This is a genomic window from Hanstruepera sp. CR43 (genome assembly GCF_055227665.1).
The window spans coordinates 2,610,001-2,667,671 of record NZ_CP200078.1; the positions used below are offsets into that span (position 1 = coordinate 2,610,001).

Sequence of the window (57,671 nt, forward strand, 5' to 3'; positions counted from 1 at the left end):
GACGCGAAACCGTGTGATCTACCCATGGGCAGGGTGAAGCTGTGGTAACACATAGTGGAGGCCCGAACCGGTTGACGTTGAAAAGTCTTCGGATGACCTGTGGGTAGGGGTGAAAGGCCAATCAAACTCGGAAATAGCTCGTACTCCCCGAAATGCATTTAGGTGCAGCGTTGATTTATAGTTTTATAGAGGTAGAGCTACTGATTGGATGCGGGGGCTTCACCGCCTACCAATTCCTGACAAACTCCGAATGCTATAAAATGTTGATCAGCAGTGAGGGCATGGGTGCTAAGGTCCATGTCCGAGAGGGAAAGAACCCAGACCATCAGCTAAGGTCCCCAAATGTATGTTAAGTTGAATAAACGAGGTTGAACTGCTTAGACAGCTAGGATGTTGGCTTGGAAGCAGCCATTCATTTAAAGAGTGCGTAACAGCTCACTAGTCGAGCGGTTCGGCATGGATAATAATCGGGCATAAACATACTACCGAAGCTATGGACTTGAAAAAGTGGTAGGGGAGCATTGTAGTGTCGTCGAAGGTGAGTCGTGAGGCTTGCTGGAGAAGCTACAAAAGAAAATGTAGGCATAAGTAACGATAATGCGGGCGAGAAACCCGCACTCCGAAAGACTAAGGTTTCCTCAGCTATGCTAATCAGCTGAGGGTTAGTCGGGACCTAACGCGAACCCGAAAGGGGTAGTGGATGGACAACAGGTTAATATTCCTGTACCTGCTCACACTAAAAGTGACGGAGGCGAGAAGTTGGTGCGTACTGACGGAATAGTACGTTGAAGGAAGTGGTAACACTCCGATAGTACACTAAGGCTACGGCCGCGGTGATAATCCAGCATATCGACTTCCAAGAAAAGCGAGTGAAGCAGCCCGTACCCTAAACCGACACAGGTAGTTGGGATGAGAATTCTAAGGAGCTCGAGAGATTCATGGCTAAGGAACTAGGCAAAATAGACCTGTAACTTCGGGAGAAAGGTCGCCCCGCTTCGGCGGGGCCGCAGTGAAAAGGTCCAGGCGACTGTTTATCAAAAACACAGGGCTATGCTAAATCGAAAGATGACGTATATGGCCTGACACCTGCCCGGTGCTGGAAGGTTAAGTGGAGGGTTTAGCTTCGGCGAAGATCTGAAATGAAGCCCCAGTAAACGGCGGCCGTAACTATAACGGTCCTAAGGTAGCGAAATTCCTTGTCGGGTAAGTTCCGACCTGCACGAATGGTGCAACGATCTGGACACTGTCTCAGCCATGAGCTCGGTGAAATTGTAGTATCGGTGAAGATGCCGATTACCCGCAGTGGGACGAAAAGACCCCGTGAACCTTTACTATAGCTTAGTATTGGCTTTGGACAAGTAATGTGTAGGATAGGTGGGAGACTTTGAAGCGGCGTCGCCAGGCGTTGTGGAGTCATTGTTGAAATACCACCCTTTGCTTGTCTGGAGTCTAACCCCGCACAACGGGGGACAGTGCTTGGTGGGTAGTTTGACTGGGGTGGTCGCCTCCAAAAGAGTAACGGAGGCTTCTAAAGGTTCCCTCAGCACGCTTGGTAACCGTGCGTAGAGTGCAATGGCATAAGGGAGCTTGACTGAGAGACATACAGGTTGATCAGGTACGAAAGTAGAGCATAGTGATCCGGTGGTTCCGTGTGGAAGGGCCATCGCTCAAAGGATAAAAGGTACTCCGGGGATAACAGGCTGATCTCCCCCAAGAGCTCACATCGACGGGGGGGTTTGGCACCTCGATGTCGGCTCGTCACATCCTGGGGCTGGAGAAGGTCCCAAGGGTTGGGCTGTTCGCCCATTAAAGTGGCACGCGAGCTGGGTTCAGAACGTCGTGAGACAGTTCGGTCTCTATCTACTGTGGGCGTTAGAAATTTGAGTGGATCTGACTCTAGTACGAGAGGACCGAGTTGGACGAACCTCTGGTGTACCAGTTGTCCTGCCAAGGGCACTGCTGGGTAGCTACGTTCGGAAGGGATAAGCGCTGAAAGCATATAAGCGCGAAACCCACCACAAGATGAGATTTCTTTAAAGGGTCGTGGGAGATGACCACGTTGATAGGCTACAGGTGTAAAGGCAGTAATGTCATAGCCGAGTAGTACTAATAACCCGTAGGCTTATTGTACGCCGTTCTTTTTATAGGTACAACAAATGTTCATGTAGACTTTTCAATATGTCAACAATATACGGACCAAGTGTCCGAAAGACTTAAGGTGGTTATAGCGACGGGGCTCACCTCTTACCATTCCGAACAGAGTAGTTAAGCCCGTTAGCGCCGATGGTACTGCACTCGTGGGAGAGTAGGTCGCCGCCTTTTTTAAACACCCTTCCATTATACAATGGAAGGGTGTTTTGTTTTGTAAGATTTTTTAAATTGAGTTAGGATAAAATAAAAAAGCTTGGTATATACCAAGCTTTTACTACTTAAAAAAGTATTATATCTTTATTCGATTATCTAGTAATACCTCTCGAAATTACGATTTTCTGAATCTCTGAAGTACCTTCATATATTTGAGTGATTTTTGCATCGCGCATTAATCGTTCTACATGATATTCCTTAACAAAACCATTGCCACCATGAATTTGAACGGCTTCAACTGTTTGTTCCATAGCAACTTTACTGGCATATAGTTTAGCCATTGCACTAGACATATCGTAATTATTGCCTTGGTCTTTATCCCAAGCAGCCTTCATGACTAACATGCGTGCAGCTTCTATTTCTGTATGCATATCAGCTAACTTGAATGCAATTGCCTGGTGATTACAAATCTCGGTTCCAAAAGCCTTACGCTCTTTCGAATATTTTAATGCCAATTCATATGCGCCTGAAGCTATTCCTAAAGCTTGAGCAGCAATTCCGATGCGTCCGCCTGAAAGCGTTTTCATTGCAAACTTAAACCCAAAACCATCTTCACCAATTCTATTTTCCTTCGGAACTTTTACATCGTTAAATTGGAGTGTATGTGTATCGCTCCCACGAATTCCTAGCTTATCTTCTTTAGGACCAATATCAAAACCTTCCATCCCTTTTTCAACAATAAAGGCGTTGATACCACGATGTCCTTTATCTCGATCGGTTTGGGCTATTACTAAATATACGTCGGAACGACCACCATTGGTTATCCAGTTTTTTGTTCCATTAATAACATAATGATCACCCATATCTATAGCTGTAGTAGCTTGCGATGTTGCATCACTACCAGCTTCGGGCTCACTTAAACAAAAAGCTCCTAGATATTCCCCAGTAGCTAATTTTGTAAGATATTTTTGTTTTTGCTCTTCACTGCCATAGGATTCTAGCCCATAACAAACTAAAGAATTATTCACGGAAACCATAACCGAGGCTGATGCATCAATTTTAGATAGTTCTTCCATAATCAAAACATATGAAATAGCATCCATGCCACTTCCTCCATACTTTGGGTCGACCATAATACCTAGGAAACCAAGTTCACCCATTTTACGAACCAATTCGTTGGGAAATGTTTGTGTGTTGTCACGTTCAATAACACCCGGAAGTAATTCGGTTTGTGCAAAATCACGAGCGGCATCGCGAATCATTATATGCTCTTCTGTTAAGCTGAAATCCATAATCTAGTTTGATTGTTTATTTGAAAAATTGATTGCAAAGATAAGGCATTATTAGAAGTATTTCAATCGTTATAGTTATTTTTACGAATATGATAAAAGACAGGTATAATGTAATTGGTGTCATGTCTGGAACTTCACTAGATGGTATAGACATTGTTTATGCAACTTATAATCTTGACGAAAGATGGAAATTTGAGATTCATAAAGCTGTGACTTTTCCCTATTCAAAACGTTGGAAAAAAATATTAAGCGATTTGCCAAATGAATCGATGCCTTTACTACATGAGATTGATAAAGATTTTACGGCTTTGTTAGCAGAAAAAATTGAGGTTTTTATTGATGTTAGCGGAATTGAAGATATTGATTTTGTTGCTTCCCATGGGCATACAGCGTTACATCAACCTGAAAATAAACTAACGTACCAAATTGGCAATATTTCAGATTTGGCAGATATTTTAAACAGAAAAGTTGTTTGTGATTTTAGAGTTCAAGATGTTGAATTTGGTGGTCAAGGAGCACCATTAGTGCCCATAGGTGATCAGTTATTGTTTTCAGACTTTGACTACTGTTTGAATTTAGGTGGTTTTGCAAATATTTCAACTGATATAAATAATGAACGTATAGCTTATGATATTTGCCCAGTGAATATTGTGCTGAACTACTATATGAGTCAAATAGGAAAAGATTTTGATGATAAAGGTCAATTAGCTTCAACTGGAGAAATTTATGAGCCTCTTCTAGAAAAATTGAATATATTAGATTTCTATCATTCCGATTATCCAAAATCATTGGGTTATGAGTGGGTAAAGGAGCATATTTTTCCTTTGATAGCTTCATATAAGTTAGAGCTAAATGACATTTTGAGAACATTTATAGCTCATTGCGCTTATCAAATTTCAAAAGGGATAAACAAAAAAAATCATTCGAAGGTACTTATTACTGGTGGAGGAGCCTACAATGACTTTTTGATTTCCGAAATAAAAACAATGACGAAAAACACGCTTGTGCTACCCGAAAAGTTATTGATTGAATACAAAGAAGCGTTGATATTTGGCTTATTGGGTGTTTTAAAGATACGCAATGAAATAAACTGTTTAGCAAGTGTAACGGGAGCATCAAAAGACCACAGCTCCGGAAAAATATTCGAGCCCTAAAATTATTATAAAATTAATATATACCGATTTTTTGTTTTTTATATTTGTTGACAATAACTAACTACATGAAAAATTTACTTCAAAAGTACGAAGACAAAGCTCCCGAAATTATTTTTAATTGGAAAGATCCCGAAACAGAAGCCGAAGGCTGGACCGTTATTAACTCTTTGAGAGGTGGTGCTGCAGGAGGCGGTACAAGAATGCGTAAAGGACTGGATATGAACGAAGTATTGTCGCTTGCAAAGACTATGGAAGTGAAATTTACAGTATCTGGACCCGCTATTGGAGGTGCAAAATCTGGAATCAATTTTGATCCGAAAGATCCAAGAAAAAAAGGGGTTTTAGAGCGTTGGTATAAAGCGGTTTCGCCATTGTTGAAAAGCTATTATGGTACTGGAGGAGACCTAAATGTTGATGAGATTCATGAGGTTATTCCCATTACAGAAGAAAGTGGTGTTTGGCATCCACAAGAAGGGGTTTTTGAAGGACACTTTAAACCCTCTCAAGCTGATAAAATTAACAGAATTGGACAATTACGTCAAGGTGTTATTAAGGTAATTGAAAATCCAAACTATTCTCCTAGTGTATCCCGAAAATATACAGTAGCCGATATGATTACTGGTTTTGGAGTAGCCGAAGCCGTAAAACATTATTACGATATTTATGGAGGGAGTATTAAAGGGAAACGAGTGGTTGTTCAAGGGTTTGGTAATGTGGGGTCCGCAGCAGCATTTTATATATCGAAAATGGGAGCTAAAGTTGTTGGCATTATTGATATAGCTGGCGGCTTAATTAACGAAAATGGATTTTCATTTGAGGAAATTACCGATTTGTTTTTAAATAAAAACGGCAATACACTTGCTGCTGATAATCTGATTCCATTTGAAGAAATGAATCGGAGGATTTGGTCTTTGGAAACAGAAGTTTTTATGCCATGCGCAGCATCAAGATTGATAACCAAAAATCAAATAGATGAAATGATCAAGAGTGGATTAGAGGTCATTTCATGTGGTGCTAATGTGCCTTTTGCAGATAAGGAAATTTTCTTTGGACCTATAATGGAGTATACTGATGGTAAGGTGAGTTTAATTCCTGATTTTATATCAAACTGTGGAATGGCCAGAGTATTTGCCTATTTTATGGAACGACGTGTTCAAATGACGGATGAAGCTATTTTTAACGATACATCCAATACCATAAAAAAAGCGTTGCAAAATGTTTATGACCAAAGCCAATCAAAAACGGAATTAAGTAAAACAGCATTTGAAATTGCATTAGGGCAATTAATTTAAAAAGATAAAGAAAATTTATGGAGTCATTAATTATTATAGTTTTTGTAGTAGGTTATTTAGCTATTACACTTGAACACAATTTAAAAATAGATAAGCTCATTCCGGCTTTAGTCATGATGTCCCTGTGCTGGGCACTCATAGCATTAGGGCTAGAACATTTTCCACAATGGTTTGATTCAGCAAAGCATAATTTGCTAGAAAACTTTGGGTTGCTAGATCATGAGGAGAAAATGCATCTTATGGAAGAAACACTACTGCATCATCTTGGTAAGACGGCAGAGATTTTAGTGTTTTTACTAGGCGCTATGACCATTGTTGAAATTATTGACTATTTTGATGGATTTTCTACTATTAAAACGTTCATAAAAACCAAAAGTAAGAAACGTATCTTGTGGATATTTGGGTTTTTGGCGTTTTTCTTATCGGCTATAATAGATAATTTAACCGCAACCATAGTTTTGATATCCATCCTTCAAAAAATAGTTCCTGATAGAAATATTAGAATTTGGTATGCAGGTTTAATTATCATTGCTGCAAATGCTGGTGGAGCATGGTCGCCAATTGGAGATGTCACCACAACCATGCTTTGGATTGGCAAGAAGGTTTCTACTGGTCATTTATTTGTGTATTTGTTTGTGCCCTCGTTACTGTGTATGTTAGTTCCCTTTTTTATTGCCAGTTTTTTATCTCCTTTCAAAGGTAATTTGGAGTACACAGACGAAGATGATAAACCTAAAAGTCGTTTTAGTTCAACGATGTTGTATTTGGGGTTAGGTGGTATCGTATCGGTGCCAATCTTTAAAACCATTACACATCTGCCTCCTTATGTTGGTATGATGTTGGCCTTGGGTGTTGTGGCAGTTTTTGCTGAAATTTATAGCTCATCAAAATTTAGTTTATCTGGTCTAGATTCAGAACATGACGATGCCCATGGAGCCCATAGTCCTGTGCACCATTCGCTTTCAAAAATTGAAATGCCAAGTATTTTGTTCTTTCTAGGAATATTAATGGCGGTTGCTGCACTAGAGTCTTTGGGAATTTTGTTTGGTTTTGCAACATCCTTACAAGAAAATATGCCTATGCTTGGTACCGAACTACACCATGAAGGTGTTTCGGATTTAGTGGTGCTATTATTAGGTGTTGGTTCTGCGGTAATTGATAATGTACCATTAGTAGCTGCAAGTTTAGGAATGTTTTCAGTACCTATGGATAATGAATTATGGCATTTTATAGCCTATTCAGCAGGAACAGGTGGGAGTATGCTTATAATAGGATCTGCTGCTGGTGTTGTCGCTATGGGTATGGAAAAAATTGATTTTTTCTGGTATTTGAAAAAGATTTCATGGCTGGCGTTAATTGGATTTTTAGTTGGGGCGGTGGCATTTATGTTTACAAGAACCATTTTTTGATATAATTTAGTAACAAATCGCACGTTATAAGTTTAAAATAGACTAATTAAAATATGATAAATTCTATTATTCAAGAAGTTCAGGAAGGTTCAGAAGTTTTAACTGATGGAGAATCAGTAGAAAAAACCTTATCCATAATTGAGTTGATAACCAGTGGCGGAACTGCTGGTGGACTAATAATAATATTATTATTTGTTTTGTTGGTAGTAGCTTCATATATCTACTTTGAAAGGCTTTTTGCCATAAAGGCTGCTTCTAAAATAGACAACAACTTTATGAATCAGATAAAGGATCATGTAAGCAATGGAAAAATAGATTCGGCTCAAATGCTTTGTGCGCAGGTTAATACACCAGTATCGCGATTGATTAGTAAAGGGATTACTAGAATAGGGAAACCTCTGGAAGATATCAATACGGCCATTGAAAATGCTGGACGTTTGGAAATTTATGGTTTGGAGAAAAATGTGAGTATGTTGGCGACTATTTCAGGAGCAGCACCAATGATTGGATTTCTTGGCACAGTAATTGGAATGATTTTAGCAATATTTGAGTTGGCCAATGCTGGAGGAACCATTCAGATGGATGTGCTTGCAAGTGGATTATACACAGCTATGACCACTACGGTTGCAGGGTTGATTGTTGGGATTGTAGCCTATATAGCTTACAACCATTTGGTTGTCAAAACCAATAAGGTGGTTTATCAAATGGAGGCAAATTCTCTGGAGTTTCTAGATCACTTAAACGAGCCTATTTAATATGGATATCAGAGGTAGAAATAAGGTAACGCCGGAATTCAATATGTCATCCATGACAGATATTGTATTTCTGTTACTGATATTTTTTATGATCGCATCTACGTTAGTAACAACTAGTGCAATTGATATTATATTGCCAAATGCCAGTGGCAAAACTGAAAATAAAAAATCGGTTGCTGTTAGTATCACAAAGGATTTACGGTATTATGTAGACGAAAAATTGGTTGGTGAAAGTGTTTTAGAAACAGAAGTTTTAAACGCGCTGTCCAACCAGGAGCAACCAACATTGGTACTACGAGCAGAAAAAACAGTTCCTGTAGATAATGTTGTCAAGGTTATGGATATTGCCAACAGAAATAAAATTAAAGTGATATTGGCTGTAAAACCAAATTAACGTGAAGTATTTAGAGACCAAACATGAACGAAATTCAGCAAAAATAACAACATTGATTGTGGTTATTTTATTGTTGTTACTGTTTGTTGTTGGTCCGCCATATATGGACCCACCAATCGAATATGGTGTTGCTGTCAATTTTGGTAATAGTCCTGTTGGGCAGGGTAATGTTCAGCCTAAAAAGCCTGTTAAGTCCGAACCTCAAGAGGTGCAAAAACCGGTGGAGGAATTATCTGAATCCAAACAAGAAACTTCAGCACCAGCTTCATCTGAAAAAGTTAAAACCGAAGATGTTTTAAATCAAGAGAATCAAGAAGCTATTGCTATAAAAAAACAAAGGGAGGCTGAACGTAATGCTAAAATAGAAGCAGAGAGAAAAGCCAAAGCAGAGGCTGAAGCAGAACGTATTGCTAAAGAAAAGGCTGAACAGGAAGCTAAAAAGAAAAAATTGGATGCCTTGATAGGCGGTGTTAGTAAATCAGAGGGCACAGAAACAGGTGGTGAAGGCAATGATAATTCACCTGGAGATAAAGGACAATTAGATGGTGACCCTTATGCGCCCAGTTATTTTGGGGATCCAGGTAGTGGTTCTGGGGGTAAAGGTTATGGTTTAGGAGGTAGAGGAACAGCAACTTTTATTAAAGTTGTCCCCGATTGTCAAGAGGAAGGTCGTGTGGTTGTTGAAATTCATGTGAATAGGGATGGAAAAGTTATTAAAGCTATTCCTGGAAAGAGAGGAACTACAGGAGACTCTTGTTTGTTTGAAGCGGCTAAAAAGACTGCGCTATCCCACAAGTGGCCACCAGATTCCAAAGCGCCTCAAACCCAAATAGGCTGGGTTGAAGTTAACTTTAGTTTAGGTCAGTAATTTATGACATATCAAGATACTTTAAATTGGATGTTTTCGAAGCTTCCAATGTATCAGAGGCAAGGAAAGTCAGCTTATAAAGCAGATTTAAAAAATTCCATTAATCTTGCTGCCCATCTCAATAACCCTCACAGCAAATTAAAATGTATTCATGTAGCTGGAACAAACGGTAAAGGCTCAACGAGCCATATGTTAGCTTCCATACTACAGGAATCAGGTTTAAAAGTAGGCTTGTTTACTTCGCCTCATTTAAAGGATTTTAGAGAGCGTATCAAGATCAATGGGCAGATGGTCAGTAAGCAGTTTGTAATCGGTTTTATCAAACGTAATAAAACGTTTTTAAATGAGAATCACTTGTCTTTTTTTGAGATGACTTCGGGTATGGCATTTGATTATTTTGAAAAACAACAAGTTGATATTGCTGTTATAGAAGTAGGATTGGGAGGCAGATTGGATTCTACAAATATCATTACACCTCAAGTTTCTGTAATAACCAATATTGGTTTTGACCATACCCAGTTTTTGGGTGATACTTTGGAAAAAATTGCTTTCGAAAAGGCTGGCATCATAAAAGAAAATATACCAATTGTAGTTGGTGAGAGTCATAATAAAACGGAAGATGTTTTTAGGCACATCGCTAAAGAAAAAAATGCGCCTATTTCTTTTGCTGATAAAGAGAAACTTGACAACTATCAAACAGACTTAAAAGGACACTACCAGCAACATAATATAAAGACCGTACTTAAAACTATAAAGGCTTTAAAAAGGATAGGGTATAAAATAAACGACGAGGCCATTAAAAAAGGATTGTCGCTTGTTGTGAAAAACACTGGATTGCAAGGGAGATGGCAGATTTTGGGAACCAATCCAAAAATCATTTGTGATACAGCCCATAACAAGGAAGGTTTAACGTTGGTTATGGAGCAATTAAAAGCTGAAAATTATCATAATTTGTTCATGGTTTTTGGAGTGGTCAATGATAAGGACATCGATGCTATTATTCATTTGTTGCCAAAAGAAGCCTACTATTTTTATTGTAAACCGAATGTGCCAAGAGGTATGGAAGTTGATACATTAAAAAATAAATTTGATGATTTCAATTTTCAAGGAGAAGCCTGTTCTAGTGTTTCAGATGCCTTGGAGAAAGCAAAATTAAAAGCCGCACCTGAAGATTTAATTTACGTAGGCGGGAGTACCTTTGTAGTTGCTGAAATTATTTGATTTTTTTAGTAAAAAAGTTTTTGCGGTAAGAAAAACTAATTTATATTTGCAATCCAATTACAGAGGGCGATTAGCTCAGTTGGTTCAGAGCACCTCGTTTACACCGAGGGGGTCGGGGGTTCGAATCCCTCATCGCCCACAAAAAGTCCGTCATAAAGCGGACTTTTTTATTTTCGGGTCATTAACTCAGTTGGTTCAGAGTGTTACCTTGACAGGGTAGAAGTCACTGGTTCGAATCCAGTATGACCCACAAAAAAATCCTAATGTTTTGAGCATTAGGATTTTTTGTTTTAGGTAAATACCAACTAGTCCCAAAAATCCAGTACACGCTCAAGTGCCATGCCTCGGGACCCTTTTATTAATATTAAGGAATTTTTAAAATCATATGTTTCTGCGGCCTCTTTGTAATCGGAAAAGGATTTATAATAATCAATTGAGTTGGTGTTGTTATTTGTTTTATAAAAATTTTCTCCAATTAGAATCTTTTTATGAAAAGGCATGGATTCTACAAGATTTTTTATGGCTTCATGTTCAGCAGGAGCTTCATGTCCCAATTCAAACATATCACCAAGAATAACTACTTTATTTTGATGATTTTGATTATTAAAATTATGCAATGCTGCTGACATACTGGATGGATTGGCATTGTAAGCATCAAGTATAATTTTTACATTTCCTTTGGTAATTATTTGTGAGCGATTATTTGCTGGAATGTATTCTTCAATAGCAGATTTAATATCATTAACGGGTACACTGAAGTAATTACCTATAGCAATAGCAGCTGAAATATTTCCAAAATTATAGTTGCCTATCAAATTACTATGTATGATAGTATTTTTAAATTCAATAGAAACGAAAGGGTCGGCATCTAGGAAATCTATGGTTGTTTCGGAGGAATTTTTTTGAGTACCAAAAGATATTGTTTTTGCGTTAATGCTCTTCTCCAGCTGTATGGGATCATCGGCGTTAATAAAAATATAATTGTCATGACCAATTAAATAGCGATACATTTCAGTTTTTCCTTTTATAACACCTTCAACACCGCCAAATCCCTCTAAATGCGCCTTACCAAAATTTGTAATATAACCAAAATCGGGTTTCGCTATACTACAAAGAAATTCAATTTCCTTTTGATGATTGGCACCCATTTCAACAATCCCTATTTCAGTATTTTTGGTCATTGATAACAACGTAAGTGGCACACCAATATGGTTATTTAAATTCCCTATTGTTGCTGTCGTGTTATATTTTTTTGAAAGAACGGCATTAATGAGTTCTTTAGATGTAGTCTTTCCATTACTACCAGTTAATGCTATAATTTTTAAACCTAAATAATCGCGATGAAATGTAGCCAGGCTTTGTAATGTTTCCAACACGTTTTGAACTAAAATTGTGTTTGATCGGTCATGGAATTCAGGTTCGTCTATAACGGCATATTTAGCCCCTTTTTCTAATGCCTCTTGAGCAAATTTGTTTCCATTAAAATTATCACCTTTTAAGGCGAAAAACATGGTGTTTTGTGAAATTTTCCTTGAGTCAGTCGTTACGGAATCACATTCTAAAAAGCAGTTGTGAATTTGGTCTATGTTCATAAAATAAATGTATAAAAAAAGTCCTGACAAGTGTCAGGACTTTTAATTTATTTGAAAAACTAATTAGTTTTTAGTTTTATTCTTACTTTCTGATTTAGAACCTACGCGAGACATAGCACATCTAAATCCAATATAGTCAGTTGCCATATCTTGTGGGAAGTAACGTCTTTGGGCAGGATCTAACCAATATTCACGATCTCTCCAAGAACCTCCTTTATAGACACGTACTTCATCATTAATCAAAGAGGTACGTTTATCTGACTTGTCATATTCTTTAATCATTTGACCAGAAGAATCGGTTTCAATGTGATGTTTAGGTGAGTTGTACATTTTTCTTGTAGAAGTCATATCGCCACCTTCAGCACCTTCTTCATCACCGAAGCTTTCACGATAATATCTCGATGAACTTTGATCACCATCTCTAAAGTTTCTGTTGTCACTTCTGTCGAATTGGGTTCTTAAATAAGTTTCATCTTCATCAACGGGTACTGTAGCAATTTCACCAGGTAAGTCTCTAGCAACTATTTTACCATTAGAAAGTGTGTCGAAGACAATCTCGCCTGGCATAACTACTTTTACGGTGCCATCTTCATTCAATTCGTTTTTAGTGTAAACGTTACCACGATAATAGTTGAAGTCATTGAATTCGTCATCAACGATAGGTCTGTACACATCGGCAACCCATTCTGCTACGTTACCAGCCATATCATACAAACCATAATCATTAGGCTCGTAAGATTTTACGGCATTGGTAATGTCGGCACCATCGTCTGACCATCCAGCAATTCCGCCATAATCACCTTTACCTTGCTTGAAGTTAGCCAATTGGTCACCACGCACTTTACGTTTTCCAGAACGTGTATATTGACCATCCCAAGGATATTTTTTTCGACCTCTATAGATGTTGTAATTTCTAATAGATGTTAAACCTAAAGCGGCGTATTCCCATTCAGCTTCCGTTGGAAGTCTGTATTTTGGAGAAATGATACCTGTTTCTCTGGTAGCATGAACATTAATGGTGTCGCCAGAAGCTGTTGTTTGAACACGTCTTCTTGTGTTGGCCGGATTCGTGATACTGTCATTACCGCCATACACCATAGAAGGCGCATTGATGTAAGTGTCTGTGCTGAATGTTGCATCAGCTGAAACAGAATTTAATTTAGCATCTCTGGCAATATACCCAGCATCTTCTAAAGCAGCTTCGTTAACACGGTCAGAACGCCAATTGGCAAATTCAACCGCCTGAATCCAACTAACACCTACTACTGGGTATTCCGCATAACCTGGATGACGTAAATAGTTTTCAGTCATAACTTCGTTATAACCTAAACGGTTTCTCCAAACCAATGTGTCAGGTAATGCACCATTGTATATTTTTCTGAAATTGTCTTCAGTAGGCGGATAAACGCGCTTTATCCAATCTAAGTATTCCATATACATTAAATTGGTAACTTCTGTCTCATCCATGTAGAATGATTGAACGTGTTGCTGGTTAGGTGTATTGTTCCAATCATGCATAACATCATCTTGAACTTTACCCATGGTAAATGTACCGCCTTCAACCATTACAAGTCCCGGTCCAGCTTCCTGTCCTTTGTAACTTGTATTGTATTGAAAACCGCCATCTTTGGAATTTATGTCCCAACCTGTAGCTCTGGAGCTGTTAGAGCTGGATGATCTTTTACAACCAACCATTGTGACCGATACTGCTAAAACTAGAAGTATCTTGACTGTTATTACTTTTTTCATATCCATACTTTTAAGTAAGCCATTAATATTTTTGGTGTCGCAATATAAGAATTAAACCTAAGAATACAAGCAATTTTTTGATTTTTAAGCAAAAAAAAGTGCATTTCGTCCTATTTATAATGCATTACAACGATGATTTTTGTGCATTTCAACGGTGTTTTAGTGTCATATAACGTCTGATTTTCTATTTTATTATTGTAAATTTGGTTCGTTTTTCAAAAAATATAATTTTTTCATAATAAGACTGCTTTAATCACGTTATTTGTGTAATGAAAAAGAAACTAGTTCTGCTAACCATATTCGCCAGTATTGCGGTTTTTTCGCAGCAAAAAACGTTTAATATAGCATGGGGAAATACTAAAACTTTTGGAACAGAATCTTACAAGGTGTCACTACCAAGTTTTAACTCTGAAAATTTTTCTTATGAACCTTCGCAGGGATTACGGTTTGCAGCACAATGGGATATTCAGCAACTGGTTGATGAGAGTTCTGTTCAACTAAATAATGTGGTCTATGCACCAATTTCCAGAACTGAATTGGCAAGTTTAAACTTGCGAACCATACCTAACGCTCTCCATTTTGAACTAAAGAGTTCGATAGCGCGTGACAAAAAATCGGCCTTTTTAACAGTATCTCCCATTGTTAAAGAGAATGGCGTTTATAAAAAAGTAACCTCATTCGCGGTTTCATACCGCAATTCTAATTTTAATTACAGAAACACTAACCGACAGACCATTACAAATTCTGTTTTAAGTTCAGGATCTTGGTACCGGTTTCAAGTCGATAAAACAGGTGTCTACAAATTATCTCGAAGTTTTTTGGAGCAGTTGGGTTTAAATATAGACAATGTAGACCCTAGAAGTATCAAGTTATATGGTAATGGCGGTAGAATGATACCCTATGAAAATTCCGTACCCTACCCATTTGATGTTGAGGAAAATGCCATTCGTATTATTGGGGAATCGGATGGGTATTTTCATGACCAGGACTATATTTTGTTTTATGCCGAAGGCCCTAAAGGTTATGATGAAGAAAGAAACACCAATATTAACTGTTACGCAGACAATACCTATTATTACATTAACATTAGCCCAGGAAATGGAAAGCGCATTCAGCCTTTTATTCAGCCTACAGGAAATATAGATATGGTGATTGATACATTTCAAAACTATCAGTTCCATGAACTTGATGAGTATAATTTAGTGAGTGTCGGGAGAAGATGGTTTGGTGATAGGTTTGGGATAGAAACAAACAAGTCATTTGAATTCAACTTTCCTAATTTAATAGCAACAGATCCTGTTAAATTGAAGGTCTATGTTGCTTCAACCTCTGAAATTCCCACAACGATGCAGGTAGATGTCAATGGTAATGCCATTACTAGTTTGACTATTCCGGCAACAAATGATTCTGCTCTTGCCAGTGAGGCCTACTATGATCAGAATATTAATCTAAATGGTGAAAATATAACGGTTAGTTTGACATATAACAATAATGGTAATCCTTCAGCTCAAGCATACATAGACTATATTTCGTTGGAGGCTACCAGGGCATTGACCTTTTCCGGATCACAGTTTACCTTTTACAACTATGATGTATCAACAGAATCAGGAATAGGTGAATATCAAGTTACCAACGCATCTCAAGTAAAAGAAATATGGGATGTTACGGATATTTACAATGTTGGTAATTATGTAAACAATGACTCGGAAGCTACTATAAGTTTTACATCACCTTTGGGAACATTGAAAAAATATGCCATTGTTGGCGGGAACTATTATCAGCCCATCATGGTTTCTAATCCTTATGTGGCAAATCAAAATTTAAAAGGAACAATTTTTAATAATGCCCAAGGCGTTTTTGAAGATATTGACTATCTAATCGTAACACCCAACAGCTTATATAGCCAAGCTGAACGTTTGGCTCAAATTAATAGAACACAAAACGGCTTAAATGTAAAAGTTGTTACACTGAATGAAATATATAAAGAGTTCAGCACGGGAAATCAAGATATTGGTGCTATTAGAAATCTGGTTAAATATGTGTATGATAATGCTAGCAGTCCAGAAAACCGACTAAAATATTTGTGTCTTTTTGGTGATGGCTCCTACGATTACAAGAACAGATTGTCCTACAATACGAATATAGTCCCACTTTGGCACGCTTATGATAGTTTTAATTTAACAGGCTCCTTTGTGTCTGATGATTTTTACGGTATGATGGATGAAAATGAAGGAGGCATGCAAACATTTAATAAACTGGATATTGCTGTCGGTCGAATATTGGCCGAATCGCCACAACGGGCTAAACAAATGGTCGATAAAATTGAATCCTATTATATTGGTGCTTCTTATGGCAATTGGCGTAATAATTTTGTGGTTGTATCTGATGATGTCGATGAAGCTTGGGAACAGGATTTACAGGCAACAACTGATCGGATTGCCAATGTTGTTAACCAAGAGAAACCGTTTATTAATCCCATTAAAATTCATTCGGACGCTTATTTACAAGAATCTTCAGCAGGTGGCGATAGATACCCAAGCGTAAATACTGCAATGGTTAACGCTATTGAAAATGGTGCATTGGTTGTAAACTACTTTGGGCATGGAGGAGAGGATGGACTGGCTAAGGAGAGGATATTTGAAAAGATAGACGCTCAAGAGCTTAATAATGTTTGTAAATTAAATTTGTTCGTAACAGTTACCTGCGAGTACACGCGATTTGATAATCCATTACGACCAACAGCTGGAGAATATACCTATTGGAATAAGGATGGAGGAGCCATTGGGTTGATAACGACCACCAGACAAATTTTTGTCAACATTGGTAGAAATTTTAATGAGACATTGAGCGAGTATTTATTTTCGTTTAGTGACAATGATGACTATGAAGATTTTGAATACCCGTCCATGGCTGAAGCATTGAGATTAACCAAAATAGATGCTTTGGTTTCTAGTGCAGGTCAAAAACGATTAGTGTTTTTTATAGGTGATCCTGCCATGAAATTAGCATTTGGTAGCCCTAATATTAGGTTAACTAAAATTAATGATGTACCCATAAATCAATCAAACGAGGTTTTACAGGCTTTAAGTCGTGCTAAATTAACGGGTGAGGTTACCGATTTACAGGGTAATATAATTAGCGATTATAACGGGATATTATCAACCGTGGTGTTTGATAAAAATATAGAACGTCAAACTTTGGCAAATGATGGTACTCGAGACGGAAATAGACTGATTATTATGGACTTTGAAACTTTAGGAGCTGCTATTTTTAGAGGACAGGCTACTATCACCAATGGTGAGTTTGAATTTGAATTTATTGTGCCACGAGATATTGAAATACCAGAAGGGAATGGTAAGGTGAGTTTTTATGCTAAAAGAAACGATGCTTTAGAAGACCAAGCAGGAGCTAATGTCACAGATGTTATTATAGGTGGATTAAACACCAACGCGCCTGAAGACAATACAGGTCCAGTCATTAATTTGTATATGAATGATGAAAGTTTTGTGTCTGGCGGTATTACCAATGAATCACCTAGTTTGTTGGTGAAACTTGAAGATGAAAACGGTATTAACACGGCAAATGGCATAGGACATGACATAGTAGCTATTATTGATGGGGATGAAACCAATCAATATGTGTTAAATGATTACTATCAAGCAGAGACAGATAATTATCAACGTGGCTCGGCCAATTATCCTTTACGTGATTTAGAGCCTGGTTTGCACACATTAACATTGAAAGCTTGGGATGTTTATAATAATTCCTCCACCTCCGAAATACAATTTGTTGTACACGATGAAAATCAAAGTTTGGTTATAAATAATGTTTTGAATTATCCAAATCCATTTGTTAATTATACCGAATTTTGGTTCAATCACAATAGTTCAGAACCTTTGGACGTTTCTGTACAGATATTTACGGTTTCGGGTAAACTGGTCAGAACGCTTAATGGGCAGACAAATACCACGGAATGCTGTGGAAATGGTACTTCGGCTTTGTCCCGAGATATTGTTTGGGATGGTCGTGATGATTTTGGAGATAAAATAGGTAAAGGTGTTTATGTCTATAAGTTAAAAGTCAGATCCCCTTTATTGAATAAAACCGTCGAAAAAATTGAGAAACTTGTAATACTCTAATAAAAAATTATATTTGTTAAATAAATTGAATACATGAAAAACCGAATTTTAATACTAATTGTCTTATTCACTGCAACGTATGCTAAAGCCCAGACAGTTGTAATTCCAGATAATTTTGATTCACGAGTAATAACAACAGGATTGCCTTTTGTTTTGATTGCTGCAGATGCTCGGGCTGCTTCAATGGGTGACATTGGGGTTGCTACTTCTGTTGATGTGTTTTCACAGCAATGGAACCCTTCAAAATATGCATTTTCTAGAACCAAGCAAGGTGTTGGTGTGAGTTATACACCTTATCTAAGCAGTCTTGTTAAAGATATATTTTTAGGTAACATTACCTATTTTAACAGAATTAATGAGCGAAGTGCTTTTGCAGCCAGTTTCAGGTATTTCTCTTTAGGTGAAATTGAGTTGGTTCAGGATGAATTTTCAGAAGCGCTTATTACAAAGCCTAACGAATTGACATTTGATGCCTCTTATGCGCTTAAGTTGAGTGAGCAGTTTTCTATGGCCGTTACGATGCGTTATTTACGTTCTGATTTGAAAATTGATGCAGTTGACCCTGAAGCCATACCGGCCAGTACATTTGGTGTGGATATCTCTGGATACTATCAAAGTGAGGAGCAGGCATATAATAGTTTTAATGGTAGAACGCGTTTGGCTTTTGCTATTCAAAATATTGGACCTAAATTTAAATATGATGAAGGTGGTCAGGAAAACTTCCAGCCAACTACCTTACGTTTAGGTGGTGGGTTTGATTTTATTTTAGACGACTTTAATAAAATAGCCGTCACTGCCGAGGTGACTAAATTATTGGTGCCTACACCTCCAGTTTATGGAACGGAGTATGAATATACTGATACCAATGGTAATGGTCAATATGATCCAGATGAGGATGAGTTGGGGCCTGTAGTGAACCCAACCGTCATTATTGATGGTAAGGATCCTGACGTTGGTTTTTTTCAAGGTATGTTTCAATCATTTGGTGATGCACCAGGTGGTTTCAGTGAAGAAATGAAGGAATGGACTTGGGCGCTAGGAGCTGAATATACTTACCAAGATTCATTTGCAATTAGAGCAGGATATTTTAATGAAGCTGAAGAAAAAGGTGCGAGAAAGTTCTTTGCATTGGGAGCTGGGTTTAATTACAATATTATTGGTATAGATTTATCATACCTGTTCTCTGCTTCAAAGGTTAGAAGTCCGCTGGAAAATACCTTGCGTTTCTCACTGTCATTTAATATTGATAGAGGCGCTTATCAGGAGTATTAGAAATGAAACAAACACAAAACTTAAAAACTATTGCACTCGCAATAGTTTTTTTGTCTAAAATAGTTTCTTAAATTAGTCATTATACTTTTCTATGAAAGAAGTCAAAATAGAGTCGCTTTTACAGGTCTATGAGAGTTTTGATGAACTTCCAGAGCCTGTTAAATCCTTGATGCAACAAGCCATGAAGGCCAGGGAAAGAGCTTATGCGCCTTATTCTAATTTTAGTGTGGGTGCGGCAGTGCTACTGGAAAATGATGAGGTTGTCACTGGTAACAATCAAGAAAACGCCTCTTACCCATCAGGTCTCTGTGCCGAACGTACAGCTATATATTATGCGGGATCTCAATTTCCAGAAGTCAAAATCATTCGTATGGCTTTAACTGCTGGCTCTAGAAAAAAGCAGACTGTTGCACCAATTCCACCATGTGGAGCCTGTAGACAGGCTATTGCAGAATACGAGGTTAAACAAGAAACGCCTATTGAAATTTACTTTATGGGGGAAACAGGAAAAGTCGTAAAGTCTGATTCTTTAGCCAATTTATTACCTTTAGTTTTTGATAAATCTTTTCTATAACGTTTTCGAAACAAATTTTACAAATTTCAGTTTTTTCATTACTAACTAAAGTGTTACTTTTGTTAATCGTTTACTTAATTAACGTAATCAATGCAAAAAATAACGAAAGAAGTTTACCTGAAATGGTATGAGGACATGCTATTCTGGAGAAAGTTTGAAGATAAACTAGCTGCAGTATACATTCAACAAAAAGTGAGAGGTTTTCTTCACTTGTATAACGGTCAGGAAGCTGTTTTGGCTGGTGCGCTACACGCTATGGACCTGTCCAAGGACAAAATGATCACAGCTTATAGAAATCACGTACAACCCATTGGTATGGGAGTTGATCCAAAACGTGTTATGGCAGAACTTTATGGTAAAGCTACTGGTACGTCGCAAGGATTAGGTGGTTCTATGCACATATTCTCAAAGGAGCATGGTTTCTATGGAGGTCACGGTATTGTTGGTGGACAAATTCCTTTGGGTGCAGGTATGGCATTTGGAGATAAATACAACGAAACAGGAGCCGTAACTTTGTGTTATATGGGTGATGGTGCTGTAAGACAAGGATCTTTACATGAAACTTTCAATATGGCCATGAACTGGAAATTGCCTGTTGTATTTGTCTGTGAAAATAATGGTTATGCCATGGGTACTTCTGTGGAAAGAACGGCCAATCATACAGATATTTGGAAGCTAGGTTTAGGTTACGAAATGCCATGTGGACCAGTAGATGGTATGAATCCGGTTAAGGTTGCGGAAGCCATGCATGAAGCGATTGATAGGGCGCGTCGTGGTGATGGTCCAACATTCTTGGAAATGAAAACATATCGTTATCGTGGTCACTCCATGAGTGATGCACAGCACTACCGAACTAAAGATGAAGTAGAGGAGTACAAAAAAATAGATCCTATCGAGCAAGTTAAAGATATCATCCTTGAAAAGAAATATGCCACTGAAGCCGATATTAAGAAAATTGATAAACGTGTGAAAGATTTGGTAAGTGAATGTGAAAAGTTTGCGGAAGAGTCTCCATGGCCAGAAAAGAATGTTATGTACGATACTGTTTACGAACAGGAGGATTATCCATTTTTACAACATAAATTATAAGCTATGGCAGAGATTATAAACATGCCTCGTTTGAGTGATACCATGGAAGAGGGAACAGTTGCTACTTGGTTGAAAAAAGTGGGTGACAAGGTTGAAGAAGGCGATATTTTGGCAGAAATTGAAACCGATAAGGCTACCATGGAGTTTGAATCTTTTCATGAAGGGACGTTATTACATATTGGTGTTCAGGAAGGGGAAACGACTAAAGTCGATGAATTATTGGCCATTATTGGTGATGAAGGAGAGGATATATCCGATTTGCTAAACGGACAAACTTCCGAGAAAAAAACTGAAGACAAGGAATCGAAAAAAGAAGAAAATAAAGAAGACACTCCAAGCAATAATGAGGAGTCTTCAAAAGAGTCACAAAGTAGTGAATCAGTTGATTTACCAGAAGGCGTTACGGTTGTAACTATGCCGCGTTTGAGTGATACCATGGAAGAAGGCACTGTTGCTACTTGGTTGAAAAAAGTGGGTGATACTGTTGAAGAAGGTGATATATTGGCTGAAATAGAAACGGACAAAGCAACCATGGAGTTTGAGTCATTTCAATCTGGTACGCTTTTACATGTTGGGTTACAGGAAGGCGAATCGGCTAAAGTTGACGCCCTTTTAGCTATAATTGGTCCTGCTGGAACAGATGTCTCTGATGTAGCAAAAAACTTTAAAGCTGGAGGAACATCTTCTGAATCGAAAAAAGAGGAGGCTCCAAAAAAGGTTGAGCCTAAACAAGAAACGACATCAACACCAGCTAAAGTTAATGAGCCTGAACAAAAGCAACCAACAGTAACTAATGGAAGAGTGTTTGTTTCGCCTTTGGCTAAAAAAATGGCTGAAGAACGCGGGATTAATTTATCACAAGTTGCGGGATCTGGTGAAAACGGTCGTATAGTCAAGCGAGATATAGAGAACTTTAACCCAGCTGCCTCATCTGTAGCTTCAGTTGGTAAATTTGTACCAACGGGTCAAGAGGATTTTGATGAAGTGAAACATTCACAAATGCGTAAGGTCATTGCGAAACGTTTGGCCGAATCAAAATTCACAGCCCCACATTATTATTTGAATGTAGAGTTTGATATGGAAAATGCTATGGCATTCCGTCAACAATATAATTCTATTCCAGATACCAAAATATCGTTCAATGATATTGTTATAAAAGCTTGTGCCTTGGCACTTAAAAAACATCCGCAGGTTAATTCGCAATGGTTTGATGATCGTATGCAATTAAATAACCATGTTCACATTGGTGTTGCTGTAGCTGTACCAGATGGGTTAGTGGTACCTGTTGTGCGTTTTGCAAATGAGCAGAGTTTACCACAAATTGGAGCTGCAGTCAAGGATTATGCTGGTAAAGCCAGAAATAAAAAACTGACACCTCAAGAAATGGAAGGAAGTACCTTTACTATTTCCAATTTAGGTATGTTTGGTATTGAGAGTTTTACATCTATTATTAACCAGCCAAATTCGGCGATTTTGTCTGTAGGAGCTATTGTAGAAAAACCAGTTGTTAAGAATGGTGAGATTGTTGTAGGTCATACCATGAAACTTACAATGGCATGTGATCATAGAACAGTTGATGGTGCTACTGGTGCTGAATTCTTATTGACCTTAAAAGGTTATATCGAGAACCCTATTACCATGTTGGTTTAAGTGAAGTTATTCGAAAATTATACGAATCCCACTCGAATTATTTCAAGTGGGATTTTTTATCTTTAAACACTTTAACAAATACAGATGAAAAAATTAGTCATTGTCCTTGCCATAGTTTTAGCATTTGGTTGTAAATCCACCAAGTCAACGAGTCAAGAGAATCAACAAACAGAAATTGTTCAAGAAGTTACCAGCACTCAAGTAGTAGAACCCAACAAATCGGAAATTAAACAATCAATTCAAGAAAGCATGGAGTATTTGGCTTCAGATGAATTGGGAGGAAGGGCAACTGGCTCTGAAGGAATTGAGCTGGCCGCTGTTTATATTGAAAATTATTTAAGAGAGAATCACATCCAACCCTACTTTGAAAGCTATCGCGACACCTTTAAATTAAAAGATATTATTGGTTACAATATTGTTGGTGTGGTTGAAGGGAATGACCCAAAACTAAAAAACGAGTTTGTCATTTTGGGTGGACATTACGATCATATTGGACAGGGTAAAGAAGTCAATGGCGATAACATAGCTAACGGTGCCAATGATGACGCTTCTGGCACTATTGCTGCAATGGAATTTGCCAAATATTTTGCTAAAAGTAAAACAAACAAACGTAGTATTTTGGTGACCTTGTATGCCGCCGAAGAAATGGGATTAAAAGGTTCAGCGCACCTCGCTGAACGCCTCAAAAATGAGGGTTTTAATGCTTATACCATGATTAATTTTGAAATGATAGGTGTGCCTAGATCTCCAGATATTTCTATGTCCTATATGAGCGGTTACGAACGGTCCAATTTTGCTGAAACATTAAACCGTTATGCGGGAGAGGAAGTTGTTGGTTTTTTTCCGCAAGCTAAAGAATTCAATTTATTCATGAGGTCTGATAATTTTCCATTTTATCAATCCTTACATATTCCAGCACATGCCATTTCTACCTTCGATTTTACTAATTTTGACTATTATCATCATGTTGATGACGAACCTGATAAAATGAATTATGATCACATGGCAGCATTTGTAACTAAAATGTTAGCAGCATTGGAAGGCATGATGAATGCAGAAACTAAAGAAGTTATTTTAAAAGATGAGTAAAAATATAATTGTAACTGGTACCAGTAGAGGTATTGGATTTGAGTTGGTACACTTATTTGCCAAGCAGGGATACCATGTTTTAGCACTTTCAAGAAACGCACAACCAGTCAACAACATGCATTTTGAGAACATTACATCCATGGCTTTTGATTTATGTAATCAAAATGATTATCAAAAGGTTTCGGAATTTATAAGTGATGAATGGGGACACGTGGATGCATTGGTCAACAATGCGGGATTATTACTCAACAAACCTTTTTCAGAAACCTCTATATCAGATTTTGAAAAGGTATATCGTACCAATGTTTTTGGTGTTTCAGAAATGATTCGGACGGTTTTACCATTTATGAAGGATAGTGGTCATGTGGTAACCATAAGTTCTATGGGTGGCATTCAGGGCAGTGTCAAGTTTCCCGGATTAGCGGCTTACAGTTCCAGTAAAGGCGCTGTCATTACTTTAACCGAATTATTGGCCGAGGAGTATAAAGATTCAGGTATATCATTTAATGCCTTAGCTTTGGGTGCCGTTCAAACGGAAATGCTGGAAGAAGCTTTTCCTGGTTATCAAGCACCGACAACTGCTTTAGAAATGGCGAACTATATATCAGATTTTGTTTTGAATGGGCATAAATTCTTCAATGGCAAAACACTTCAGGTTTCCAATTCGACGCCTTAATTCATTTTTTTGCTATGCCAATCATGATGTAGCGATTATGCTTGGGTATCATCCTTTCTAGGAGGGTGTCCAAATGACCTAGAATTTGACGTTGTTTTTCAGATTTTCCAAAAGCCCCAAAGAACCCGACCGTATGGTATTTTAGACTTTTATATGAATCAAATAAGTTGACCAAGTCCTTTAACTTCATATAATACCATTTGCTTCCCCAGCCCACAAATTTTTTGCGAGCATACATATGTAAAAATGAACCTTCAAGATTTTCAATAAAAACAACACGCCCGCCTGGTTTTAAGCTTTTATAGATTGAATCCACTGTTTGTTGTTCCAAACGTTTGCCAGTGTCGATGCTAACACCGCCTAAAACCGATTTAAAAACGACTAAATCAAAATGATTTTCATAGGGTATGTTAGAGGCGTCAATAGCTTCGTAGCGAATATGTTGGTCACATCCGTGTTTTTGATGTAACGCAATTGTTTTATCCAACTCATGCTGCTGGTCGGTGTAACTCACATCAGAACAAATGACTTGATTATTATTTAAAGCCAACCAAAGCGATAAACCTCCTTGTCTGGCACCTAATTCTAGACACTTGTAATTTTTGTCCTTAACATCTAAATGTTTATTCCAAAAATGAAAGCTTTTGGACCAGTTCACAATATCCCAGCCAATAATATCATTAATTTGTTCTTTTTTCATTATTGGATAAAAGATTAGTTTATGGTAATTCCTTGAGTAGTGAATGAAATACCCAATTGGCCAATGGTCGAAATCATGACAGCTTCAAAAAACGGTTCATGTAAGTCTGCTTTAGTGGCCCAGTCAAACACAAAATTAGCACCAGGTCCACCTGTTGTATCTCTTTCGTCAATAACAATTTCTATGGTCTCTAGCGGTTTGATGTCAATAGGGAAGTCAAAATATGTGCGAATGAGGTTTCCTTTGGTATCGTAATATGAAGCCTTATTAAGATAAATGGATTCGTTTGGATTGATGTTTCTTAAACTCACAGTAGCAGTAAGATTAACAGTTAGATGCTCGGATTCACTATAGATTTCTGAATAAACAGGCAAATAGCTTTGTCCGTTTTTTAAACTATCATTAATAGGGGTTGTAACACGTCGCTTCTCCCAGTTGACAGGGTTTATGGAGCTAATTTCCTTGTCTTTTTCACAAGACCAGAAACATATAGGAATTAGTATGATAATGAATAGATGTTTCATCAAAAGTAATTTATCTCAATTTAGCAATTTTATTGTTTTGTACCAGTGATTTTCATTTTAAAAAAAAGTAATTTTGCATAATTTTAGATAACCATGCATCAAACAACAAATACCATTTTAATGATTCGTCCAGTTAACTTCAGGATGAATGAACAAACTGCCGTCAATAATTATTTTCAGGAAGATTTAAATATTAAAAATGCTGAAATTAATGAAAAGGCCCAAAAAGAATTTGATGCCTTTGTTGATAAATTGCGTGCTGTGGGAGTTCATGTGATTGTTGAAAATGATGATAAATTAATGGATACACCCGATTCCATTTTCCCTAATAATTGGGTGAGTTTTCATGAAAATGGTGATGTAGCGCTATACCCTATGTTTGCTGAAAATAGGCGAAAAGAGCGACGGGATGAGGTGTTTATCAGACTGGAGCAAGAAGGATTTAAAATTGAAAATATCATTGATTATACCAGTGCTGAAGACGAGGGGATTTTTTTGGAAGGAACTGGAAGTTTGCTGTTGGACAGAATAAACCATAAGGCTTATTGTGCGTTGTCCCCAAGAGCAGATGAAGATTTATTCATTGAATTTTGTGAGGATTTTGAATATTCGCCCATTGTGTTTACTGCCAATCAAACAGTAGATGGTAAGCGACTACCTATTTATCACACCAATGTTATGATGTGTTTAGCCGAAAAGTTTGCGGTCATTTGTTTGGATAGTATTGATGATAAAAAAGAGCGAAAACAAGTTATTAAAAGCCTTAAGGAAGACGGGAAAGCCGTTATTGCCATTACTGAATCTCAAATGCATCAATTTGCAGGTAATATGTTACAGGTGCAAGGGCATTTGAATCAGCGTTATTTGGTAATGAGTGAATCGGCATATAATAGTTTAACAAAATCTCAAATAGCTGAAATAGAAAAATTCTGCCCGATTGTTTACAGCTCTCTAGAAACCATTGAAACCTGTGGTGGTGGTAGTGCCCGCTGTATGATGGCAGAAGTGTTTTTGCCTAAAGCCTGATTAGGTATTTTGCGGATTGGATTTAGGAAGCTCAACATAGAACGTACTACCCTTGTTTAGGTCACTTTCTACCCAAATTTTACCGTGATTTAAATCCACAAGCTCTTTACAGATACTCAAACCAAGACCTGTACCTTTTTCATTGCCAGTACCCACTGTAGTAAACGTACTGCTTTTGAATAATTTTTTCTGATTTTCTGGTGAAATACCTACTCCTGTATCTGAAATACTAATGATTGATTTGCCACTACTAATGTGATTTGAAATAGTAATGGTGTCACCTTCTTTACTGAATTTAATAGCGTTGGTCAATAGGTTTTGGACAACAATTTCAATCATGCTTCTGTCCGCATAAACAAAATCACGGAGCGTTTTATTTCTCAATAGAATACCTTTCTTGTCCATTTTTTGCTCCAACAACTGAACTTTTTCTTCAAAAACTTCTTGAATATCAAATAATGATGGATTAGACTCTAAAGATTGCATTTGCGATTTTGACCAGTTTAATAAGTTGAATAACAACATAGATGCATTGTTGGCATTTTCACTTAATTCTGGTATCAAGCTGTTGAATTCACTTTGTGATAATTGATCATCTTTTAATAAATCAATAAACCCTTTAATAGAAGACAAGGAATCTTTTAAGTCATGGGATACAATGGAAAATAGTTTGTCTTTAACCTTATTAATATCTTCCAAATGCTTGGTTTGTTCTAAAATAGCCTCGTTCTGCAGTTCTGTTTTTTTGTTTTTATCTTCCAGTTCGCGAGTGTACTGCAGATTGCTGTTTCGTTTAACATAGGTTAAAATAAAAAATACAATGACTATTGCTGTCAATGCTACCAAGGCATAAACCAATAATTTTAGATCTTTAAGTTTTTTCTCATTGACTAAATTCTCTTTGGTATGCTCTTCAACAAGTGCTAGATTCGTGTTGGCGTTAGATTGGGTTAAACTTTTTAAGGCATCTTCATCAATAGAAGTATAGGAGGGTTTTATAATTTTTTCATTATCGAGTTCCCTTTTCAATTCATAATAATCACGTTGCCATTTAAAAGCCCGTTCAAAGTTTCTATTGGTGGAATCCAATTGTCTTCTTAATACCAGGTTTTTAAGTAATTCAGGTTTGTTATCGATAGCTTCAGCAATATTTCCTGCTTCATTCAATCGGATATCAGCCAGTTTTACGCGTCTTTCTTGAATATTGAGTTTCCCTAAATTATTAAGCGAAATTAAAAGACCCAATTGATTATTAGTTTTTCTATTTAGTTGTAAGCCTTCTATAAGGTAGGCTGAAGCTTGTTCATAGTCTTTAAAATATAAATACTCGCCACCCAAACGCGGAAGAATTTCACCTCTCAAGGAATCATTTTCAGTACCAATGGCATCCAATACTTTTTCATAGTAATCTATGGCTTTACGATTTTCTTTTTCAAGAGAGTATAACTCGGCAAGCGTTTTATGGGTATTGATAATTCCAGCTTGGTTGTTTAAATCTTTTTCAACTTCAAGCCTTTTTAAATTGAACTCAATAGACTTGATACGATCATTTGTTTTGTTGTATGCCGTAGCTAAATTCTTGTATGCTGAACACAATTCGCGTTTGAGATTGCGCTTTTCTAATTCTTCAATAGCAGAAAGGGAATACTCTAAACCTTTTGTATAGTTACCACGTTCAATTTCTATTAAACCAATACTGTTATTGACTTTAGCAACATTCAGGGTGTCCTGTTGTGCCAAGAATAATTCTTTGGATTTGGCATAATTGGCAATGGCATTGATGTAGTCATTCTTTTTGGCGTAAATCAAAGCCTTGTAATAAGTTATTTCGGCTATGCCTTTTTCATAATTTAAATCATTGGATAACTTCTCGCTTTGTGCAATATATTGTAATGCTTTGCTATAATCACCTTGATTATAAAGTACCTTGACAAGGCGTAGGGATGTTTTGACTTTGGAAGTATCTGATTTTTGAAAAGCTAACTGAATAGTAAGACTGTCCTGTTCCATGGTTTGGGAAAAACCAGTAAAAACAGATAGGAAAATAATTATAGTAATTAATTTCTTCATACAGTAAAAACACAGCAGTCATCAACACCTGTCTTCCATCGAAGTGAAAACATGCATATCGTACAAGCTTGTGATATGTTAGTTAGTTTAAGAAAGTCCATTAATTTGGGGATTAATAGCATTACATAACAAAAATTAACAAAACCCTTACAAAAAGCTAATTTTTGGGTTTTAATACCAAAAAATTAGTTGAAATGGCGTGCCAAATTTTTGTAAAAAAAGGACTACTCGATTAACGGCAAAAAACTCGGAAAAACTACACTTTTGTCGATGAAATGCACGATTTGAAAATTCTAAATTTCAAATTTATAAGTCATTGATTTTGAGTGCTATAATTTTATGACAGATTTTGTGTATCTTCCATAAAATTAAACTTATAAAATATGAACAATACAATTAAAAAAATCTTGCTGATAGTTGGAATCATATTGGTTGGATACGGAATTTATACCTTAATAGCACCAGAGGCCTCTGTGGGTATTGGCGACTTAAGTATCGAAGCTCAAGACAATGATAACTCCTATGTGACTATAGCTTTGGGGTTGGCATCCATAGCATTGAGCTTTTTGGGAAGAAAAAAATAGTAAATTCATTTAAATATAATTGACAAGTCTGTCGGTAGTTTCGACAGGCTTTTTTATGTTCCTTAATTACAGGTTTCTCTTTAGGAAAAGTCTTATCTTTGCAGTCTTAAAAAATCAAACATGAATCTTCAGGAAATACTTTTAGACGCTGTAAAGCAAGCAGTAAAAGACACCTATAATGTGACATTGCCAACGGTTGAATTTCAGGCAACTCGCAGGGAATTCCCAGGTGATATTACAGTTGTGATATTTTCAATGCTTCGAAGTATTAAAGGTAATCCTGTTCAAATAGGTGAAAAAATAGGTGAATACCTAACCGAACATGTTGATTTGGTTAAAGGATTTAACGTAGTCAAAGGATTTTTGAATATTGAGATTCAGGATGGTTATTTCTTGGATAGTTTCCATGATATATTAAAAGATTCAGAATTTGGTATTGTGAAGCCAAATCCTCATGATAAAGCTGTTATGGTGGAATATTCCTCACCAAATACCAACAAACCGCTGCATTTAGGTCATATTCGTAATAACTTATTAGGATATAGTGTTTCTGAAATTCTGAAGGCTTCAGGTAAAAAGGTTTACAAAACCCAAATTATCAATGACCGTGGCATCCATATTTGTAAAAGTATGCTGGCGTGGCAGCGATTTGGTAGTGGTGAAACACCCAAAAGCACAGGTTTAAAAGGCGATAAATTGGTTGGAAACTACTATGTGAAGTTTGACCAAGAATATAAAAAGGAGATAACTGATTTAATTGCTCAAGGTAAATCTGAAGAAGAAGCAAAAAAAGAAGCCCCGATTTTGTTGGAAGCCCAAGATATGCTCCGTCAATGGGAAGCTGGTGAAAACGAAGTCGTAAAGCTTTGGGAAACCATGAATGGTTGGGTGTATGACGGGTTTGATATCACGTATAAAAATCTGGGTGTTGACTTTGATAAACTATACTACGAGAGTGAAACCTATTTATTAGGTAAGGAGTTTGTAGCCGAAGGACTGAAATCGGGAGTTTTTTATAAAAAAGATGATGGTTCGGTTTGGTGTGATTTAACTGAAGACGGACTGGATGAGAAAATCGTGCAACGTGCTGATGGCACGGCGGTTTACATAACTCAAGATATTGGTACAGCTATTCAACGGGTTAAGGATTATCCAGATGTTGGCGGCATGGTTTATACTGTGGGTAATGAGCAAGAATATCATTTTAAAGTCTTGTTTTTAATTATCAAAAAATTAGGCTTTGAATGGGCTGAAAACCTGTATCATTTGAGTTATGGTATGGTCGATTTGCCCAGCGGAAAAATGAAAAGCCGTGAAGGAACGGTTGTGGATGCCGATGACTTAATGGTAGAAATGGAACAAACAGCCGAAGATATTTCCAAGGAATTGGGTAAACTGGATGGGTATTCTGATGCTGATAAACAGGACTTATATCACACCATTGGTTTAGGAGCATTGAAATACTATATTTTAAAGGTTGATCCGCGAAAGCGTATTTTGTTTGATCCTAAAGAATCGGTGGATTTTCAAGGAAATACAGGACCATTTATTCAATATACCTATGCCCGAATTCAAGCTATTTTACGAAAAGCCAATTTTGATTTCAGCAGCCAAGTAACTCCTGAAAATTTGCATGATAAAGAACGTGAACTCATTAAACAGGTGCAGTTATTCCCAGAAATTGTGCAACAAGCAGCAGCTAATTACAGTCCGGCTTTGATTGCTAATTATACCTATGACCTGGTTAAAGAATTTAATTCGTTTTACCAAAACGTATCGATTTTAGGAGCAGACAATGACACGGATAAAGTATTTAGAGTTCAATTGTCTCAAGTAGTGGGCAGAACCATTAAGCAAGCTTTTGCGCTATTAGGTATTCAGGTTCCAGATAGGATGTAGAATGAATTAACGATATTCATTTGCAGGATTAAGAATATCGGTTGTTAGGTATGTAGCCTTTATAAATAGCTTTATTTGTTCATGCTATGTGTAGCTACCCAGACTTTTTCTTTGCTGAACTCACCAAAATAACTGAAGTATTCACCATCTTTCGAAATTACAACAAAACTGTTGCAAGGATAAGGGTGTTCAAAAAATAATCTTTCAATAATTCCATCAGGATCTTTGTTCCAAGTTAAAATACCATCATATTTTTCCAAACCATCGCTATTTTTATAAAGATAAATTGGTTTTGTTTGAGCGATTTGATTGATTCCATCTTCTAATTGATTAAACCAAGCCTTTCTTGTTTCCTTTGTCGCAGAACCACTCGAATTACACCGGTCTTTCCCTGGATAGTAAATAATTACTAGGGGTTTGTTTGAATCTAATTCATAATTAGTTTCCTTTTCAAGGAGTGAATCTATTGTATGTCTGTTGGTTATTTTCCCACTTTTTTCTCTCAAGGTCAATTTTCTATGATTAGCTGAATCACCCGGAATATCCAATAGCCTATTAGTTGAACGAATTTCTATAAACTTTGATTTACTTATTTCATTATTGTATTCATTAAAATATCTTGTCTTTACCCGTTTGTTTTTTGAAGATGAGCATGATAACATTAAAATCCCTAATATTAAAATTGTTGATATATTCTTCATAAGCCTCAATATGCTTTTTATTAATGCTCAATTTAGCTTTTTAAGCCAATAAATTCAATACGTATAGGTACGTAATTTTAAAGGAGATATTTAAAAACTTACCCTGAACGTCAGATTGGGCGTTATGCCCAAAGATGTTGTATTGATTTCAGAAAGGGTGTTTGTATCGGTTAATCGGTAGTAGCGGTTAATGGTGTTTTTGGTGTTGAAAATATTCCAAAGGGAAGCGCCAATGTGGGCATGCCAGTTTTTGGCAATATTAAACTTATAGGTTGCCGAGCAATCTGCTCTAAAGTAAGACGATAGATTGTTGCTGTTAGGTTCTAAATAATTGATGTCATTTCCCGAAACAGGATTGGAAACATTATAATAAGTTGTGGGTCTGCCCGAATGCCAATTGAAACCCAATGCCAGTTTTAAATTGTTGACACTGTATGTTCCAGCAAAGGTCACCTGATGTCTAATGTCTATATTGTTTGGAAATTGGTTTCCATTGTTTAAATCATCAAAGGTGTAATTGTTTTTACTCAATGAGTAGCTTAACCAGGTACTCCAATTGTCAAATTGCTGATTGATTAAAAAATCTAAACCCGTTACAGTGTAAGAACCAATGGCATTGGTATATTGGTACTGATTTTGAAAACCTTGGCTTCGGGTTGTAATGCCATCCACGTGTTTGATGTAGCCTTCTAAACTAATCAGGAGTTTCTTCTTTTGGTAATGGGTTCCTAATGATACCTGCTGACTTTGAATGATGGGTATATCATCATTGTTTGCCAATATCCAGCGTCTTTTTTCGACACCTAAAAAGTCATCTTGTAAATCAATGATTTGAGAAGCCGATTGGCTTTTTAATTCAGCCAATAATTCTAATCGGAAGTCATTGGCTATTTTTTGATTGATCACTAAGCGTGGTTCTAAAAAGAAATCGGAAAACTGCTCGAAATAATTGGCTCTGATACCTAATCTGGCATGTGTTTTTCCTGAATTGGATTTAAAACTTACTTCATTAAAAAGACCATGAGACCGCAAAACATCCTTAATATAGCGTCTGTATTCCGGATTGTTAACATCTTCCAGATTACTCATGCCAATTTCTGCATATTGGTAACCACCCAAATAATTCAAGTTTTGATTAATCTGATAATTGGCTTGCAATTCTAATCGATTATCACGAACATCATTTTCCTGAATAAGTCGTTGGTTATTGTCAACATCATTGTTTCTTGAGTTTAAATCGTAATTAGAAAGTGAAACCTTAAAACTGGTTTGCAACTTCGCATGCCATTGCCGCTTGTAGTCTATTCCCAAAGCTGTGCTTTCCTGAATAAGCTTGCTTGTTGAGGATTGTGTGTTCGCTATTCCGGTAGCTGTTTCTCTATAGTCCAAGGAATTAAAAATCTTTAATCCACTAATGGTGATGAGGTCTTTTTTTGAAAGTTTAAAAGTGAGTTTTGACGACACATCATAAAAATAAAAGCGCTCATCTTGAGTGACCTGATTATTATTTTGTTGAGTTAGGTCCGAGTCTTGAAAAATACGATCAAAATATTGGTCGTAGGTAGGTGTGTTAAATACATCGGTGAGAGATCGTCTAGCAGATACCTGAATGCCAATTTTATCAGTAACAGGTATTTTGGCGAAACCATCATAAGCAATCAAGTTAGTTCCCAATCCACCATTTATTTTGTTAGGAATACTGTCTGATGTGTGCATATTGATTATCCCTGAAACACCATCACCATATTCTGCACTACTGCCATTTTTGGATATTGAAATATCATGAATCAAAGTTGGGTTAAATGGTGAAATCAATCCAAAAAAATGACCTGATTGATACATTTTGATACCATCCCAGAGAATTAAATTTTGGTCATTGGTACCACCACGAATATTGAGGTTGGATACACGTTCATCAACACTTATGATGCCTGGTAAGGCCTGTATGGTTTGCAAAACATCAGGTTCGATTAGCCCAGGCAAGATGCCAAATTCATCTAAATTAATTTTTGAAGTACCATCTGTTTGTAATGAGATACCTTCAGTAAGGTATTTGGTGATGAGGACTTCGTCTAAAAACTGGGTAGGCGAATTACCGTTTATGATCACATAATTATTGGGACTGATTTCTTGAAATACAAGATTCGTTTCCCGTTGTATGAAAGTCAATATCGTATTGAGTGATTCTTCGCCTTTGGGTAAAGCAATCATCTTGTAGGCAATATGCTCATCAGCATATGAAAAGCGTATCTGATACTCTTCAGATAGTAATTCAAGAGCATCGGATAAGGGTTGTTTGCCGTTACTTAAGTTTTGGGCACCAACAGAGGTAGTAAATAGCAGTAACAAACAGCTAAAAATTTTGATTTTTATGCTACTCACGGTTTAGTACAATCACACTATTTTTAATTGTAAAGTTAATATTTAGAGGTAATGTAATGGCTTTCAATGCCAATTCCTGATTGTTATGTACAAAACTACCAGTATACAGCTTATCCGTATCAATAGATTCTGTATTGAAAGTCACATGATACTGTCTTTCAAACTCGCGTAGCACATACTTGTAAGGAATACTCTTAAAACAACTTTCATTTTGTAACCAACTAGGTTGATTGTTTTTTTCTTTTTCTTGAGCAATATAATTCCCATCAATAATTAAAAACTGATCTCCGGGTTTTAATATTTTAGTTTGGTTATTGGAAATGACTTTGACGGAACCTTCATAGCAAACGGTTTCGAAAAAGCCTGGTCTATTTTTAACATTGAATTCTGTTCCCAACACGGTTACGGTACCATTATCAGTAATCACATTGAATTCCGAACCCTTTTCCACATCAAAGTAGGCTTCGCCGTTCAAATTGACATCACGTTTTGATTGCCAATCATGTTTATTATAGGTCAATTGCGATTGTGCATTCAAACTAACCTTGGTTTGGTCAGGTAGGTAAACCTCTGTTTTTTCGGCAAAATATGTAGTGGTTGTTGTGTCTAATGTGGTTGTGTAGATATAAACAGCCAACAATACAGCGATAATTGAGGCTATGCGCAAAAATGGTTTAAACCAAGATATTTTAGATTTTTCTAATGAAATTTTATTCTGAATATTTAAATATGCAGATTTACCGTCAAAATCCGGAGCCTTAAAATCTTCCAGGGAATTTGATAGTTTTGTTAGTTCACGATAGTCATCCAAAGCCTGAAAAGCCTGTAGTTCCTCGGCGTTTAAGTCGTGGTCTAACCATTTTTTTATTAAATATTCTCTATCCATAAATGGGTCACTTAATTATATAACAGGTTCATCCTCATTTTTCCTACCTCATAATTTTAAATGCCATCAATTTCTTGACGTAATTGTTTTAATGCACCATAAATTCGCTTTTCTACAGCTTTTTGAGAGATGTTTAAAATGTCTGCGATTTCCTTGAGCTTTTTACCTTCAATCCGATTCATCAAAAAAGCCACGCGTTGCGTTTCGGACAAATTAGCAATAGCGTTTTGTAATTTTATTTTATACTCGTGTTCCTCCATGAGGAATTCCGGGTTCTCATTGGTTGATGATTTGGGTTTCGTTTGCTGAAATTTTAAAACAACTTTTTGATGGGCAATATCATTCAGTGTTAAATTATTGGCTACCGTAAATAAAAATGATTTGGCTTTAGATGGTGCCACATCTTGACATTTTTGCCAGAGTTTCACAAAAGCTTCTTGTACTTTATCTTGTGGATTTATATGGCTGCCAAATTTGTAGTACAAAAAATCATGTAAATCTTTAGCATAGCGGTTAAATGCCTTTGAAAATAGGGCTTCGTCGCATATATGGTCATTTAAATCTTTAGGCATTTTTAAATTTTATGCTCGTAAATGTATAAAAAAAGAAATACAGGGTAGGACATTTTTAAATTGAGCTGTTATATTGTAAATAACCAATAAAATTCACGTTATGAAATTTAGATTATCACTTTTCTTACTGCTTATGCTTTTATTTGTTGGCGTATCATGTCAGGAAGAAGCCAACGAAGAAACACCTCCAAATCAAGAAGAAACAATTGCGCCAAATTCTACCTTGGCCAATTTAATGCGACATACGGCTGCCAATGATGGAACCGTTGATAATATCATGGATGGTAGCGACTGTTTTACAGTTAATTTACCAGTCACCATTATTGCCAATGGTATCACTTTGACTATTGAGTCTATAGATGATTTTAGTTTGATTGAAGCCATTTTTGATGAAAATAATACTAATGAGGATACTATTGAGTTTTTGTTTCCCATTACGATTATTTTAAATGATTACACCGAAATAACTATTGAAACTCTTGAAGAACTGGATGCTTTTGTTGAAAGCTGCGTAGCAAATGAAGAGGTGATAGAATGTGTGGATTTTGTTTATCCAATAGTGTTCTCAATTTACAACACGAATTTCCAAATCATTGATACCGTTGAAATTAATAATGACTATGAATTGTATGTCTTTTTGGAAGGTTTGGAAACCGATAATCAAGGTGCTGTATTGGCTAGTTTAAATTTTCCAGTGACGCTTGTTTATGCAAATGGGGATACCGTTGAAGTGAATGGTAATCAAGAGTTGGAAGAAGCCATTAATGCAGCCAATGAGAATTGTGAGGATGATATTATAGTGGATTGTGGAATGAATCTGGCTGAATTGGAAGCGCATTTAGTAGAGTGTGATATGGTGGGATATACATTTAATGTTGCGGGAGAAGCCATCGATGAAAATTATTTGAACTTCAATTCAAATGGCGAAGTTATAGTAAATGGTACGCCAGCCGTAACAGAAGTAGCTTCATGGGTTCTAACAGAATCAAATTCAGGATATATGTTAACCATTGCTGGGTTAGAAACGTTTAATCTATTAAATGGTGAATGGTCTTTATTAGGCTGTGAAAGAGATAGAATAGTATTTACCCAAGGAGAAGGAGATAATACTATTACACTAGAATTGGAACAAGATTGTTCAGGTAATGAAACACCATTCGATTGTTTTGGAAATACCACAGTAACAGCATGTGATTTTGACAATGACGGATTTGCAACTTTTGAGTTAGAAACACTAGTGCTTGGTAATGTTGTTTGTGATGTTGACTTTACACCGTCTTTCCATATATCTCAGACCAATGCCGAAGCTGATGTAAATCCCATAGATGAACCAAATGCTTTTGTAAATACGACGAATCCGCAAACTGTTTACTTAAGAATTGAAGCACTTAATGGTGATTTTGAAGTGTTCACCATTGAACTTATTGTTGAAGATTGTAGTGGTTCGTGTCCTGAACAAGAAGTTGATGCTTATTTAGTTGAGTGTATTTGGAATGTCATAAACTTTGATGGCAGCACTGATTTAATGGTCTATGATTTAGACTTCAACGCTGATGGTACCGTTGTTATAACCGGTAATGGATTGACCATAGTATCCATGTGGTCTACGTCACAAACTGGTGCAGGTACTATAGTTGAATTTAGCAATGTAGCTGGACCTGATATACAAGCTATAACTGGAAGCTGGGTGATAGTGGACTGTCGGGATGACAGATTGGTTATGCAAGCTATAAACAGCACTAGTACTATGGTTATGGAACAGGATTGTTCTAATTGTGACAATCCGGGTGTATTGACCAATGATTTGGTTATTTACATGCCATTTGGGGGTGAGGCTCAAGATTTAATTACTGGCGATGTTGTACAAAATATCACCAATGATTTTGTAACTGACAGAGCCGGAAACACTACTTGTGCGATTGGATTCACAGGAAATGATAATATTTCTATTCCAGTCACAGCCGAAAATCAAATTGTACAAGGCGATAGTTTTTCAATAAGTGTATGGTTTAAAATGCAAAATTCAGTGGCTGGTGATTTAGAAATATTTTTTAGAAAACCGGGTAATGCAACAGTTGGTTTTAATCTAGGCGTCTATGACTTAAATACACCATTATTTGGGGATAATTTAGGTACAACATTATGGGATAATGACTGGAATCAAGAAGTGGATGTTACTTGGGATAATACAGATTGGCATCACCTAACGGTAACTGTCGATTCTAATAACACCGTGAGACTTTATAGAGATGGTGCGTTGAGAAATGTTGTGGAAAATTCAAATCTGACCATTGGTTCTGATCCAACTTCTGAATATCTCATTGGAGAAGGTTATCAAGGTCATTTAGATGATTTAAGAGTTTATAAACGTGCCTTAAGTGATAATGAAGTAGGTGACTTATACAATTTAGAAGCAGAATGCTATACATGCTTTTGATTATAATTTCTAGTTAATTTATGTTTGAGAAAGCCATTGGAAACAATGGCTTTTTTATTGGTAATTAACTTTATAAATACAGGACAAATACTTAAATTTGCATTTCTTAAAATTTCAAGAATTCTATGTTTAATAATTTAAGTGAAAAGTTAGATAAAGCGTTACACGTCTTAAAAGGTCATGGTAGTATTACCGAGGTAAACGTAGCCGAGACACTTAAGGAGGTTAGAAGAGCGCTTTTAGATGCCGATGTTAACTTTAAAATTGCTAAAGAGTTTACCAATACGGTTAAGGAAAAAGCACTTGGTCAAAATGTATTGACAACCCTACAACCAGGTCAGTTAATGGTTAAAATCGTAAAAGATGAATTAACTGAATTAATGGGTGGTGATGCCGAAGGGATAAACCTTTCCGGAAACCCAAGCATTATTTTAATGTCAGGTTTGCAAGGGTCTGGTAAAACAACTTTTTCTGGTAAACTGGCTAATTACTTAAAGAACAAAAAAACAAAAAAGCCATTATTGGTTGCCTGTGACGTATATCGTCCAGCAGCGATTGATCAGCTGCATGTTGTTGGAGAGCAAATTAATGTTGAGGTTTTTAGCGATAAAGGAAACCAGGATCCTGTTGCAATCGCACGAGCGGGTATTGCTCATGCAAAAGCCAATGGTCATAATGTGGTTATAATAGATACAGCTGGACGTTTGGCGGTTGATGAAGCAATGATGACCGAAATTTCCAACATTCATAAGGCTATTCAGCCTCAAGAAACCTTGTTTGTTGTGGATTCCATGACGGGTCAAGATGCTGTTAATACTGCAAAAGCTTTTAATGATGTTTTAAATTTTGATGGGGTTATTTTAACCAAGTTAGATGGCGATACTCGTGGTGGTGCGGCTATTTCCATTAAGTCTGTGGTTAACAAACCAATTAAATTCATTGGTACAGGTGAGAAGATGGAAGCTATAGATGTATTCTATCCATCGCGTATGGCGGATCGTATTCTTGGAATGGGTGATGTGGTGTCTTTGGTTGAAAGAGCACAAGAACAGTACGATGAAGAGGAAGCTAGAAAACTTCAAAAGAAAATTGCTAAAAACCAGTTTGGATTTGATGATTTCTTAAAACAGATTCAGCAAATTAAGAAAATGGGTAACATGAAAGATTTAATAGGCATGATACCTGGGGCTGGAAAAATGATGAAAGATATTGATATTGATGATGATGCTTTCAAGGGTATTGAGGCAATCATTCACTCGATGACACCGAAAGAACGAGCTAATCCATCAATTATCAATTCCAGTAGAAAGAAGCGTATCGGGAAAGGTTCTGGTACTTCTGTACAAGAGGTCAATCAGCTTTTGAAACAATTTGACCAAATGAGCAAAATGATGAAAATGATGCAAGGTGGTGGCGGAAAACGTATGATGCAAGCTATGAAAAACATGAGGTAACTCATGTTTTTTTATTTATAATAATCCAATAATTCAATTTAACAGATGACCATTTTAGACGGAAAAAAAATCAGCAATGATATCAAGGATGAAATTACCGAAGAGGTAAAAAAAATGAAGGCAAAAGGGGAGAAAGTTCCTCATTTGGCTGCGGTAATTGTGGGAAATGATGGTGCTAGTTTAACCTATGTTGGCAGTAAGGTAAGAGCTTGTGAACGTGTGGGTTTTGAGTCTACAATGATTCGCATGTCCAACACCACAAGTGAGATTGAATTGTTGGATAAAATTGAAGAATTAAATGAAAACCCTGATATTGATGGCTTCATAATTCAGTTGCCTTTACCGCCTCAAATTAATACACAAAAAGTGTTGATGGCGGTAGACCCAACCAAAGATGTGGATGGATTTCATCCAGAAAACTTTGGTAAAATGGCATTGGATATGTCCACATTTATTCCTGCAACTCCTTTTGGAATTTTGGAACTATTGGATCGTTACAATGTTGAAACCAAAGGAAAGCATACGGTTGTGATTGGTAGAAGCCATATTGTAGGGAGACCTATGAGTATTTTAATGGGGAGAAAGGGATTTCCGGGTAATTCAACGGTGACGTTAACTCACAGTCACACAAAAAACATTACACAAATCACCTCTCAAGCAGATATTATTATAACGGCGTTAGGAGTTCCAGGATTCCTGAAAGCTGAAATGGTTAAAGATGATGTCGTGATTATTGACGTGGGAATTACACGTGTTCAGGATGATTCATCTCCAAAAGGATATGTGATTACGGGTGATGTGGATTTTGAAAATGTTAGTAAAAAAGCCAGTTACATCACACCTGTTCCAGGAGGTGTAGGACCTATGACGATAGCCATGTTATTGAAAAATACCTTGTTGGCTCGGGAAATTCATAATCAATAGTCACCAGAAGATTATTCTTCTCGCTTGCAGTCTATTTTCCAAGTGGGAAATACAACAGTTTCTGTTTTGTCAACCCATTCGCCAACCCATTTATAACCGGTTTTGCTGATATCATAAAAGGTTAAACGGAAAAATCCTTCGGTTCCATTAGGCGCAGTTTGATCACGATATAATACAATATTACCATTCTCCTTTTTGTTGCCTTCCCAGGTAGGCAATTTAGTAGAAGGGGTTTTGGAGGAGTAGTAATGCACATACCAGCGACTACTGTCTGCTATAAATTGACGGATACTTCCTGAATGCGACCCATCAGACTTTAAAGTTTCATCCTGAACAGCCATACCATTCATAATGTATTTCCAGGTCCAAATCATATCTTCAGGCTTCGTCCAGGTATTATCCTGATTTCTCGTTGTAGAAGTACAATTACAACTTCCTATTAGGTCAGTAAAGTCTGTTATTTGCTGTGGTGCGTTTGGATTTGATCTGCCATAAGGGAATTCTTCATTTGGCGCATATTCATATTGCGAAAAAGAATAAAAAGGAACAATTAAAAGTATAAGAAGAATGGTTTTCATAGTGGTTGCTTTTTCTGAAGTTACCACTCTTAATTTGAAGAAAATTGCCAATTAGTATTAAATTAACAATTGCTCAATTTGAATTTTTACGTCTGCTTTGTGTTTTTGGAATAAACGTTTTAGAAGAATCTTCCAACAATTTGTTTAGTTCTGTGATTTCTTTTTGAGTAAATTCTCGGTATTCCCCGACGGGAACATCCAAAGTAATATTCATAATTCTAACCCGTTTTAGGGTTACGACGGCATAATCGAGATATTCACACATACGTCTGATTTGTCTGTTCAGGCCCTGGGTTAAAATAATCTTAAACGTATGGGTATCTAATTTTTCAACGTAGCATTTTTTAGTAACTGTATCCAAAATGGGAACGCCGTTTGACATGCGTTGTATGAAAGTCTGTGAGATAGGTTTATTTACGGTGACTATATATTCCTTTTCATGGTTGTTACTGGCTCTCAATATTTTATTGACAATGTCGCCGTCATCGGTTAGGAATATTAATCCCTCACTGGGTTTGTCTAATCGACCAATTGGGAAAATACGTTTGGGATAATTAATAAAGTCAATGATGTTATCTTTTTCAACCCGAGTGTCAGTAGTACATACAATACCAACAGGTTTGTTGAAGGCCAGATATACAAAGTCTTCTTTGGAATTCTTAATGTTTTTTCCGTCAACCTGAACAATGTCGCCTGACGCTACTTTAGTTCCCATTTCAGGTACGATGCCATTAATGGTTACCCGACCAGCATCTATGAGTTTATCGGCTTCGCGGCGAGAACAATAGCCAGCTTCGCTTAAATATTTGTTGAGTCGCGTTAAATTTTGATCCATACGACAAAGATAGCTTAACCTTCCAAAAACTCATAAATATGATGTGAGATACTTTCGTGTGCCATAGAATGTCCCATACCGGATGTGGTTATTAATCTACTGTTTTTGAAGTTTTGATTAATCAATACGGCATCTGAATAAGGGATAATGGCATCTTTCTCATCATGAATTATAAGACCCTCAACATTTAATTGTGCCAATTGCTTGGCTGTTGAAAATGAAATGGAATCTATTTTAAAACGCTTTTTTATAAGGTCGATAATGGCATTTTGAGTGCGTTTGGTGTAACCCATCATTTTAAAATAGCGATTTAAAACATCGGTGAATTCTGAAGGCGCTCCAATTAAAATCAGTTTTTTTAGTTTTGAATTGTCATGATTGATATTTGAAAAGGCCGTAGCCATACCGCCAACAGAGTGACCAATAATAATATCAGGATTGAATTTTTTTGCTACATGTTGAATGAATTGAGCGTATAGCAAGGCATTAAACCGCTTGCTTCCCGATCGGCCATGCGCAGGCGCATCCAAAGCAACGATATTATATTTTAATTTTTTTAATGGCTCAATTAAATATTGCCATCTCGCCGAATTGCTTTCCCATCCATGAGCTAATAGAACCGTTTTCCCATGACCTAACCAGCGATAGGTCATTACCGAAATATCATTAACTTTTATTTCCTCACGAAATGATGTGCCCAGAAAATCAGATTGTTTTTCATTAATGCGACCTTTGAAAGGTTTGGAGAATAGAAATAAGGCTATTCGGGCAGCAAGTTTGCGAGAGATCAAACTGATAAGATTAATGAAAAGGCCAATAAATTTCTGAATAATAATCATGGATTTTCTCTATTTACTAAATCCATTGAAAATGCAGGTTTGCAGATGGCTATATATTCACAAGCTTCCTTAAAAGGGTTTGAGTATTGTACGCGAACATTTTTTGCTATTTTAATGGATTGTCCTGCCTTTAAAACAACAATATCACCATCAATATTAAATTGTTTTTTGCCTTTGATAATGAAAGTGAATTCATCAAACTCTGGAGTTTGGAAAGGTTCGCTCCAGCGGGCAGGAGCTATCATATGAGCAATACTAATATCTGAATTACCTGCAGAAGCTAAACCAAAATGCTCTTTAATTATTTTGCCGTCGCTAGTTGGAACCGCAAAAGGATTATCTTGAACGATATACTTTTTCATTAGTTTATTTTAATGGTTTTCTTTTAATCATCCCACCGCGAAGGTCTTTTACTAACCCCATTATGATAAATGCTTTTTTGTCGATTTTATCAATCTCTGTATGTAATTTAGCCAATTCCAATCGTGTTACAACGGTATATATAATGTCTTTATCATAACTTTTTCCGCTAGTACCATAACCCCCTTTTCCAGCATAAATTGTACAAGCACGTCTTAATTTGTCAATAATCATAACGCGCAATTCTTCATGTTTATTGGATATAATGGTAACCCCAACATACTCTTCAACACCATCTACAACAAAGTCAACTGTTTTGGCAGCTGCAAGATACGTTAAAATAGCATATAAGGCGGTTTCAATGGATAGGATATAGGCGCCAAATGAAAATATAAGGATATTGATAAGTAGTAAAACATCGCCAATAGTTATGGATAACTTTCTGCTTAAATAAATTGCCAAAACTTCGGTGCCATCAATAACACTGCCTCCTCGCATAGCCATGCCTATTCCCAAACCGAGAAAGAAACCTCCAAATACAGCAATGAGTAGTTTGTCTTCCGTTATTGTCGGATATTCCACAAAATGAACGACTACTGCCAAAAAAGTAATGGCAATAATACTTTTAACGGCAAATTTCAGATTAAAGGTTCTGGCTCCCAGAATTAGAAATGGAATATTCACTAAAATCAACAGAAAGCCCAATTCAATGTTGGTTATATTTTCTAGCAATAGTGAAATACCAGTGGCACCACCATCAATAAACCTATTGGGAAGCAAAAATCCTTTCAAACCAAAACCAGCTGCGAAAACCCCTATAATTATAAATACATATTCTTTTATAGCGTGATCCAGCTCGACACGTAAATTCCTAACAAGCGGAACAATCTGCTTATGAGAGATTTCTTTTGAAGTTGTTTTGGCCTCAAGCTTCTTTTTGGCAATAAAGCCAAGTAATTTAGACACTATTGATGATTTCATAGGGAAGCCACTGTTACCAGCCTATCATAAAATACTTGATTTTGGCTTTGTCGGGAATTTGAACGGCCTCAATTTTGGCATCTAAATTAAATTGTAATTCAGCAGGAAGTTCTTTTTTATCAATGGTAAAGAAAGCGTTGATTTCATTAACAAAAACAACGACATTTTTAAAAGTATTTTGAATACTTGAAATTTTATGGTTTTTTTCAATATCTCCAAATGTGCTTGATATTGATAAGCCTTTAGCAGTTTTGAAACGAGAATCCATAATTTTGATAGTCTCTATGGTCGCTGTGGAGTCATTAGCTTTATTGGGTGTTAAAACCAATAATGGCTTACCCGAAGTATCAAATAATTCAATATCACGTCCGTCATCAATAAATTTATTTGTTTCCTTTACAAAAACCAATGAGTCTTTTTCATAAATGGTTTTTAGTTCTTTTACCTGGGTTGAATCGGTCAATAAACCAATGCTTTTTTTACTGATTAAAAATGGGTCTTGTTTTTTTGCACAGCTAGATAAGGCTATGGCAATTATTAAGATGACTATATACTTGTTCATTAATTTTTTCTGTTTTAAATATTATTATTTTTTCATCACTTTCGTCAAAATACCAAATACACTTCGTATAAAGGTAGCGCTCGTCAGTACTTTGACTATTGGGTTCATTCGCGTGCTTTTTTTTGTTGTTCTGGCCTTACTTTTTGATTCCGCTTTTTTGAGAGCTTCTTGTTCTTGTCTGGCTTTTTCTTTTGCTTCTTCAGCTTCAGCTAGTTCTATTTTTTGGTTCAACAGTTCATAAGCACTTTCCCTATCAATTTGTTCATTGTATTTTTTTACGAGTTTCGAATCAGACAGCAAATTGCTTAACTCGGTATCAGTTAGAATATCCATACGGCTCTTGGGTGCACGCATCATGGTTGCTGCCAGAGGCGTAGGTCTACCTTTTTCGTTTAGGGCAGAAACCAAAGCTTCTCCAGTGCCCAATGATGTTAGAACATCGGCCGTATCATAGTATTCGGTGTCTGGATAATTTTGAGCTGTTAGTTTGATGGTTTTTCGGTCTTTGGCTGTAAATGCTCTTAATGCGTGTTGTACTTTAAGACCCAGTTGACTCAAAACGGCTTCAGGCACATCAGTAGGGTTTTGTGTCACAAAATATAACCCAACACCTTTACTTCGTATTAATTTGACGATGCTTTCAATTTGGCTCAAAAGTGCTTTTGAAGCTTCATTGAAAATTAAATGGGCTTCATCTATGAACATGATGAGTTCAGGTCTGCCAGTATCTCCTTGTTCTGGAAAAGTAGAATAAATTTCGGCCAATAAACTCAACATAAATGTCGAAAACAATTTAGGCTTATCTTGAATATCCGTTAAACGAATAATATTGATGTAGCCTCTACCATCGTCATCAACTCGTAATAAATCATCAACCTCAAATGATTTTTCACCAAAAAACAATTCACCACCTTGTTGTTCAATTTCAACTATTTTTCTCAAGATGGCACCCGTTGAGGCTGTCGAAATTCGACCGTAGGCTTCTTCAAACTCTTCTTTTCCTTCATTAGTTGCATATTGCAAAATTTTCTTGAAGTCCTTTAGATCTAAAAGTGGCAATTTGTTATCGTCGCAATATTTAAAAATCACCGAAATAACACCTGCTTGCGTTTCGGTTACATCTAAAATTCTGGATATTAATACGGGACCAAACTCGCTTATTGTAGCTCGAAGCCTGACTCCGTCTTGTTCCGACAATGTTAATATTTCAACAGGAAAAGATTTGGGCTCAAAAGGCAAGCCAATGGCTTCATGACGTTCATCTATTTTTGGATGTCCTGGACTCGGTTTAGCCAACCCGCTTAAGTCACCTTTAATATCCATTAACAGAACTGGAACACCTTTCTCACTTAAATTTTCTGCCAATACCTGTAATGTTTTGGTCTTTCCAGTCCCAGTTGCGCCAGCAATTAAACCATGTCTGTTCATAGTTTTTAAAGGAACATTCACATAAGCATTTTTAACGGTTTTGCCATCTAACATGGCAGAGCCTAATGTTATATATTCGCCTTTATTGGTATTACCTTCAGTTATATGCTTAAAGAATTCTTCCTGTCTGCTCATTTTCAAAAATTTTCATAAAAATACTAATCTTGGTGCAATACCCTTGAAAATCTTTTCAACAATTTTACAGGAAACTAAAATCAGAGAGTTATCTTTGTGGGCTATGACAAGAAGCGAAAGACAAGAGCTGATAGGCAAGGGGTTATTATTGCCTTTGATGGAAGAATTTTATACCATTCAAGGAGAAGGTTATCACAAAGGTACGGCTGCTTATTTTGTGAGAATTGGTGGTTGTGATGTGGGTTGTCACTGGTGTGATGTGAAAGAAAGTTGGTTGGCTGAATTACACCCACCAACTGAAACACATAAAATAGTCGAGAATGCTGTAAAATACAGTGACACGATAGTGGTGACTGGTGGAGAGCCCTTAACTTGGGATATGACCGAGTTGACTGCTCAATTAAAAGCGAAAAATGTCAAAACTCATATTGAAACTTCTGGAGCTTACAAATTAACGGGTACTTGGGACTGGATTTGTTTGTCTCCGAAAAAATTAAAATTACCTACAGAAGAAATCTATGCTAAAGCCCATGAACTTAAAATGATTGTTTACAATAAAAGTGATTTTAAGTTTGCTGAAGAACAAGCTGATAAAGTGAATAGTCATTGCAAATTATTTTTGCAGCCCGAATGGAGTAAACGTGATAAGGTTGTTCCTGAAATAGTGGATTATGTTATGGCTAATCCTAAATGGAAAGTATCTTTACAAACGCATAAATATTTAAATATACCTTAAAAGAAGCCTTCGCTTCTTATTTTTTTTTGATAATCTTACTTTTTTTAATTGTCTAGGATAATATACTATTAATTAATTTTATAATTTTAATCTAAACTCATTAATTAATTATAATGTGTAATTAAATTTAATTTTATGATTTAATTATATAATATATAGTGTCATTTTTGATTTATATTTAAAATATAGATATTATGTGTGGAATAGTATGTGCTTTTGATTTAAAGCAAAAGTCAGATGATTTAAGACCTCAAATTCTGGAAATGGCAAAACGAATTCGTCATAGGGGTCCGGATTGGAGTGGGATTTATAGTGATGAGAAAGCAATAATGGCTCATGAACGATTGGCTATAGTGGATCCGGCTTCAGGTAAGCAACCACTTTTTAGTGATGATAAAAAAATGATTTTAGCAGCTAATGGCGAAATTTATAATCACAGGGAGTTACGCAAGCAGTTTCCAAATTACAACTTTCAAACTGAAAGTGATTGCGAAGTTATTTTAGCTCTTTATCAAGAAAAAGGTGTTGACTTTGTTGATGAGATGAACGGTATATTTGGCTTTGCAATCTATGACGTTGAGAAAGACGAGTATTTTGTGGCTAGAGATCACATGGGAATTATCCCGTTATATATAGGTTGGGATCAAAACGGAACGTTTTATGTGGCTTCCGAGTTAAAAGCTTTAGAAGGGGTTTGTACAAAAATAGAATTGTTTCCTCCAGGTCATTACATGTCTAGTAAAGATGGGAAGTTTGTTAAGTGGTACAATCGTGAATGGACGGATTATGAAGCTGTTAAAGAGAATGAAACCAGTATAGAAAAAATACAAAAAGCATTGGAAGATGCAGTGCATCGCCAGTTAATGAGCGACGTACCTTATGGCGTTTTATTGTCTGGTGGTTTGGATTCTTCTGTCACTTCCGCAATTGCCAAAAAGTACGCTGAAAAACGAATCGAATCTGACGATACACAAGCTGCGTGGTGGCCTCAATTACACTCGTTTTCTGTTGGTTTGGAAGGTTCTCCTGATTTGGCAGCAGCACGAAAAGTGGCTGACCACATAGGGACGGTGCATCATGAGATTAAATTTACGATCCAAGAAGGACTAGATGCCATTCGTGATGTGATTTACAACCTGGAAACTTATGATATTACAACAATACGCGCTAGTACACCAATGTATTTAATGGCGCGCGTAATAAAGTCTATGGGTATAAAAATGGTATTATCTGGCGAAGGTGCTGATGAATTGTTTGGTGGCTATCTGTATTTTCATAAAGCACCTAATGCCAAAGAATTTCATGAAGAAACTGTGAGGAAGTTGAGTAAGCTGCATATGTACGATTGTTTGCGTGCTAATAAGAGCTTGGCTGCTTGGGGTATTGAAGGTCGGGTGCCTTTTTTAGACAAGGAATTTATGGATGTGGCCATGTCTATTAATCCTCAAGATAAAATGATTAATGGAGATCGTATGGAAAAATGGGTGGTTCGTAAAGCGTTTGAAAGCTATCTTCCAGAAAGCGTGGCTTGGCGACAGAAAGAACAGTTTAGTGATGGTGTTGGCTATAGCTGGATTGATACCTTAAAAGATATGGTTAATAAGGAAATATCTGATGAGCAAATGGCAAATGCTCATTTTCGATTTCCAATTCAAACACCGCAAAACAAAGAAGAGTTTTATTATCGTTCTATTTTTGAGGAGCATTTCCCTAGTGATACTGCAGCAAAATCGGTGCCGCAAGAACCAAGTGTGGCCTGCAGTACCAAAATAGCATTGGAATGGGATGAAGCATTTAAAAACATGAACGACCCTAGTGGAAGAGCGGTTGCAAAAGTGCATACAGACGCCTATTAGATTGATTTATAATTAATAGTCTAAATAAATTGAGGTTGGTATTTATATCAGCCTCTTTTTTTAATGGTACTGGATATAAAATGGAATCACAATCATTCAAAACCCTTATATTTACTGGATATGACATATAGATGACATTTAAATGTCGTGTTAAAAACCAACTGCTTACAGTAGATTTGTATCAGAAAAATAATCGAAATGAATAAAAATTCTTTAAGCGAAAATTTAACCTATCAAAGAAAATTAAAAGGTTATACGCAAGAACAACTTTCTGACAAAACTACTGTTACAGTTCGAACCATTCAGCGTATAGAAAAAGGTGACGTACAGCCACATCTTCAAACGGTAAAACTATTGGCTGCTGGTCTTGAAATCGAGATTGATGAGTTACTCATTCTAGAAGATCCAAATCAGGAAGTTATACAACGTAAATGGATGTTGTTACTTCACGGTTCTCCTTTTTTAGGATTAATTATCCCCTTTGGAAGTATTTTGTTTCCACTTTTTCTTTGGATTCATAAAGCTGAAGATAGTAAGGTATATGATGGGCATGGTAGAGCTGTTGTAAATTTTCATGGGACAATTACCTTGCTGTTCATTTTGTCATTACTGTCATTTTTTATTATTCCAGGTTATAATTTTTTTATTTCTGGAGCGATTGTGCTTTTTGGTATTATCACCACGATATATAATATATCAAGATCACTACAAACAGGTACTTGTAAGTATCCATTATCAATTCCTTTTTTGAAACCAAAAGAGGTCTAACCTTAATTTAAAACGTATTTAAAATGTTAGGATTATTAATAATAATAGTAATCTCATGGGCCCTCTTACGCTTTATTGAGAAAAAAAACATCGATGTTTTAGGAATTATTCCTTACCCAAATAGACTGTTTCAATTCTTTATTGGGCTTGTTTTTATGATGCTTCTGTGTCTTTTGATGGTTGCTGCTGAAACATATATTTTAAATGTTGAGTGGAAACAAAAGGAGACTATTGATTACAGTTTAATCTTCCAATCTTTCATTTATCATATAAGATCGGCTTTAACCGAAGATTTAGTTTTTAGAGGAGCAATTTTGTATGTGTTGATTCAAAGAGTTGGTCCAAAAAAAGCTATTTTGTTGTCTGCGTTTTGTTTCGGTGTTTATCATGTGTTCTCGTACGGTATGATGGCTGAAGGAGTAATCCCAATCGCATATGTTATTTTGGTAACGGGATTTACTGGGTATGTTTGGGCCTATACATTTCATAAAACCAAGTCAATAATGTTGGGTTTAGGCTTTCATTTGGGTTATAACTTTTTAATGACCTTCTTTTATGAGTCGTATCCTTATGGTGAGTTGATTTTTGTTGAGTTGTCAAAAACGTCTCTTGAGGATTGGAGCTGGGTTTTGTTTAATCTGGGCAAAGGGCTCCTGCCATCAATTGTTACATTAATCTTTGTGAATTATTTAATTAAATCAACACTTATAATTAAATCAAGCCCACATTAAAAATCTTCCAAAACGTTTGTAAAAAATATCCTAAATTAGAGTTGTGCTTTAGGTTAAAAAAACTAAAGTTAAAAACTGAATTATGATTGTTACTAAAAATATTAGTTTCTCTAGGATGCTAGGTTTTACTGGGCGTCATTTTCTATGGTTAATTCCGCTAATGGGATCCATAGCACTGCTATACCATTTCAATGTTTTAGATTTTAAAATTCCTTGGGTACCTATTTCTGTTATTGGTACTGCGGTGGCTTTTTATGTTGGTTTTAAAAATAATCAGTCCTATGATAGACTTTGGGAGGCTCGAAAAATTTGGGGTGGTATAGTTAACGATAGTCGTACTTGGGGAATGATGGTAGATGGTTTTGTCACTAATTTGTTTGCCGAAAATAAAAAATCGGATGACGAAATTCATACAATCAAAAAACGCTTGATTTATCGTCATATAGCTTGGCTGTATGCGCACAGGAGTCAATTGTTGGTATCAACCTCTTGGGAGCATATTAATCAATCGGGGCATTACAAAAAAGTAGCTGAAAAATTTCAGCAAAAATTTGGAGTCGGCCTAATAGATGATGATGAAACTAGAAGTAATTTAAGTACATTTTTGCAGTCAGAAGAGCACGATCGCTTGGTAAGTGCCGTAAACACTGCCACCCAAATTATCAATGAACAATCAAGGGATTTGAAGGAATTAAGGGCAGAAGGCCTGATAGATGATTTTCGTCATATGGAATTGGAAAATGTGCTTCGAACTTTTTATGAGCTTCAAGGTAAGAATGAACGTATTAAAAAGTTTCCTTTGCCAAGGCAGTATGCTAATATGAGTCGGTATTTTATAGGTATTTTTATTGTTCTTTTGCCTTTTAGTTTGATTCCAGAAATGATGGATGTTGGTAATTTAGGATTGTGGCTGGCTGTTCCCGTAGTTGTATTAATAGGTTGGGTATATGTAGCTATGGAGCTAGTAGGGGATTATTCCGAGAATCCATTTTCAAGTATGGCAAATGATATTCCTATGTTATCTTTATGTCGAGTGATAGAAATAGATTTGCGACAGATGCTGGGGGAAACTGATTTGCCGCCAAGCATTGAATCTAAAAATGGAATTTTGATGTAGTTTTTGTGTCTATTATTAAATTAATGAAATGTAAAATAAACGATTTAAGACATTTTGGAATTTTTGACCTTTGAAACTCTCACAAAAATCAATCGAAATTCAATTTAAGGTATTTTTTAGACCATTTAAGACACTTTCTGGTAATCAACAAATGTTAATAAAAAACAATCAAACTTACTGAAACGCTTTCAATAAGCTTTATTTATTCGTATATTTGTAAGTATCCAAAAATGATGCGCAGGCGTCATTTTTTTATTGTAAAAAATTAAGATTTAAAGATATAATTCATGAGTGAAGAAAATAAAAAACAGTATTCAGCCGACAGTATTCAGGCGCTAGAGGGTATGGAGCATGTACGCATGCGTCCATCTATGTATATTGGAGATGTTGGTGTAAGAGGATTACACCATTTAGTATATGAAGTTGTAGATAATTCCATTGATGAAGCTTTGGCTGGACATTGTGATAATATCACTGTAACCATAAATGAAGATAACTCCATAACTACTGAAGATGATGGTCGTGGTATTCCTGTGGACCTTCATAAAAAAGAAGGTGTCTCAGCATTAGAAGTTGTTATGACCAAAATTGGTGCAGGTGGTAAGTTTGATAAGGACTCCTATAAAGTATCTGGTGGTTTGCATGGTGTTGGGGTAAGTTGTGTTAATGCACTATCTGAACATTTAAAAGCAACAGTTTACAGAGATGGTAAGGTATGGGAGCAGGAATATGAGCGCGGAAAAACACTTTATCCTGTAAAGCAAATCGGCGATACTGATAAAAGAGGTACCACGGTAACCTTTAAGCCAGATCCAACCATTTTTACACAGACTTTAGAGTATAGCTATGACACCTTGGCTAGTAGAATGCGTGAATTGGCTTACCTTAATAAGGGCATAACCATACATTTGGTTGATAGACGACATAAAAAGGATGATGGATCTTTTGAAGGCGAAACATTCCATTCCGAAAATGGTCTGCCAGAGTTCGTAAAATTTCTTGATGGTAACCGTGAACCCTTAATGCAAGATGTTATTGCATTTGAAGGTGAAAAAAATGGTGTCCCAGTTGAGGTCGCCATGGTTTATAATACATCTTATGCCGAGAATTTACATTCTTACGTAAATAACATCAACACGCATGAAGGCGGAACGCATCTTTCTGGATTCCGTCGTGGATTGACTCATACTCTTAAAAAGTATGCCGATGAATCGGGAATGTTGGATAAACTGAAGTTCGATATTGCTGGTGATGACTTCCGTGAAGGTTTAACGGCTATTGTTTCTGTTAAAGTGGCAGAGCCACAATTTGAAGGGCAAACGAAGACCAAATTGGGTAACAGAGAAGTGTCAGCTTCAGTGAGTCAGGCGGTTTCAGAAATGCTTACCGATTATTTGGAAGAACATCCGGATGATGCTAAAACCATAGTTCAAAAAGTAATTTTAGCTGCTCAAGCCCGTCATGCTGCTCAAAAGGCACGTGAGATGGTGCAACGTAAAACGGTTATGAGCATTGGTGGTTTGCCAGGTAAATTAAGTGATTGTTCAGAACAGGATCCAGCAAAATGCGAGGTGTTCTTGGTTGAGGGTGACTCGGCAGGTGGTACAGCCAAACAAGGACGTGATCGTGCTTTTCAAGCTATCTTACCATTACGTGGTAAAATTTTAAATGTTGAAAAAGCCATGACCCATAAGGTGTTTGAGAACGAAGAGATTAAAAACATTTTTACCGCACTTGGCGTGACTATCGGGACTGAAGAAGATAGTAAAGCTTTGAACCTTTCAAAACTTCGTTACCATAAGATTGTTATCATGTGTGATGCGGATATTGATGGAAGTCATATTGCGACCTTAATTTTGACTTTCTTTTTTAGATACATGCGTGAATTGATTGAAAATGGTCATGTTTACATTGCAACACCACCACTATACTTGGTTAAAAAAGGAAATAAAAAACAATATGCTTGGAATGATAAAGAACGAGATACCGTTGCTGAAGAATTTGGAGGAAGTGTCAGTGTGCAACGATACAAAGGTCTTGGGGAAATGAATGCTGAACAATTATGGGATACAACTATGAATCCGGAATTCAGAACTTTACGGCAAGTGAATATTGATAACGGTAGTGAAGCCGATAGAATTTTCTCAATGCTTATGGGTGACGAAGTGCCACCTCGAAGAGAATTTATTGAAAAGAATGCCATTTACGCCAATATCGATGCGTAAGATCGTTTTGCTATGTTGCTTTTGTCCATTTTTTGGGTATTCGCAGTTTGAAGGTTTTCAGAATGACCTAGAGGCAGTCACTCAAGATTTAATTTTTCTAACTGAAAAATATATTTCACCAGCAGCTGATGCGTCGGTTTATCAATCGTCAGGTGGTTGGTATACTAATTTTACTCCTAAAAATAGATTTGATGTAGAAATTTCTTTGCAATATAATTTGCTGTTCATTCCTAACAAAGAAAAGAACCTTTTAGTGAATGAGTCTGAATTACAAAATTTAGGGATTCAGGGAGCCTCAACATCTGCAGAAATTCCAACAGCATTGGGAGGCGATAATTTTGTGGTTCTAGAGGGTCATATTGGTGAAGAAACTTTTGAGTTTGATTCGCCTGAAGGAATTGGGCAAGAAACAGTTAAACATGGTCAAATACAAGTTGCAGTTGGTGTTTTAAAGAACACAAATTTAATAGCTCGTTTTGCACCTAATATAAATATTAATGAAACTAAATATAGTTCATTCGGGGTTGGATTGTCTCATAATATTGGCGCCTGGTTTAAATCATTAAGAGAGAAACGTTTTTACTTTGGTGTTTTGTCAACCTATACAAACTATTATGTTGAAGATGAATTTAATGAAGCCGATTTGATTTTGGGAACCATCAATGCCATAAAGGTTAAGGGGAATTCTTTTGGTTTCAATTTAGTGGCTTCCAAATCGGTGAAACAATTTGATTTTTCAACAGCCATTGGATTGGCTTCGACAAAGTTTAATTACGAAGTTGGTGGTTCCAATAAACAGGATTTTATTGATGTTTTAGGTTATTTGAATGATTCTTTGAAATCTTTAGAGGAAACCCAGACTAATATTAAGTTTGATTTAAATGTCAATTACAGAATAAAGGATTTCTCTCTAAATACGATGTTGACTTTAGGTCAATACGCTAATTTAAACATGGGAGTTAGTTACAATATTAATTAGAGTTTCGATCCCTTAATCGTATTCAAATTCATACATTTGCAAAAAAATATCAATAACAAAAAACATATAAATTATCATGAAAGTTACAGTAGTTGGAGCAGGAGCAGTTGGTGCTAGTTGTGCAGAATATATTGCCATTAAAAATTTTGCCAGTGAAGTTGTTTTACTGGACATCAAAGAAGGCTTTGCCGAAGGTAAAGCGATGGATTTAATGCAAACCGCTTCCTTAAACGGATTTGATACCAAAATTACAGGAATTACAAATGATTATTCAGCAACCGCTGGTAGTGATATCTGCGTCATTACTTCTGGTATTCCTAGAAAACCAGGTATGACTCGTGAGGAGTTGATTGGTATTAATGCTGGTATTGTAAAATCAGTATCATCTAGTTTAATTGAGCACTCTCCAAATACAATCATTATTGTAGTGAGTAACCCTATGGATACTATGACTTATTTGGTTCATAAAACAACCAATTTACCAAAACATAAGATTATCGGAATGGGTGGTGCTTTAGATTCTGCACGTTTTAAATATCGTTTAGCCGAAGCTTTGGGAGCACCTATCAGTGATGTGGATGGCATGGTAATTGGTGGTCACAGTGATGTTGGGATGGTACCTTTAACACGTTTGGCAACCAGAAATAGTGTATTGGTTTCTGAATTTTTATCTGAAGATAGATTGAATCAAGTTAAAGAGGATACCAAAGTTGGTGGTGCTACATTAACAAAATTATTAGGAACATCAGCGTGGTATGCGCCAGGTGCTGCTGTTAGTGGCTTGGTACAGGCTATAGCTTGTGACCAAAAGAAATTGTTCCCTTGCTCTACATTGTTGGAAGGCGAATATGGTTTAGATGATATTTGCATCGGAGCTCCTGTGATTTTAGGTAAGAATGGTATCGAAAAGGTTGTTGAAATTGATTTAAGTGATGCTGAAAAAGAGCATTTACAAACAAGTGCAGAAGGTGTTAGAAAAACTAACGGACTTTTAGAACTGTAATTTAGTAACAAAAATGCAAGTTGTGATACTAACGCTAAAACAACTTCAATTATTCAATAAATTTTAAAAACAAATCAAATGAAAAAAATACTTTTTGTTTTAGTATGTGTATTAAGCTTGTCATCATTTGCTCAAGAAGCAATATCCGAGGGTATAGCAAAGTCAAAGCAAACCATGTCTAGTGACAATGAACAAATGCAAGCACAGTTAGCGATGATAGGTGACGTGTTGACAACAACTTACTTTAAAAACAATAAGACACGTTCTGAAACTTTTAATTTAATGTCCGGAAACTCCATTACTATTATGAATGCCGACACTAAAGAAATGTTGATAATGATGGATAATCAAATGGTTGGCAAGAAATACATGACAAAAAGTATGGAGCCAGGAGAGGAAGACATGAAAGATGTCACTATTGAAAAGGGAGATGAAACTAAAACTGTTTTAGGTTATGAATGTCAAGAATACAACTTGACTGTGTCAAAAGATGGAGCGGAGGTTAAAATGGATATGTTTGTGACTGATAAAATTTCAGCCATTTCCAATCAAGCAGTTCAAATGGGTACTAAAGTGGAAGGTTTTCCGCTTTATATGGAAATGACTATGTCACAAATGGGCATGAATATTAAAGTTACCCACGAAGTGACAGAAATTAAAAAGGAAACCGTTTCTGATGAAAAATTTGAAATGACTCCTGAAGAAGGTTATGAAAAAACCGATAAGTTAATGGGTTTTTAAGATGAAGTAACTCATATTTACAGCTAATCCTGTAAATTATGCATTATATATAAAGACTGTAGCAATACAGTCTTTATTTTTTTATATTTGGCGCATGAGAACAAAAATACATATCGGTATTTTAATCCTGATTTTGACTTGTTTGGGTGTTGTTAGCCAACAGCAAACTCACAAGGCCAATCAGGAAATCGTTTTTCATTTCAATGATGTCCAGCCTTCATCGAATGAGGCTCAAAGCACTATTCAAATTGTAAAAATAAAATTACAGGAGTTAGGTGTTGAAAATATTAATATCAGTAATCAAGATGAGGACAAGTTAAAAATCACGTATTACAGCAGGGCTGATATTGCTAGCGTAAAAGAGGTGCTTTTTAATGAAATGAAATTAAATCTTGATTTTGCATTTAAGCCCAATAAGACAAATGGTGATCATTCATCAAATTCCAACGAGGTTGATTTCGATTTAGATATCTATGAAATACAAAACACGCATCAATCCAATTCTGGCTTTGACAACTGTGTTTTGGTCAAAAAATCTGAAATAGACCGATATTATGATCCAAATTCTTGGTTTACTTTTTTCGGACTACAACTTAATAATGATTGTGATAACCAAAAAGTTGCTTTTAGGATATGGTGTTATGTAGAAAATACAATTAGTAACCCATCTTATGTTTTTCCAGAAGTTAGAGCTGGACCTGCTCACTTTGGGAATTCATAATCTATCTTCCCTTTTCAAATAATCTTAAAATGATCATGACGTGAAAATGCTTATTTTAAGTAGTCTTCGTTAGATACCATGAAGACTTTTTACAACTATTTTATTTAAGAAAATTAATTGTCAGATTTTGTAGTAAATTCTATATTTGCTCGGTTTAAAAAAATTTGACCCTAAAATATTTATACAATGCAAAATAAAGGATTAGTAAAACTATTTGCGGTGTTGTTTGGTTTGGTGAGTATCTACCAATTGTCATTCACATTTAAAGCAAATAGCATTGAAGATACTGCTGTGGCAGTTTCTAACGGTGATGAAGTTAAAGAGCGCAAGTATCTAGACTCTTTATCAAATGAAGATGTATTTAATTTAGGTATTGCTAACTATACCTATAATGAAGT

General features: G+C 36.3%; 48 protein-coding genes, 2 tRNA genes and 2 rRNA genes (2 of these 52 only partly in view). 35 read left to right on the forward strand and 17 right to left on the reverse strand.

What is annotated here, in order from left to right; all coding sequences use genetic code 11:
• Nucleotides 1–2,130: ribosomal RNA gene (locus tag ACKXGU_RS11980) — 23S ribosomal RNA — on the forward strand; it begins 693 nt to the left of the window's first position.
• 84 nt (nt 2,131–2,214) lie between these two features.
• A 5S ribosomal RNA gene (rrf, locus tag ACKXGU_RS11985) occupies nt 2,215–2,322 on the forward strand.
• Nucleotides 2,323–2,456: 134 nt separating this feature from the next.
• Here the strand turns inward: rrf and ACKXGU_RS11990 are convergent.
• Nucleotides 2,457–3,596 carry an acyl-CoA dehydrogenase gene (locus ACKXGU_RS11990; protein ID WP_463465526.1) on the reverse strand — a complete coding sequence of 380 codons (1,140 nt, stop codon included), beginning with the start codon at nt 3,594–3,596 and terminating at the stop codon, nt 2,457–2,459.
• 89 nt (nt 3,597–3,685) lie between these two features.
• On the opposite strand from ACKXGU_RS11990, the gene ACKXGU_RS11995 reads away from it, so the two are divergent.
• From ACKXGU_RS11995 to ACKXGU_RS12035, 9 genes are all read left to right on the forward strand, one after another.
• The gene (locus tag ACKXGU_RS11995) at nt 3,686–4,750 is read left to right on the forward strand and encodes an anhydro-N-acetylmuramic acid kinase (RefSeq protein WP_463465527.1); all 1,065 of its coding nucleotides are present in this window, start codon (nt 3,686–3,688) and stop codon (nt 4,748–4,750) included.
• Nucleotides 4,751–4,815: 65 nt separating this feature from the next.
• A complete protein-coding gene (locus tag ACKXGU_RS12000) occupies nt 4,816–6,042 on the forward strand; it encodes a Glu/Leu/Phe/Val dehydrogenase dimerization domain-containing protein (RefSeq protein WP_463465528.1) in 1,227 nt (408 codons plus the stop codon).
• A gap of 17 nt (nt 6,043–6,059) precedes the next feature.
• Nucleotides 6,060–7,451, forward strand: coding sequence for a sodium:proton antiporter NhaD (nhaD, locus tag ACKXGU_RS12005; RefSeq protein ID WP_463465529.1), 1,392 nt, complete (start codon nt 6,060–6,062; stop codon nt 7,449–7,451).
• Nucleotides 7,452–7,504: 53 nt separating this feature from the next.
• A complete protein-coding gene (locus ACKXGU_RS12010) occupies nt 7,505–8,206 on the forward strand; it encodes a MotA/TolQ/ExbB proton channel family protein (protein ID WP_463465530.1) in 702 nt (233 codons plus the stop codon).
• Nucleotide 8,207: 1 nt separating this feature from the next.
• Nucleotides 8,208–8,600, forward strand: coding sequence for an ExbD/TolR family protein (locus ACKXGU_RS12015; RefSeq protein ID WP_103051983.1), 393 nt, complete (start codon nt 8,208–8,210; stop codon nt 8,598–8,600).
• 1 nt (nt 8,601) lies between these two features.
• The gene (tolA, locus tag ACKXGU_RS12020) at nt 8,602–9,468 is read left to right on the forward strand and encodes a cell envelope integrity protein TolA (RefSeq protein WP_463465531.1); all 867 of its coding nucleotides are present in this window, start codon (nt 8,602–8,604) and stop codon (nt 9,466–9,468) included.
• 3 nt (nt 9,469–9,471) lie between these two features.
• Nucleotides 9,472–10,689: a bifunctional folylpolyglutamate synthase/dihydrofolate synthase gene (locus ACKXGU_RS12025; protein ID WP_463465532.1), complete on the forward strand. Its 1,218-nt coding sequence runs from the start codon at nt 9,472–9,474 to the stop codon at nt 10,687–10,689.
• A gap of 64 nt (nt 10,690–10,753) precedes the next feature.
• A tRNA-Val gene (locus ACKXGU_RS12030) sits at nt 10,754–10,828 on the forward strand.
• A gap of 36 nt (nt 10,829–10,864) precedes the next feature.
• A tRNA-Val gene (locus ACKXGU_RS12035) sits at nt 10,865–10,939 on the forward strand.
• 55 nt (nt 10,940–10,994) lie between these two features.
• Here the strand turns inward: ACKXGU_RS12035 and ACKXGU_RS12040 are convergent.
• Together ACKXGU_RS12040 and gldJ are read right to left on the reverse strand one after the other, a co-directional pair.
• Nucleotides 10,995–12,281, reverse strand: coding sequence for a UDP-N-acetylmuramoyl-tripeptide--D-alanyl-D-alanine ligase (locus ACKXGU_RS12040; RefSeq protein WP_463465533.1), 1,287 nt, complete (start codon nt 12,279–12,281; stop codon nt 10,995–10,997).
• Nucleotides 12,282–12,344: 63 nt separating this feature from the next.
• Nucleotides 12,345–14,036, reverse strand: coding sequence for a gliding motility lipoprotein GldJ (gene gldJ, locus ACKXGU_RS12045; protein WP_463465534.1), 1,692 nt, complete (start codon nt 14,034–14,036; stop codon nt 12,345–12,347).
• Between the two features lie 263 nt (nt 14,037–14,299).
• On the opposite strand from gldJ, the gene porU reads away from it, so the two are divergent.
• From porU to ACKXGU_RS12080, 7 genes are all read left to right on the forward strand, one after another.
• Entirely contained in the window at nt 14,300–18,169 is a 3,870-nt protein-coding gene (gene porU, locus ACKXGU_RS12050; RefSeq protein WP_463465535.1) for a type IX secretion system sortase PorU, read from the forward strand.
• A gap of 33 nt (nt 18,170–18,202) precedes the next feature.
• Nucleotides 18,203–19,441 carry a type IX secretion system outer membrane channel protein PorV gene (gene porV / locus ACKXGU_RS12055; RefSeq protein WP_463465536.1) on the forward strand — a complete coding sequence of 413 codons (1,239 nt, stop codon included), beginning with the start codon at nt 18,203–18,205 and terminating at the stop codon, nt 19,439–19,441.
• 91 nt (nt 19,442–19,532) lie between these two features.
• Nucleotides 19,533–20,015: a cytidine deaminase gene (gene cdd, locus ACKXGU_RS12060; RefSeq protein ID WP_463465537.1), complete on the forward strand. Its 483-nt coding sequence runs from the start codon at nt 19,533–19,535 to the stop codon at nt 20,013–20,015.
• A gap of 90 nt (nt 20,016–20,105) precedes the next feature.
• Entirely contained in the window at nt 20,106–21,104 is a 999-nt protein-coding gene (gene pdhA, locus ACKXGU_RS12065) for a pyruvate dehydrogenase (acetyl-transferring) E1 component subunit alpha (RefSeq protein ID WP_463465538.1), read from the forward strand.
• Between the two features lie 3 nt (nt 21,105–21,107).
• The gene (locus ACKXGU_RS12070; protein WP_463465539.1) at nt 21,108–22,754 is read left to right on the forward strand and encodes a pyruvate dehydrogenase complex dihydrolipoamide acetyltransferase; all 1,647 of its coding nucleotides are present in this window, start codon (nt 21,108–21,110) and stop codon (nt 22,752–22,754) included.
• 84 nt (nt 22,755–22,838) lie between these two features.
• On the forward strand, nt 22,839–23,843 hold the full coding sequence (locus tag ACKXGU_RS12075; protein WP_463465540.1) for a M28 family metallopeptidase: 1,005 nt from the start codon (nt 22,839–22,841) through the stop codon (nt 23,841–23,843).
• Nucleotides 23,836–24,519: an SDR family NAD(P)-dependent oxidoreductase gene (locus ACKXGU_RS12080; protein WP_463465541.1), complete on the forward strand. Its 684-nt coding sequence runs from the start codon at nt 23,836–23,838 to the stop codon at nt 24,517–24,519. Before ACKXGU_RS12075 ends, ACKXGU_RS12080 begins: the two co-directional genes overlap by 8 nt.
• A 1-nt stretch (nt 24,520) precedes the next feature.
• Here ACKXGU_RS12080 and ACKXGU_RS12085 read toward each other — a convergent pair whose 3' ends face one another.
• The gene (locus ACKXGU_RS12085; protein ID WP_463465542.1) at nt 24,521–25,219 is read right to left on the reverse strand and encodes a class I SAM-dependent methyltransferase; all 699 of its coding nucleotides are present in this window, start codon (nt 25,217–25,219) and stop codon (nt 24,521–24,523) included.
• Nucleotides 25,220–25,233: 14 nt separating this feature from the next.
• Complete coding sequence (locus ACKXGU_RS12090) at nt 25,234–25,743, reverse strand: DUF3124 domain-containing protein (protein ID WP_463465543.1); 510 nt, start codon at nt 25,741–25,743, stop codon at nt 25,234–25,236.
• 93 nt (nt 25,744–25,836) lie between these two features.
• Here ACKXGU_RS12090 and ctlX point away from each other — a divergent pair, with 93 nt between their 5' ends.
• Nucleotides 25,837–26,769, forward strand: a complete 933-nt coding sequence (gene ctlX / locus ACKXGU_RS12095; RefSeq protein WP_463465544.1) for a citrulline utilization hydrolase CtlX — start codon at nt 25,837–25,839, stop codon at nt 26,767–26,769.
• Here the strand turns inward: ctlX and ACKXGU_RS12100 are convergent, their stop codons facing one another.
• On the reverse strand, nt 26,770–28,839 hold the full coding sequence (locus ACKXGU_RS12100; RefSeq protein ID WP_463465545.1) for an ATP-binding protein: 2,070 nt from the start codon (nt 28,837–28,839) through the stop codon (nt 26,770–26,772).
• 383 nt (nt 28,840–29,222) lie between these two features.
• Here ACKXGU_RS12100 and ACKXGU_RS12105 point away from each other — a divergent pair, with 383 nt between their 5' ends.
• Nucleotides 29,223–29,423 carry a hypothetical protein gene (locus tag ACKXGU_RS12105; RefSeq protein WP_463465546.1) on the forward strand — a complete coding sequence of 67 codons (201 nt, stop codon included), beginning with the start codon at nt 29,223–29,225 and terminating at the stop codon, nt 29,421–29,423.
• Nucleotides 29,424–29,543: 120 nt separating this feature from the next.
• The gene (gene argS / locus ACKXGU_RS12110; protein ID WP_463465547.1) at nt 29,544–31,322 is read left to right on the forward strand and encodes an arginine--tRNA ligase; all 1,779 of its coding nucleotides are present in this window, start codon (nt 29,544–29,546) and stop codon (nt 31,320–31,322) included.
• A 71-nt stretch (nt 31,323–31,393) separates the two neighbouring features.
• Here the strand turns inward: argS and ACKXGU_RS12115 are convergent, their stop codons facing one another.
• The 4 genes from ACKXGU_RS12115 to ACKXGU_RS12130 all read right to left on the reverse strand — a co-directional run bounded on the left by ACKXGU_RS12115 (nt 31,394) and on the right by ACKXGU_RS12130 (nt 35,863).
• Nucleotides 31,394–32,023 carry a hypothetical protein gene (locus ACKXGU_RS12115; RefSeq protein WP_463465548.1) on the reverse strand — a complete coding sequence of 210 codons (630 nt, stop codon included), beginning with the start codon at nt 32,021–32,023 and terminating at the stop codon, nt 31,394–31,396.
• 90 nt (nt 32,024–32,113) lie between these two features.
• Nucleotides 32,114–34,372 carry a TonB-dependent receptor plug domain-containing protein gene (locus tag ACKXGU_RS12120; protein WP_463465549.1) on the reverse strand — a complete coding sequence of 753 codons (2,259 nt, stop codon included), beginning with the start codon at nt 34,370–34,372 and terminating at the stop codon, nt 32,114–32,116.
• Nucleotides 34,373–34,397: 25 nt separating this feature from the next.
• The gene (locus ACKXGU_RS12125) at nt 34,398–35,291 is read right to left on the reverse strand and encodes a FecR family protein (RefSeq protein ID WP_463465550.1); all 894 of its coding nucleotides are present in this window, start codon (nt 35,289–35,291) and stop codon (nt 34,398–34,400) included.
• 56 nt (nt 35,292–35,347) lie between these two features.
• Nucleotides 35,348–35,863: an RNA polymerase sigma factor gene (locus ACKXGU_RS12130; RefSeq protein ID WP_463465551.1), complete on the reverse strand. Its 516-nt coding sequence runs from the start codon at nt 35,861–35,863 to the stop codon at nt 35,348–35,350.
• Nucleotides 35,864–35,963: 100 nt separating this feature from the next.
• Between ACKXGU_RS12130 and ACKXGU_RS12135 the strand changes: the two genes are divergently transcribed.
• From ACKXGU_RS12135 to ACKXGU_RS12145, 3 genes are all read left to right on the forward strand, one after another.
• Nucleotides 35,964–38,300: a LamG domain-containing protein gene (locus ACKXGU_RS12135; RefSeq protein WP_463465552.1), complete on the forward strand. Its 2,337-nt coding sequence runs from the start codon at nt 35,964–35,966 to the stop codon at nt 38,298–38,300.
• 125 nt (nt 38,301–38,425) lie between these two features.
• Entirely contained in the window at nt 38,426–39,754 is a 1,329-nt protein-coding gene (gene ffh, locus ACKXGU_RS12140) for a signal recognition particle protein (protein WP_463465553.1), read from the forward strand.
• Between the two features lie 45 nt (nt 39,755–39,799).
• Entirely contained in the window at nt 39,800–40,678 is an 879-nt protein-coding gene (locus tag ACKXGU_RS12145; RefSeq protein WP_463465554.1) for a bifunctional 5,10-methylenetetrahydrofolate dehydrogenase/5,10-methenyltetrahydrofolate cyclohydrolase, read from the forward strand.
• A gap of 11 nt (nt 40,679–40,689) precedes the next feature.
• Here ACKXGU_RS12145 and ACKXGU_RS12150 read toward each other — a convergent pair whose 3' ends face one another.
• The 7 genes from ACKXGU_RS12150 to ACKXGU_RS12180 all read right to left on the reverse strand — a co-directional run bounded on the left by ACKXGU_RS12150 (nt 40,690) and on the right by ACKXGU_RS12180 (nt 46,396).
• Nucleotides 40,690–41,256, reverse strand: a complete 567-nt coding sequence (locus tag ACKXGU_RS12150) for a hypothetical protein (protein WP_463465555.1) — start codon at nt 41,254–41,256, stop codon at nt 40,690–40,692.
• A 73-nt stretch (nt 41,257–41,329) separates the two neighbouring features.
• Complete coding sequence (gene rluF / locus ACKXGU_RS12155) at nt 41,330–42,091, reverse strand: 23S rRNA pseudouridine(2604) synthase RluF (RefSeq protein ID WP_463465556.1); 762 nt, start codon at nt 42,089–42,091, stop codon at nt 41,330–41,332.
• 14 nt (nt 42,092–42,105) lie between these two features.
• Nucleotides 42,106–42,930: an alpha/beta fold hydrolase gene (locus ACKXGU_RS12160; RefSeq protein WP_463465557.1), complete on the reverse strand. Its 825-nt coding sequence runs from the start codon at nt 42,928–42,930 to the stop codon at nt 42,106–42,108.
• A complete protein-coding gene (locus tag ACKXGU_RS12165; RefSeq protein WP_463465558.1) occupies nt 42,927–43,292 on the reverse strand; it encodes a cupin domain-containing protein in 366 nt (121 codons plus the stop codon). The genes ACKXGU_RS12160 and ACKXGU_RS12165 overlap by 4 nt, the downstream gene beginning before the upstream one ends.
• A 4-nt stretch (nt 43,293–43,296) precedes the next feature.
• On the reverse strand, nt 43,297–44,271 hold the full coding sequence (locus ACKXGU_RS12170; protein WP_463465559.1) for a YitT family protein: 975 nt from the start codon (nt 44,269–44,271) through the stop codon (nt 43,297–43,299).
• Between the two features lie 13 nt (nt 44,272–44,284).
• A complete protein-coding gene (locus ACKXGU_RS12175; RefSeq protein ID WP_463465560.1) occupies nt 44,285–44,833 on the reverse strand; it encodes a hypothetical protein in 549 nt (182 codons plus the stop codon).
• Between the two features lie 24 nt (nt 44,834–44,857).
• Nucleotides 44,858–46,396 carry a helicase HerA-like domain-containing protein gene (locus ACKXGU_RS12180; RefSeq protein WP_463465561.1) on the reverse strand — a complete coding sequence of 513 codons (1,539 nt, stop codon included), beginning with the start codon at nt 46,394–46,396 and terminating at the stop codon, nt 44,858–44,860.
• A 103-nt stretch (nt 46,397–46,499) separates the two neighbouring features.
• Here ACKXGU_RS12180 and ACKXGU_RS12185 point away from each other — a divergent pair, with 103 nt between their 5' ends.
• The 11 genes from ACKXGU_RS12185 to secDF form a co-directional block, all read left to right on the forward strand.
• A complete protein-coding gene (locus tag ACKXGU_RS12185) occupies nt 46,500–47,132 on the forward strand; it encodes a 7-carboxy-7-deazaguanine synthase QueE (protein WP_463465562.1) in 633 nt (210 codons plus the stop codon).
• A gap of 194 nt (nt 47,133–47,326) precedes the next feature.
• Nucleotides 47,327–48,988: an asparagine synthase B gene (asnB, locus tag ACKXGU_RS12190; RefSeq protein WP_463465563.1), complete on the forward strand. Its 1,662-nt coding sequence runs from the start codon at nt 47,327–47,329 to the stop codon at nt 48,986–48,988.
• A 198-nt stretch (nt 48,989–49,186) separates the two neighbouring features.
• On the forward strand, nt 49,187–49,756 hold the full coding sequence (locus tag ACKXGU_RS12195; RefSeq protein WP_463465564.1) for a magnetosome magnetite crystal formation protein family: 570 nt from the start codon (nt 49,187–49,189) through the stop codon (nt 49,754–49,756).
• 23 nt (nt 49,757–49,779) lie between these two features.
• Entirely contained in the window at nt 49,780–50,487 is a 708-nt protein-coding gene (locus ACKXGU_RS12200) for a lysostaphin resistance A-like protein (RefSeq protein WP_463465565.1), read from the forward strand.
• Between the two features lie 82 nt (nt 50,488–50,569).
• Complete coding sequence (locus ACKXGU_RS12205; protein ID WP_463465566.1) at nt 50,570–51,604, forward strand: bestrophin family protein; 1,035 nt, start codon at nt 50,570–50,572, stop codon at nt 51,602–51,604.
• A 287-nt stretch (nt 51,605–51,891) separates the two neighbouring features.
• Nucleotides 51,892–53,829 carry a DNA topoisomerase (ATP-hydrolyzing) subunit B gene (gyrB, locus tag ACKXGU_RS12210; RefSeq protein ID WP_463465567.1) on the forward strand — a complete coding sequence of 646 codons (1,938 nt, stop codon included), beginning with the start codon at nt 51,892–51,894 and terminating at the stop codon, nt 53,827–53,829.
• On the forward strand, nt 53,822–54,808 hold the full coding sequence (locus ACKXGU_RS12215; protein WP_463465568.1) for a DUF6588 family protein: 987 nt from the start codon (nt 53,822–53,824) through the stop codon (nt 54,806–54,808). Before gyrB ends, ACKXGU_RS12215 begins: the two co-directional genes overlap by 8 nt.
• A gap of 76 nt (nt 54,809–54,884) precedes the next feature.
• Nucleotides 54,885–55,811 (forward strand): malate dehydrogenase, encoded by a 927-nt coding sequence (gene mdh / locus ACKXGU_RS12220; RefSeq protein WP_463465569.1) that lies wholly within the window; start codon nt 54,885–54,887, stop codon nt 55,809–55,811.
• Nucleotides 55,812–55,889: 78 nt separating this feature from the next.
• Nucleotides 55,890–56,552 carry a hypothetical protein gene (locus ACKXGU_RS12225; protein WP_463465570.1) on the forward strand — a complete coding sequence of 221 codons (663 nt, stop codon included), beginning with the start codon at nt 55,890–55,892 and terminating at the stop codon, nt 56,550–56,552.
• A gap of 94 nt (nt 56,553–56,646) precedes the next feature.
• A complete protein-coding gene (locus ACKXGU_RS12230; protein ID WP_463465571.1) occupies nt 56,647–57,273 on the forward strand; it encodes a hypothetical protein in 627 nt (208 codons plus the stop codon).
• Between the two features lie 186 nt (nt 57,274–57,459).
• Nucleotides 57,460–57,671, forward strand: partial view of a protein translocase subunit SecDF gene (gene secDF / locus ACKXGU_RS12235; RefSeq protein ID WP_463465572.1) — the 5' end (the start) only. The gene runs 2,770 nt beyond the window's last position; only the first 212 of its 2,982 coding nucleotides appear in the window; its start codon is at nt 57,460–57,462; its stop codon lies off the right edge, out of view.

Bases quoted from the DNA above. Each gene is read 5' to 3' on its own strand.
- ACKXGU_RS11990 (WP_463465526.1), bottom strand. From the start codon at position 3,596: ATGGATTTCAGCTTAACAGAAGAGCATATAATGATTCGCGATGCCGCT.
- ACKXGU_RS11995 (WP_463465527.1), top strand. From the start codon at position 3,686: ATGATAAAAGACAGGTATAATGTAATTGGTGTCATGTCTGGAACTTCA.
- ACKXGU_RS12000 (WP_463465528.1), top strand. From the start codon at position 4,816: ATGAAAAATTTACTTCAAAAGTACGAAGACAAAGCTCCCGAAATTATT.
- nhaD (WP_463465529.1), top strand. From the start codon at position 6,060: ATGGAGTCATTAATTATTATAGTTTTTGTAGTAGGTTATTTAGCTATT.
- ACKXGU_RS12010 (WP_463465530.1), top strand. From the start codon at position 7,505: ATGATAAATTCTATTATTCAAGAAGTTCAGGAAGGTTCAGAAGTTTTA.
- ACKXGU_RS12015 (WP_103051983.1), top strand. From the start codon at position 8,208: ATGGATATCAGAGGTAGAAATAAGGTAACGCCGGAATTCAATATGTCA.
- ACKXGU_RS12025 (WP_463465532.1), top strand. From the start codon at position 9,472: ATGACATATCAAGATACTTTAAATTGGATGTTTTCGAAGCTTCCAATG.
- ACKXGU_RS12040 (WP_463465533.1), bottom strand. From the start codon at position 12,281: ATGAACATAGACCAAATTCACAACTGCTTTTTAGAATGTGATTCCGTA.
- gldJ (WP_463465534.1), bottom strand. From the start codon at position 14,036: ATGGATATGAAAAAAGTAATAACAGTCAAGATACTTCTAGTTTTAGCA.
- porU (WP_463465535.1), top strand. From the start codon at position 14,300: ATGAAAAAGAAACTAGTTCTGCTAACCATATTCGCCAGTATTGCGGTT.
- porV (WP_463465536.1), top strand. From the start codon at position 18,203: ATGAAAAACCGAATTTTAATACTAATTGTCTTATTCACTGCAACGTAT.
- cdd (WP_463465537.1), top strand. From the start codon at position 19,533: ATGAAAGAAGTCAAAATAGAGTCGCTTTTACAGGTCTATGAGAGTTTT.
- pdhA (WP_463465538.1), top strand. From the start codon at position 20,106: ATGCAAAAAATAACGAAAGAAGTTTACCTGAAATGGTATGAGGACATG.
- ACKXGU_RS12070 (WP_463465539.1), top strand. From the start codon at position 21,108: ATGGCAGAGATTATAAACATGCCTCGTTTGAGTGATACCATGGAAGAG.
- ACKXGU_RS12075 (WP_463465540.1), top strand. From the start codon at position 22,839: ATGAAAAAATTAGTCATTGTCCTTGCCATAGTTTTAGCATTTGGTTGT.
- ACKXGU_RS12080 (WP_463465541.1), top strand. From the start codon at position 23,836: ATGAGTAAAAATATAATTGTAACTGGTACCAGTAGAGGTATTGGATTT.
- ACKXGU_RS12085 (WP_463465542.1), bottom strand. From the start codon at position 25,219: ATGAAAAAAGAACAAATTAATGATATTATTGGCTGGGATATTGTGAAC.
- ACKXGU_RS12090 (WP_463465543.1), bottom strand. From the start codon at position 25,743: ATGAAACATCTATTCATTATCATACTAATTCCTATATGTTTCTGGTCT.
- ctlX (WP_463465544.1), top strand. From the start codon at position 25,837: ATGCATCAAACAACAAATACCATTTTAATGATTCGTCCAGTTAACTTC.
- ACKXGU_RS12100 (WP_463465545.1), bottom strand. From the start codon at position 28,839: ATGAAGAAATTAATTACTATAATTATTTTCCTATCTGTTTTTACTGGT.
- ACKXGU_RS12105 (WP_463465546.1), top strand. From the start codon at position 29,223: ATGAACAATACAATTAAAAAAATCTTGCTGATAGTTGGAATCATATTG.
- argS (WP_463465547.1), top strand. From the start codon at position 29,544: ATGAATCTTCAGGAAATACTTTTAGACGCTGTAAAGCAAGCAGTAAAA.
- ACKXGU_RS12115 (WP_463465548.1), bottom strand. From the start codon at position 32,023: ATGAAGAATATATCAACAATTTTAATATTAGGGATTTTAATGTTATCA.
- ACKXGU_RS12125 (WP_463465550.1), bottom strand. From the start codon at position 35,291: ATGGATAGAGAATATTTAATAAAAAAATGGTTAGACCACGACTTAAAC.
- ACKXGU_RS12130 (WP_463465551.1), bottom strand. From the start codon at position 35,863: ATGCCTAAAGATTTAAATGACCATATATGCGACGAAGCCCTATTTTCA.
- ACKXGU_RS12135 (WP_463465552.1), top strand. From the start codon at position 35,964: ATGAAATTTAGATTATCACTTTTCTTACTGCTTATGCTTTTATTTGTT.
- ffh (WP_463465553.1), top strand. From the start codon at position 38,426: ATGTTTAATAATTTAAGTGAAAAGTTAGATAAAGCGTTACACGTCTTA.
- ACKXGU_RS12145 (WP_463465554.1), top strand. From the start codon at position 39,800: ATGACCATTTTAGACGGAAAAAAAATCAGCAATGATATCAAGGATGAA.
- ACKXGU_RS12150 (WP_463465555.1), bottom strand. From the start codon at position 41,256: ATGAAAACCATTCTTCTTATACTTTTAATTGTTCCTTTTTATTCTTTT.
- rluF (WP_463465556.1), bottom strand. From the start codon at position 42,091: ATGGATCAAAATTTAACGCGACTCAACAAATATTTAAGCGAAGCTGGC.
- ACKXGU_RS12160 (WP_463465557.1), bottom strand. From the start codon at position 42,930: ATGATTATTATTCAGAAATTTATTGGCCTTTTCATTAATCTTATCAGT.
- ACKXGU_RS12165 (WP_463465558.1), bottom strand. From the start codon at position 43,292: ATGAAAAAGTATATCGTTCAAGATAATCCTTTTGCGGTTCCAACTAGC.
- ACKXGU_RS12170 (WP_463465559.1), bottom strand. From the start codon at position 44,271: ATGAAATCATCAATAGTGTCTAAATTACTTGGCTTTATTGCCAAAAAG.
- ACKXGU_RS12175 (WP_463465560.1), bottom strand. From the start codon at position 44,833: ATGAACAAGTATATAGTCATCTTAATAATTGCCATAGCCTTATCTAGC.
- ACKXGU_RS12180 (WP_463465561.1), bottom strand. From the start codon at position 46,396: ATGAGCAGACAGGAAGAATTCTTTAAGCATATAACTGAAGGTAATACC.
- ACKXGU_RS12185 (WP_463465562.1), top strand. From the start codon at position 46,500: ATGACAAGAAGCGAAAGACAAGAGCTGATAGGCAAGGGGTTATTATTG.
- asnB (WP_463465563.1), top strand. From the start codon at position 47,327: ATGTGTGGAATAGTATGTGCTTTTGATTTAAAGCAAAAGTCAGATGAT.
- ACKXGU_RS12195 (WP_463465564.1), top strand. From the start codon at position 49,187: ATGAATAAAAATTCTTTAAGCGAAAATTTAACCTATCAAAGAAAATTA.
- ACKXGU_RS12200 (WP_463465565.1), top strand. From the start codon at position 49,780: ATGTTAGGATTATTAATAATAATAGTAATCTCATGGGCCCTCTTACGC.
- ACKXGU_RS12205 (WP_463465566.1), top strand. From the start codon at position 50,570: ATGATTGTTACTAAAAATATTAGTTTCTCTAGGATGCTAGGTTTTACT.
- gyrB (WP_463465567.1), top strand. From the start codon at position 51,892: ATGAGTGAAGAAAATAAAAAACAGTATTCAGCCGACAGTATTCAGGCG.
- ACKXGU_RS12215 (WP_463465568.1), top strand. From the start codon at position 53,822: ATGCGTAAGATCGTTTTGCTATGTTGCTTTTGTCCATTTTTTGGGTAT.
- mdh (WP_463465569.1), top strand. From the start codon at position 54,885: ATGAAAGTTACAGTAGTTGGAGCAGGAGCAGTTGGTGCTAGTTGTGCA.
- ACKXGU_RS12225 (WP_463465570.1), top strand. From the start codon at position 55,890: ATGAAAAAAATACTTTTTGTTTTAGTATGTGTATTAAGCTTGTCATCA.
- ACKXGU_RS12230 (WP_463465571.1), top strand. From the start codon at position 56,647: ATGAGAACAAAAATACATATCGGTATTTTAATCCTGATTTTGACTTGT.